Annotated in this window: 57 protein-coding genes and 4 pseudogenes; 34 read left to right on the top strand and 27 right to left on the bottom strand. The window is 59.8% G+C overall.

Annotated elements, in window-relative coordinates:
- Window positions 1–121: 121 nt before the first annotated feature.
- The 8 genes from NKJ08_RS03870 to NKJ08_RS03835 form a co-directional block, all read right to left on the bottom strand.
- Window positions 122–1084 (bottom strand): NUDIX hydrolase, encoded by a 963-nt coding sequence (locus NKJ08_RS03870; RefSeq protein WP_352781359.1) that lies wholly within the window; start codon window positions 1082–1084, stop codon window positions 122–124.
- A 482-nt stretch (window positions 1085–1566) separates the two neighbouring features.
- The gene (locus NKJ08_RS03865) at window positions 1567–2484 is read right to left on the bottom strand and encodes a TIR domain-containing protein (protein ID WP_352781357.1); all 918 of its coding nucleotides are present in this window, start codon (window positions 2482–2484) and stop codon (window positions 1567–1569) included.
- 9 nt (window positions 2485–2493) lie between these two features.
- Window positions 2494–3279 carry an E2 domain-containing protein gene (locus NKJ08_RS03860; RefSeq protein ID WP_352781356.1) on the bottom strand — a complete coding sequence of 262 codons (786 nt, stop codon included), beginning with the start codon at window positions 3277–3279 and terminating at the stop codon, window positions 2494–2496.
- Window positions 3263–4801, bottom strand: coding sequence for an adenylate/guanylate cyclase domain-containing protein (locus NKJ08_RS03855; RefSeq protein ID WP_352781354.1), 1539 nt, complete (start codon window positions 4799–4801; stop codon window positions 3263–3265). Before NKJ08_RS03855 ends, NKJ08_RS03860 begins: the two co-directional genes overlap by 17 nt.
- Window positions 4802–4970: 169 nt before the next feature.
- Window positions 4971–5183 carry an MBL fold metallo-hydrolase gene (locus NKJ08_RS03850; protein WP_352781352.1) on the bottom strand — a complete coding sequence of 71 codons (213 nt, stop codon included), beginning with the start codon at window positions 5181–5183 and terminating at the stop codon, window positions 4971–4973.
- Window positions 5128–5331 (bottom strand): hypothetical protein, encoded by a 204-nt coding sequence (locus NKJ08_RS03845; RefSeq protein ID WP_352781350.1) that lies wholly within the window; start codon window positions 5329–5331, stop codon window positions 5128–5130. The genes NKJ08_RS03850 and NKJ08_RS03845 overlap by 56 nt, the downstream gene beginning before the upstream one ends.
- Window positions 5332–5950: 619 nt before the next feature.
- A complete protein-coding gene (locus NKJ08_RS03840) occupies window positions 5951–6409 on the bottom strand; it encodes a hypothetical protein (protein ID WP_352781348.1) in 459 nt (152 codons plus the stop codon).
- Window positions 6410–6465: 56 nt separating this feature from the next.
- Entirely contained in the window at window positions 6466–7068 is a 603-nt protein-coding gene (locus NKJ08_RS03835; RefSeq protein WP_352781347.1) for a hypothetical protein, read from the bottom strand.
- A gap of 117 nt (window positions 7069–7185) precedes the next feature.
- Between NKJ08_RS03835 and NKJ08_RS03830 the strand changes: the two genes are divergently transcribed.
- Window positions 7186–7770, top strand: coding sequence for a helix-turn-helix domain-containing protein (locus NKJ08_RS03830; RefSeq protein ID WP_352781345.1), 585 nt, complete (start codon window positions 7186–7188; stop codon window positions 7768–7770).
- Between the two features lie 684 nt (window positions 7771–8454).
- Here NKJ08_RS03830 and NKJ08_RS03825 read toward each other — a convergent pair.
- From NKJ08_RS03825 to NKJ08_RS03800, 6 genes and pseudogenes are all read right to left on the bottom strand, one after another.
- Complete coding sequence (locus tag NKJ08_RS03825) at window positions 8455–8730, bottom strand: hypothetical protein (RefSeq protein WP_352781343.1); 276 nt, start codon at window positions 8728–8730, stop codon at window positions 8455–8457.
- A gap of 371 nt (window positions 8731–9101) precedes the next feature.
- Window positions 9102–9974 (bottom strand): annotated as a pseudogene (locus tag NKJ08_RS03820) (MFS transporter); the annotation flags it as partial.
- 13 nt (window positions 9975–9987) lie between these two features.
- Window positions 9988–10700 (bottom strand): annotated as a pseudogene (locus tag NKJ08_RS03815) (IS5 family transposase).
- Between the two features lie 429 nt (window positions 10701–11129).
- A complete protein-coding gene (locus NKJ08_RS03810) occupies window positions 11130–12311 on the bottom strand; it encodes an IS91 family transposase (protein WP_352453914.1) in 1182 nt (393 codons plus the stop codon).
- 12 nt (window positions 12312–12323) lie between these two features.
- Window positions 12324–13184 (bottom strand): site-specific integrase, encoded by an 861-nt coding sequence (locus NKJ08_RS03805; protein WP_150834625.1) that lies wholly within the window; start codon window positions 13182–13184, stop codon window positions 12324–12326.
- Window positions 13185–13311: 127 nt separating this feature from the next.
- Window positions 13312–14085: pseudogene (locus tag NKJ08_RS03800) on the bottom strand (MFS transporter); the annotation flags it as partial.
- 619 nt (window positions 14086–14704) lie between these two features.
- Between NKJ08_RS03800 and NKJ08_RS03795 the strand changes: the two are divergent.
- From NKJ08_RS03795 to NKJ08_RS03785, 3 genes and pseudogenes are all read left to right on the top strand, one after another.
- Window positions 14705–15169, top strand: a complete 465-nt coding sequence (locus NKJ08_RS03795; RefSeq protein WP_352781341.1) for a Ros/MucR family transcriptional regulator — start codon at window positions 14705–14707, stop codon at window positions 15167–15169.
- A 73-nt stretch (window positions 15170–15242) separates the two neighbouring features.
- Window positions 15243–15983 (top strand): transposase, encoded by a 741-nt coding sequence (locus NKJ08_RS03790; RefSeq protein ID WP_352754255.1) that lies wholly within the window; start codon window positions 15243–15245, stop codon window positions 15981–15983.
- 253 nt (window positions 15984–16236) lie between these two features.
- Window positions 16237–16344: pseudogene (locus NKJ08_RS03785) on the top strand (HPP family protein); the annotation flags it as partial.
- Here the strand turns inward: NKJ08_RS03785 and NKJ08_RS03780 are convergent.
- Window positions 16322–16963 carry a helix-turn-helix domain-containing protein gene (locus NKJ08_RS03780; RefSeq protein ID WP_352754254.1) on the bottom strand — a complete coding sequence of 214 codons (642 nt, stop codon included), beginning with the start codon at window positions 16961–16963 and terminating at the stop codon, window positions 16322–16324. The pseudogene NKJ08_RS03785 and the gene NKJ08_RS03780 sit on opposite strands and share 23 nt — an antisense overlap.
- Before the next feature lie 386 nt (window positions 16964–17349).
- Between NKJ08_RS03780 and groES the strand changes: the two genes are divergently transcribed.
- Window positions 17350–17646, top strand: coding sequence for a co-chaperone GroES (gene groES / locus NKJ08_RS03775; RefSeq protein ID WP_006333965.1), 297 nt, complete (start codon window positions 17350–17352; stop codon window positions 17644–17646).
- 65 nt (window positions 17647–17711) lie between these two features.
- Window positions 17712–19367, top strand: a complete 1656-nt coding sequence (groL, locus tag NKJ08_RS03770) for a chaperonin GroEL (protein WP_352781339.1) — start codon at window positions 17712–17714, stop codon at window positions 19365–19367.
- A gap of 601 nt (window positions 19368–19968) precedes the next feature.
- On the opposite strand, the gene NKJ08_RS03765 is transcribed toward groL, so the two are convergent.
- A complete protein-coding gene (locus NKJ08_RS03765; protein ID WP_352781337.1) occupies window positions 19969–20616 on the bottom strand; it encodes a helix-turn-helix transcriptional regulator in 648 nt (215 codons plus the stop codon).
- A 916-nt stretch (window positions 20617–21532) separates the two neighbouring features.
- Between NKJ08_RS03765 and NKJ08_RS03760 the strand changes: the two genes are divergently transcribed.
- Window positions 21533–21805, top strand: a complete 273-nt coding sequence (locus NKJ08_RS03760) for a hypothetical protein (RefSeq protein ID WP_352754250.1) — start codon at window positions 21533–21535, stop codon at window positions 21803–21805.
- 281 nt (window positions 21806–22086) lie between these two features.
- On the top strand, window positions 22087–22425 hold the full coding sequence (locus NKJ08_RS03755; protein WP_246592087.1) for a hypothetical protein: 339 nt from the start codon (window positions 22087–22089) through the stop codon (window positions 22423–22425).
- Between the two features lie 525 nt (window positions 22426–22950).
- Here the strand turns inward: NKJ08_RS03755 and NKJ08_RS03750 are convergent.
- Window positions 22951–23229 carry a hypothetical protein gene (locus NKJ08_RS03750; protein WP_352754249.1) on the bottom strand — a complete coding sequence of 93 codons (279 nt, stop codon included), beginning with the start codon at window positions 23227–23229 and terminating at the stop codon, window positions 22951–22953.
- 26 nt (window positions 23230–23255) lie between these two features.
- Window positions 23256–24296 carry an acyltransferase family protein gene (locus NKJ08_RS03745; protein ID WP_352781335.1) on the bottom strand — a complete coding sequence of 347 codons (1041 nt, stop codon included), beginning with the start codon at window positions 24294–24296 and terminating at the stop codon, window positions 23256–23258.
- A gap of 67 nt (window positions 24297–24363) precedes the next feature.
- On the opposite strand from NKJ08_RS03745, the gene NKJ08_RS03740 reads away from it, so the two are divergent.
- Genes NKJ08_RS03740 through NKJ08_RS03730 form a run of 3 tightly spaced genes read left to right on the top strand, consistent with a single transcriptional unit; the run spans window position 24364 to window position 26222 of the window.
- Window positions 24364–24954, top strand: a complete 591-nt coding sequence (locus tag NKJ08_RS03740; protein ID WP_352754247.1) for a hypothetical protein — start codon at window positions 24364–24366, stop codon at window positions 24952–24954.
- 58 nt (window positions 24955–25012) lie between these two features.
- Window positions 25013–25522, top strand: a complete 510-nt coding sequence (locus NKJ08_RS03735; RefSeq protein ID WP_352781333.1) for a hypothetical protein — start codon at window positions 25013–25015, stop codon at window positions 25520–25522.
- A 1-nt stretch (window position 25523) separates the two neighbouring features.
- Window positions 25524–26222, top strand: coding sequence for a transglycosylase SLT domain-containing protein (locus tag NKJ08_RS03730; protein ID WP_352754245.1), 699 nt, complete (start codon window positions 25524–25526; stop codon window positions 26220–26222).
- Window positions 26223–26267: 45 nt separating this feature from the next.
- Here NKJ08_RS03730 and NKJ08_RS03725 read toward each other — a convergent pair whose 3' ends face one another.
- Together NKJ08_RS03725 and NKJ08_RS03720 are read right to left on the bottom strand one after the other, a co-directional pair.
- Window positions 26268–26600, bottom strand: a complete 333-nt coding sequence (locus NKJ08_RS03725) for a hypothetical protein (RefSeq protein ID WP_352493588.1) — start codon at window positions 26598–26600, stop codon at window positions 26268–26270.
- 144 nt (window positions 26601–26744) lie between these two features.
- Window positions 26745–27197: a helix-turn-helix domain-containing protein gene (locus NKJ08_RS03720; RefSeq protein WP_352567017.1), complete on the bottom strand. Its 453-nt coding sequence runs from the start codon at window positions 27195–27197 to the stop codon at window positions 26745–26747.
- 631 nt (window positions 27198–27828) lie between these two features.
- Between NKJ08_RS03720 and NKJ08_RS03715 the strand changes: the two genes are divergently transcribed.
- Window positions 27829–28170 carry a hypothetical protein gene (locus NKJ08_RS03715; protein WP_352567018.1) on the top strand — a complete coding sequence of 114 codons (342 nt, stop codon included), beginning with the start codon at window positions 27829–27831 and terminating at the stop codon, window positions 28168–28170.
- A 627-nt stretch (window positions 28171–28797) separates the two neighbouring features.
- Window positions 28798–29550 (top strand): DUF7146 domain-containing protein, encoded by a 753-nt coding sequence (locus NKJ08_RS03710; protein ID WP_352781331.1) that lies wholly within the window; start codon window positions 28798–28800, stop codon window positions 29548–29550.
- Window positions 29551–29779: 229 nt separating this feature from the next.
- Here NKJ08_RS03710 and NKJ08_RS03705 read toward each other — a convergent pair whose 3' ends face one another.
- Entirely contained in the window at window positions 29780–30079 is a 300-nt protein-coding gene (locus tag NKJ08_RS03705) for a hypothetical protein (protein ID WP_352754242.1), read from the bottom strand.
- Between the two features lie 676 nt (window positions 30080–30755).
- Between NKJ08_RS03705 and NKJ08_RS03700 the strand changes: the two genes are divergently transcribed.
- Window positions 30756–31994 (top strand): DUF1173 family protein, encoded by a 1239-nt coding sequence (locus tag NKJ08_RS03700; protein WP_352754240.1) that lies wholly within the window; start codon window positions 30756–30758, stop codon window positions 31992–31994.
- A gap of 54 nt (window positions 31995–32048) precedes the next feature.
- Window positions 32049–32333, top strand: coding sequence for a hypothetical protein (locus NKJ08_RS03695; protein ID WP_352754239.1), 285 nt, complete (start codon window positions 32049–32051; stop codon window positions 32331–32333).
- Here the strand turns inward: NKJ08_RS03695 and NKJ08_RS38930 are convergent.
- Together NKJ08_RS38930 and NKJ08_RS03685 are read right to left on the bottom strand one after the other, a co-directional pair.
- Window positions 32290–32646 carry a hypothetical protein gene (locus NKJ08_RS38930; protein WP_502906304.1) on the bottom strand — a complete coding sequence of 119 codons (357 nt, stop codon included), beginning with the start codon at window positions 32644–32646 and terminating at the stop codon, window positions 32290–32292. The genes NKJ08_RS03695 and NKJ08_RS38930 overlap by 44 nt on opposite strands.
- Before the next feature lie 242 nt (window positions 32647–32888).
- Window positions 32889–33461 carry a hypothetical protein gene (locus NKJ08_RS03685; protein ID WP_352754273.1) on the bottom strand — a complete coding sequence of 191 codons (573 nt, stop codon included), beginning with the start codon at window positions 33459–33461 and terminating at the stop codon, window positions 32889–32891.
- A 212-nt stretch (window positions 33462–33673) separates the two neighbouring features.
- Here NKJ08_RS03685 and NKJ08_RS03680 point away from each other — a divergent pair, with 212 nt between their 5' ends.
- The 14 genes from NKJ08_RS03680 to NKJ08_RS03615 all read left to right on the top strand — a co-directional run bounded on the left by NKJ08_RS03680 (window position 33674) and on the right by NKJ08_RS03615 (window position 47373).
- The gene (locus NKJ08_RS03680; RefSeq protein ID WP_352781328.1) at window positions 33674–34375 is read left to right on the top strand and encodes a lytic transglycosylase domain-containing protein; all 702 of its coding nucleotides are present in this window, start codon (window positions 33674–33676) and stop codon (window positions 34373–34375) included.
- A gap of 12 nt (window positions 34376–34387) precedes the next feature.
- Entirely contained in the window at window positions 34388–34696 is a 309-nt protein-coding gene (locus NKJ08_RS03675; protein ID WP_352754237.1) for a TrbC/VirB2 family type IV secretion system protein, read from the top strand.
- A 5-nt stretch (window positions 34697–34701) separates the two neighbouring features.
- Window positions 34702–35010, top strand: coding sequence for a VirB3 family type IV secretion system protein (locus tag NKJ08_RS03670; RefSeq protein ID WP_352739492.1), 309 nt, complete (start codon window positions 34702–34704; stop codon window positions 35008–35010).
- 2 nt (window positions 35011–35012) lie between these two features.
- A complete protein-coding gene (locus tag NKJ08_RS03665) occupies window positions 35013–37424 on the top strand; it encodes a VirB4 family type IV secretion/conjugal transfer ATPase (RefSeq protein ID WP_352754236.1) in 2412 nt (803 codons plus the stop codon).
- Window positions 37421–38302 (top strand): hypothetical protein, encoded by an 882-nt coding sequence (locus tag NKJ08_RS03660; RefSeq protein ID WP_352781326.1) that lies wholly within the window; start codon window positions 37421–37423, stop codon window positions 38300–38302. Before NKJ08_RS03665 ends, NKJ08_RS03660 begins: the two co-directional genes overlap by 4 nt.
- An 11-nt stretch (window positions 38303–38313) precedes the next feature.
- The gene (locus NKJ08_RS03655) at window positions 38314–39027 is read left to right on the top strand and encodes a type IV secretion system protein (protein WP_352754234.1); all 714 of its coding nucleotides are present in this window, start codon (window positions 38314–38316) and stop codon (window positions 39025–39027) included.
- Window positions 39028–39253: 226 nt separating this feature from the next.
- Window positions 39254–40324 (top strand): TrbL/VirB6 family protein, encoded by a 1071-nt coding sequence (locus tag NKJ08_RS03650; RefSeq protein ID WP_352754233.1) that lies wholly within the window; start codon window positions 39254–39256, stop codon window positions 40322–40324.
- 13 nt (window positions 40325–40337) lie between these two features.
- A complete protein-coding gene (locus NKJ08_RS03645; RefSeq protein ID WP_352492034.1) occupies window positions 40338–41069 on the top strand; it encodes a VirB8 family type IV secretion system protein in 732 nt (243 codons plus the stop codon).
- On the top strand, window positions 41066–41902 hold the full coding sequence (gene virB9, locus NKJ08_RS03640) for a P-type conjugative transfer protein VirB9 (RefSeq protein ID WP_352549319.1): 837 nt from the start codon (window positions 41066–41068) through the stop codon (window positions 41900–41902). Before NKJ08_RS03645 ends, virB9 begins: the two co-directional genes overlap by 4 nt.
- Before the next feature lie 7 nt (window positions 41903–41909).
- Complete coding sequence (gene virB10 / locus NKJ08_RS03635) at window positions 41910–43241, top strand: type IV secretion system protein VirB10 (protein ID WP_352781325.1); 1332 nt, start codon at window positions 41910–41912, stop codon at window positions 43239–43241.
- Entirely contained in the window at window positions 43207–44253 is a 1047-nt protein-coding gene (virB11, locus tag NKJ08_RS03630; RefSeq protein WP_023819761.1) for a P-type DNA transfer ATPase VirB11, read from the top strand. Before virB10 ends, virB11 begins: the two co-directional genes overlap by 35 nt.
- Entirely contained in the window at window positions 44231–46552 is a 2322-nt protein-coding gene (locus NKJ08_RS03625) for a type IV secretory system conjugative DNA transfer family protein (RefSeq protein WP_352781323.1), read from the top strand. The genes virB11 and NKJ08_RS03625 overlap by 23 nt, the downstream gene beginning before the upstream one ends.
- A gap of 219 nt (window positions 46553–46771) precedes the next feature.
- A complete protein-coding gene (locus NKJ08_RS03620; RefSeq protein ID WP_023819763.1) occupies window positions 46772–47095 on the top strand; it encodes a type II toxin-antitoxin system RelE/ParE family toxin in 324 nt (107 codons plus the stop codon).
- Complete coding sequence (locus NKJ08_RS03615; RefSeq protein ID WP_006205593.1) at window positions 47092–47373, top strand: helix-turn-helix domain-containing protein; 282 nt, start codon at window positions 47092–47094, stop codon at window positions 47371–47373. Before NKJ08_RS03620 ends, NKJ08_RS03615 begins: the two co-directional genes overlap by 4 nt.
- Window positions 47374–47504: 131 nt before the next feature.
- Here the strand turns inward: NKJ08_RS03615 and NKJ08_RS03610 are convergent, their stop codons facing one another.
- Both NKJ08_RS03610 and NKJ08_RS03605 read right to left on the bottom strand, forming a co-directional pair.
- Window positions 47505–49646 carry a relaxase/mobilization nuclease domain-containing protein gene (locus NKJ08_RS03610; RefSeq protein ID WP_352781321.1) on the bottom strand — a complete coding sequence of 714 codons (2142 nt, stop codon included), beginning with the start codon at window positions 49644–49646 and terminating at the stop codon, window positions 47505–47507.
- 125 nt (window positions 49647–49771) lie between these two features.
- Window positions 49772–50182 (bottom strand): hypothetical protein, encoded by a 411-nt coding sequence (locus tag NKJ08_RS03605; RefSeq protein ID WP_352754228.1) that lies wholly within the window; start codon window positions 50180–50182, stop codon window positions 49772–49774.
- A gap of 326 nt (window positions 50183–50508) precedes the next feature.
- Between NKJ08_RS03605 and NKJ08_RS03600 the strand changes: the two genes are divergently transcribed.
- The 3 genes from NKJ08_RS03600 (at window position 50509) to NKJ08_RS03590 (ending at window position 52040) form a co-directional block, all read left to right on the top strand.
- Window positions 50509–51201: a ParA family protein gene (locus NKJ08_RS03600; protein WP_352754227.1), complete on the top strand. Its 693-nt coding sequence runs from the start codon at window positions 50509–50511 to the stop codon at window positions 51199–51201.
- A gap of 29 nt (window positions 51202–51230) precedes the next feature.
- Complete coding sequence (locus NKJ08_RS03595) at window positions 51231–51539, top strand: hypothetical protein (RefSeq protein ID WP_352603828.1); 309 nt, start codon at window positions 51231–51233, stop codon at window positions 51537–51539.
- Window positions 51540–51752: 213 nt separating this feature from the next.
- A complete protein-coding gene (locus NKJ08_RS03590) occupies window positions 51753–52040 on the top strand; it encodes a WGR domain-containing protein (RefSeq protein ID WP_352688719.1) in 288 nt (95 codons plus the stop codon).
- A gap of 195 nt (window positions 52041–52235) precedes the next feature.
- On the opposite strand, the gene NKJ08_RS03585 is transcribed toward NKJ08_RS03590, so the two are convergent.
- On the bottom strand, window positions 52236–53084 hold the full coding sequence (locus tag NKJ08_RS03585; RefSeq protein ID WP_352781319.1) for a thermonuclease family protein: 849 nt from the start codon (window positions 53082–53084) through the stop codon (window positions 52236–52238).
- A 461-nt stretch (window positions 53085–53545) separates the two neighbouring features.
- Here NKJ08_RS03585 and NKJ08_RS03580 point away from each other — a divergent pair, with 461 nt between their 5' ends.
- Window positions 53546–53788 (top strand): hypothetical protein, encoded by a 243-nt coding sequence (locus NKJ08_RS03580; protein ID WP_352688725.1) that lies wholly within the window; start codon window positions 53546–53548, stop codon window positions 53786–53788.
- Window positions 53789–54115: 327 nt separating this feature from the next.
- Window positions 54116–55411, top strand: a complete 1296-nt coding sequence (locus NKJ08_RS03575) for a DUF2130 domain-containing protein (protein WP_352781317.1) — start codon at window positions 54116–54118, stop codon at window positions 55409–55411.
- A gap of 191 nt (window positions 55412–55602) precedes the next feature.
- Here NKJ08_RS03575 and NKJ08_RS03570 read toward each other — a convergent pair whose 3' ends face one another.
- On the bottom strand, window positions 55603–55911 hold the full coding sequence (locus tag NKJ08_RS03570) for a DUF736 domain-containing protein (RefSeq protein WP_023819777.1): 309 nt from the start codon (window positions 55909–55911) through the stop codon (window positions 55603–55605).
- Window positions 55912–56115: the final 204 nt, after the last annotated feature.

Here is a 56115-nt window from a genome sequence, read left to right as displayed (position 1 = left end):
ACTGGAAGCCGCCGAACGCGGTCGTACAAAGACGCGCTCGAAGGCAGGATGGCGCTCATCGAGCCTCCGGTTATAGTCTAGAAGAATATAAGGTATATATCCTTTATGACTATAAGCGATGTCAACCCCGGATAAGGGGCAATTTTGTCCCGGCCACCGGCCTCTCATCGAGAATGTCGTGGCGAAAGCAGTAGAGCTGCGCCGGCCGGCCGCCGGTTTCGGTGGTCGTCTCCCCGGTCTTTTCGACCAGCTCCTGCTGTTCGATGAGCCGGCGAAAGTTTGGTTTGTTGATAAGCCTGCCCGAGAGCGCTTCTACTGTTCGCTGCAGCTGCAACAGCGTAAAGAGCGGCGGCATCAGTTCGAACACGCCGGGCCGGTATTTGATCTTGGAGCGCAACCGGGCAATAGCCGTTGCCAGGATGCGGCGATGATCGGCGATCATGGATTTGCCTGGCACCGCGGTGTGTGCGGCTGAATGTCCGCCGCGTACCGCTTCCTCCACCAGCATTGCCTCGTAGAGAAGTTCGTAGCGCTGCAGCGCGAACTCTTCGTTCCATGACCGGTCGTCGAAGCCGAAGGCGATAGCCGTGCGCCGCCGGCGATCGAGCTGGATGGCTTTCTCGTCAGCGCTATCAGCCCATTCTCTCAAGCGCGGTCGCAGATCTTCCAGCACTGCCGCCGGCGCGCCGGAGCGATGATCCTCCCATGGAAAATAGTCGTACCAGCTTGCCCAGGATCTCGTGGCCGCGGCGCCCGTATCTTCGATCTGCGTAAGCGCGAGATAGCTGATCGAGATCACGCGCTCCTCTGCGCCGATCCGGTCGCGGTCGGCGAAGGTGTAGAGCTGTTCGATATAGCCGAGGGGGTGGCCGGTCTGTTGCTCGACCCAACCCCTGAGGCCGGACTGCAACGAACGGTGAGCGAGCTCGAACGGGCCTGACGGCAGGGCTTTTGCCTGCGGGATGGTGAGAACGCAAGGGACGCTGTTGTTCATGGCGACGACGACAGCGATCAGGTCCGCCTTGACGTTCTTGCCCTTGCCTCCAGATCTGCGTTGCCTGGTCGGCTTTTCCTTATGGTCCATGATTCCTGATCTGGCTGGGCTGATTTCCGCTGCGGAAGCAGCTGAACCGATTTAGATTGGTTTTCCACGATAATTGGTGGTGCGTCAACAATACGTCCTGGGGTTGATGCGATCGACTTCCATCCAAAACGCCACTGCTTGGTTGAGTCGAGGTGGCATCGTTCCAGAGCATGGCGAAGAAGTCGTCGCGTAAGTACGAACTGCCATGGGATCCCAAGGCAGTTCGTACAGATATGACTTTCTTCGAGACGCCCGCGGGCGGCGCCGTCTTACCAATTGGCTCAATAGCTTCGGGCACCAGCTTTGAGGGGCGGACAAGTGTTGAGCTTATGCCTCCAACTCGGCGCCTGACCTCCAACCAACTGATTTTAAAGCATTTTTTCGAGTTCCATAACAGATATTATGCAACTTTAAGTTGTAGCGTAGAGCATCCCTTGGCGCCAAAGCGTCGACCGCCTTCATCGTCCGATCGCGGGGTTTCCTCAACCGTTAAACGGACCCTTTTCCAAAATGTGCCTTTTGAGCTTTGAATAGGCAGGTCCCAGGCTCGCAACGGCCCGCTTCTCATCAAAATTGTAAGTAAGCGTGGTCATGCCGAGCGTGTCGGTCGGCAGCTTCACGCCTTCGTCGCGCTGCTCCATCAAAATGGCACGCTCCCGGCCCAACCGGCCCATAAACAGACCAAGCTCAAAAATCACATTGTCCCTGGGCGCTGGCCAGCGCTGTTTACGGCTTGTAACGACGTCATCGGCAGTGGCAATGGCGACGCCGAAATCGCACTCTTCCAAGGCTCGCTCGAGCGATTCCAAAGCATAGTCGCTTAGCCGGAACACTCCGTCCTTCCAGATATCGACGACGATCTCCTTGTCGTGCTCGAAGCATTCCTGGAAGGTCTGCGCGATTGGTAGCCCTTCTGCCGATGATATGAGCAGGATCCTGGAGACATTGTGGTGTTTCCCAACATGCCTGTTCCGCTCACGCAGGCGTTGCGAAAGAGCCCGGGCGATCGCCGCGTAAAGTGCGGGATACTCGGTTCCGAGTTCGGCGAAATCATTGCCGCTCAGCCGCAAGACCTCCATTTTTTCAAGAGCTTTGACGGTTGCAGCCCGAGGCTGAGATGGCTCAATGGCCGCCATTTCGCCGACATGCTGTCCCGCACCACGGGTCGACATCCTGCGGCCGTTTACAAGGACTTCGCAGGAACCGGCGAGAATAAGAAAGACATCGTCGGTCTCTTCGTCCTGGACGATGAAGGTCTCCCCCTGTTCGATCGTCTCGACCTTGCCGCGCTCGGCAACTTCCTCAACGAGCTCAGAGGAGCCCCCAAGCAACCGCTGGTCGCTCAGCGCGGTTCGCAATCGGCGGCGCTTGTCGTCCGTATCAAACCGAGATTTTGCCATTACCGCTCCCTAGGCTTCTGTTTTTAAGGGACATTCGTCCATGGTGCCACAGCACTGACGATCGGCGTACATATCCATAAATGCCGCTTCCAGCTGTTGCATTTTGTCGATCGAGCTCACCAATTGTGAGGCTACAGCGGCGTGATCTCCGCAACAAATCATAGCTTTCGGCGGATCGCCCTGGCCGCAAATGCAAGGGCGACGGACGGTGACCACGCGGCTTACTTCCTGCCAGACGGACAAAATCTTGTGGCCACGGCGAAGCAGGCGAAGGGCCCGGCCGAAGGCGCCGCGACCTCCTTTGACCACGCGTAGACCGCCCTCCAGGAGATCATCCTCAAGACCCAGCTGACGCGCAAATCCTTCTGCAGCATGCTGGTATTGTGCAGCGTTGCCGTGCGCCCGCCCACGCCTATTCGGCCAGCGCCGAAGCTTCGCCGCTCTCAGTTGCAATCTGAGAAAGGCCACGACCGTCGACCACCACTCTGTTGCTGCTTCGGCACTGTCGATCTCTATCCCATCGAGCGGCTTCCAATAGAGGCAGAACGTGCCGCCGTCATTGATATGTCTCTCCGGACAAAATTCCGGCAGGTGTCGGGACCTGACCTCGTGGACGGTCAGCAGGCCCTTGCGGCACTCAATATGTAACGCAAACGGCACCACGGCGCCGCTTGTTCGGAGGATCGACAGACTCACTTCGAGCTGGGTATCCGTCGAGCTTAAGACCAACGCTCCAACTTCACTTGCACGATTGCGAAGACTTTCTATGGTGCTGCGGTCAGTCGTCGTCGACATCGAGATGTGGTCTAAGAGGCATCTCGGCAGCACGTTGGATTGCCGGAGCGGCTGATACTAACGCGCTTTTTCGTGCTGCCGCCGCGGCCTTGTCTCCGTCGTCGGCCAGTCCATCGACTGCCTCATCATACCCCATGCCGCCAATCCGCCGGCTTGTGCCGAACAAATTGCGCACGGCGTCCGTCCCTTCATCGTAGGCATTCTGACCGATCGCCGTCTGTTGACCGTTGCAGCGCAACTGCTCGCCCTCGGCCGCATAGGTGGCGCGACTGATTGAACACCTGAGGCGATCGCCTTGCACACCGAGCCGCGTTGCCGTCATCCAACCGTGTTCAAAGCCGATTGCCAATCCAAGGCCGCCGACGTCGATGCCATCTTCCATAAGTTTTTCGAGGCAAAGATCAAAACTCGACCGCAGGCCGCCAGCGCAAAGCGTTGCCACGCTGATTGTCTCCTCGACGTCCGTCGTCTGCGACGTTCCTTCGCACAGAAGACTGTGGATGCAGTCGCCGATGAAGCGGACGCGCCGCCCGCCGAAATCCTTGGAGATTACCCGGTCTAGTTCCGCCCGCACTACATGCAAAACCTTGACCACGTCCTTCGCCGCGTGGGTGAGATTGTCGGCGACGAATTGCGTAAACCCGTCAAGGTCGGCATAGATGTTCACCGCTTCCTGACGCCGCGAAGTCTTTGGACCGAGGTCATCGAACCGCAGTCCCTCGAGCGGCGGCGTATGCCGCGTAAACTGGAAGTCGTTGATCGATGTGTTTTCGAAGTCCGCCCGCCAGGCGGCTACAATCTCGTCCTTGCTCGCCGGCAGGTTCGCCTGTTCTTGACTGATTTCAATCTCCGCCTTGGTGAGTGCCGTAGATGATGGCTTCTCGACTGCCTTAAGCCCGATGGCTTCGCGGGTATTGTTTGTTAGGTAGATCCCTTCCCTGGCTGCGCCTGAAGCCAGCTTCGCCGCTAAGTTGGCGGGAGTTCCCAGAAAAAGCGCTTCGCGGCCGTTGCGCCGTCCATTGTTGACGGCTAGCGCCTCACCGCTGTCGATGCCAACTCGCACCTTGGCATTGGCAATATGCTCGTCCTCGTCGCCGGTCTCGGCCAGAACATCGATGATCAGCTGGGCGACGGCAATGGCTCTGTGAATTCGTTTGGCTTCGGCGTTGGGGTCAGTGTTGTACGGCTTGATCACAACGCCATGCAGACGTTGGTTGTGGAAATCCACGCGTTTGATGTCACATGCATCGAGAACGCGTTTCACGGCGCGCTGATGGAGATGCAAGAACCGAAGAGTTCGCCGATGACAAGTCAAGCCTTCGTCAGTTGTGCAATTCAGCATGTCGCCGATGTTGGTAATATCCGCGTAAAGATGCGCGCCGAAAACACGGTAGGCTTTGTTGACGGGTATAGACTCCAGGCTCTTTTCCTTGGTGTAATCAACAACCTCGACGTCCTCTACGTCGGCGATCCTACTCAAAATGTGCTTTTCCGCCCGACCATGGCTCCAGCTATGGCTCATTCAAATCGCTCCTAGGTTAAAGAATAGCCAGCCTCGTGAGAGGCAAAGCCTATATTTAAAAGAAAGTTGCGCAGAGATGGGGAACGGACCGGTGAGGTTCAAGATTTCAAGCGGTTTTTCAACACATTTATTTCAAGCGCTTCGCAATATGGTTGGCGCCGGTGTCTGGTCATGGGCTTAGGTCGCGCGCTATGGTGGGACACCTTGTCCGGCAACATGGTGGGTAGCCAATAAGCTCGTCCGCATACATCCATGGCCGGAGCATCCACAGGACGCCGGGGTCAAAATGCTCAAGGACCGCCACCAGGCCAAGGGCGTGGTCGCCATCATTGTGCGTGGCAACTACATGGTCGATTTGGATTATCGTAGTGTGCCAGCACATGGTTGCGCAGGGTTTCACCGGTGGTGCCATAGCCGCCATCGACGACGTGGATGAACGTTGCGCCGTCTTTTTCGTAGCGCAGCGCAATCGCGTCGCCGCTCTTCTTGGTCTCTACGCCAAGAAAATCGAGTTCAAAATAGTCAGCCACTTTTTGGTCCCCTCCCCTCGGGGCGCATTGAATTACTGAAAATTCCTTCAATCGCAAAGTTCTGTCGTCAAATGTGACTTGATGCGCTCGGTTACAAGAGCCCTATACAGATAATTTACGAAGTAGAAACCACGTTGGGTAGCTTGGTAGGCCCACGATGCAGGAGTGGCTAAGCCGCTTCCGATTTTCGCCCCGCCTGCCCGACGGCAGCGCTTCAGTAATTTGCCTCATCCGAGAAGGAGCGTTTGGCGCACCTGAGAACTGGCAAGCCCGTACATCGGCATGTCGAAGTCCGCTCGCGAGGACGCTGTCCCGGCAGCGCGCTTGCCATTTGCGCGATGCACTTTCAGTGATGGAACCGTCATTCGAAAAAAGATCTAGCCCAAGACATGCTGGCATACCCGGAAAGCAGGTGAGCGATGACCGCCGCGATTTTCGAAGGATCGGCCTAGCAGTGCAGCGGAATGCTCCCCAGCCAGCCCTTCCTGACATCTGCCGGAAGCGCCTCAGCAGTAATGGACCGGACGATTGTTCCCTGGGCCTTTTCTGAACCGCCAGTGGCTGGCGGTTGAGGCCAGACCATCGGCCTTCGCTACCTTCCCCTCCCCTCTCGGCGCACTTACTTGTGCGGCATGCAATATACCCCCTCGGATTGCATCAGTACCGCGCCACCCTTCAACTCGCTCAGTGCGCCGACCCACGCTTCCGAATAAGTGCGGCTGGCATCCACGGCCGTCAACCAAAGAACGCGATTGTCGGCCAGTTCGACTTTAACTTCCTGCTGCAAAGGGCTTGCCTGCACGGTCTGTTGATAGTGGCGCTTGATCCTGACATTGCCAGCTGGGAACTCGGCTTCGTTGCTGCCGTAGTCCAGCACAAATCCAGAGCGGTCCTCAGTCACTGAGCAACCGCCATCACGCCCGCATACAATCTTGACAGCGGTCTTGCAGTCCCACTTCAGTGAAGCGGGCCACATAGGATTGTCCACGCTTGATCGCGGCTTGTCGCTCTGACCAGCCGCCGTCAACACTGCGCCTGTGTTCAAAATCACAGTGGACAGGAGAAGCGCTTTGAACACTACAAACCTCCCTGAATTGCGATCCCATAGTACCTCGTCCTGCGTGATCGCCTGGCTCATGGCATGTTGAGATTGAACCAGCTTTTCTGACGCACGCCATTCGCGTCATCATACTCGATGAACCAGGGCGCTCCGCGCATCGGTCGAGGGATGGTGTAGTAGGTGGGGCCATTACCAACGAAATGCCCTCGATCGTCCCCCGCGGTCTGGATTGTTGCCGTCACCACCTTACCGTCGATTTCGATTTGGACCTGACGTGATCCGTTTCCTTGATGCCCGCCGAGGGCGTTGTTTTTGAAAACGACGGGCAAGGAGAGCCTATCGGCCGCGATGCGGCAGATGTTCCGTTCTTGACCTAAGCCCGGCCGATCCGATTCGGAGCTGCCAACTGCTTGCCAGCCAGACGGACAATCCTCATACTTCTCAAATCTCGCCGCGCTGGAGTTGGCTTGCGGACAGGTCGGCCAATTAAAACCCGGGGCTTCCATCGCCGCAATCAACTTGTAAATTGGCGGGTGGCACGAGGGGGTGCCTTGCCAGTCGCCGGAAAGACATAGGAGGACCTGACAGCCCCATTCCGACGCTTTTGATTGGGATGGAAGAGCTGCGGCGCCCGCGATGGCGACGGCACCCCCCAGTAGGAATTTGAGTATGGTCATAGCCTTTTCCTCGCTGCAGATTTGACAGTTTACTATGGATGATCCGCGCGAAAAAGGACAGATCGAAAAGGCAGGTTTGTGCGACTACATCGATTTATGAAACGAGACGACGGAGGCGTGGTCAACAACCCGTTGCGCGCCAACATTGCCCTGACGCTTGAGCGGGAGAGAGCCAGACGCGGCCTATCCCATATGCACATGGCTGAACTGTTTCGGACCCCTGAGGGCGAAAAACTGGCCTATCGAACCTACATTCAGACTGTGCGTCAGAAAAATAATGTCACATTGACGACGCTGCAGATCATGGCAAACGGCTTGCAAGTGTCCTTTGCAGGACTGCTCGCCGGCGGTAAGAAGGTTCCGGAATGGGCGCATCGGTTGGACGACAATGCGATCCGCAAGCGGCTGGCGCACATCATCGATTTTGAGCGACAACGACGTACTTTGCACCGCTATGAGATGGCCAAACTCATCGGTGTGGCGGAGGCGACATTCACGAAACTGGAGCGCGCGAGCGGCAACATCAGCGTGGACACGATTGCCGGGATCGCCAAGGCGTTGAAACTGGATCCAGCGACCTTCCTCTTTTCCGAAAAGATCTCGCCAACAGGGGATCTACCTGTTTCCGATAAAGTGGAGGGTAGGCTTCCATTCGAGAGCCGATCCAGCATAATTATCCTTCTGGCGGAGAGTACGGAATGACCTGGCAGGCTCTGACGGTGCTCGCGCACACGGAGACCAGCGCCCTCTCCTCCTCCCGGCTGGCTCGGACGGAGGGCAGGCTGTTCGCGAGCGTAGGGGGCGCGGGGGAGAGCCTTTTTTCAACGAAGGAAGATGTCGCTTGTGCGTTTCGGTCAAGCAGTGGATATGTTTTAGTAACCTATTGCTACAACTGCAGGTTCCACAAGGTGGATGATGGACGATCTCCTCAGTAAGATATACATCGGATCTAGCTTCAGTATTTTTGAGATCCGTCGAAACAATGACGACGGTCATACATCTCGATTCGACAAATCTGTCTTACTTGAAACGCCCTGATCGTCTGGTCAAACTAGACGAACGCTCTAAGCTCCTCTGACCGCGGCTCCCCAAGTCAGACAATCAGGCGTAATGGTGAAATATCTCGCGAGCAAGGTGAATTGGTGCGTCGCGCGAGATGCCCTTCGGAGCGCCCCTAGGATCTCGATCGTCTATGGATCGTACATGCCCTGAACTGTCGCGGCTTTCACCTGCTCCGCACTTCGCCGTCCGGACTTGAAACACTGCCTGCTCTGCATCTGTGCAAATTCCGCGATGGCGGCTCGATTCCTGGGCCAAGATGCCATTTTCGGGTGGCAGTTCCAGCGCCACCCTTGAGCGGATCATGCCGCTTATCTTTTAGATGTCTCATGTCGTGCCCCGCTTAAGCCGGCCGGGCCTCCCGACCGCCGGATCGATAATGACCATCGCCTCTGGAGAATTGTTCTTGTTGTCGAGCGCGACGGCTTCCACCGTCTTGCCGTGCTCTACTCTTTGCCAATGGCCGGCACGCGGCCGAGCGATGTCATTGGCATCGCAAGCCTGCGCGACGTGCTGGTCCCTGACGCCATGCAGTCTTGCGATCTCGATCATTGGTTTCGACCAGACCAGCCCATGAAGCTCGAGGCGCGTCATTTTCAGCATGTTTCTTTCCGCTCAGTGGTGAGCAACGCCAGCCAGCCTGCCGACACGTTCGACGAGGTCCGCTGCATTACCTGCATCGTGTGAAGGTTTTGTGGGTTCGCTCGGGCCGCCCCATCCCCAGCCTACCTCCCATCACGCCCAACAGCGAAGCATCCAATCCCAATTCGTGAAGCGTCGAGAAAACAAAAATTTGGCAACCAAGTTTCTGCGGCGCCGACCTTCCTGGATGCGAGAGCCAAACAGCCCGACCCACTGGGAATGCTTGCTGCCTAGACCTCGCTCCGGCCGGCCCAGCGCCATCGCTTCCTCGTAAAACAAAGCGAGGTGATGGACCGCTCAGGACTGACGACCAGCTTCCAACTGCGGAGGCGTTACGGACGGGATACAAAGGGCACGGGCTGGATTTGGCTGCCCGGGGCCGGTCTCGTCGACCGCTCGATCGAGAGTGCCAGACGCGGAGGACAACCACCCACCTGCAGAGCGGCAAGGCGCTCGTTTACCTCCCTGTCAGTCACCGTTAGCCTATGGTTTAGGCGAAGATAGTCCGTCCATGTCGGCGTGCGGAACGTCTCGGTCCAAAGCATGGGCTTCTGAAGGTCGCGCTGGAGAGTCCAGTCCCGCGCTCCGGCACGGCTCTGAACGCGGCGCTTTTCGCGCATGCAGCGCAGAAATTCCTCGATGTTCTCCTCGGGGATCGAGTACTCCACCTTGACCACAATTGGGCCGCTCCTGGGCTTCAGATCGAGGGCCAGATCTGGTGGCGTGAAGTCGAAGGCCCCTTGATCCGATTCTTCCCATAGCTCTATCGGCAAGAGCTTACCCGCTGCTGCAACCAGCAACAGTGCCGCTGCAGCACCTTCCAAAGCCCAGGTCAGGGAATAATTCTGCGCGACAGTACCCCAGATCCAACTGCCCGCTGCCATGCCGCCGTAGGTCAAAGCGTAATAGATCGACAGAGTGCGACCGACGACCCACCTTGGGCTTGCCAACTGCACACACACGTCGGTTCCGGTCCAGGTGACAACCCAGCCTGCGCCACCGATTGCAAGCGCGATCGCCGCTACAGCCACCGATGATGTGAGAGCCAGTAAAAGGCAACACGTTGCGCAGGCAACGGACGCGAGCGTGATCAATCGATTTTGGGACGTGATGCGCCTCAAGTAGCTGTTGCTAATGCCGGCGATCAAGGCGCCTGTGCCGAAGCCGGCCAACAGGACGCCGTAAACAATTGGCCCGCCCGCTAAGGCCTGTTGAGATTCATCGAGAGTTTATGACGGCGGCAGCGAGATGGATGATGGCATTGAAGCTCTGGTCGGTTTTGTCGGCGCGCATGGCGATGCGCTTGAACTCCTTGAGTTTGCAGAAGAAGTTCTCGATCAGATGACGCCACTTGTAGAGTTCGAGGTCGAGAGGCAGGGGCAAGGCGCGCCTTGGGTGCTGCGAGATGACGATCTTGGCGCCGCGTTCGTTCAAATCGGCGATGATGGTGTTGCTATCGAAGGCCTTGTCGGCGATCAGCCCGCCGAAGGCGAGGCCGTCGATGAGTGGCGGCACACCCACCGTGTCGAAACGATGGCCAGGCAGAAGAACGAAGCGCACGAGGTTGCCGAGTGCGTCGGTGAGGGCGAGGATCTTGGTGGTCATGCCGCCCTTGGAGCGGCCTATGGCCTGGCTTTGAGTCCCCCTTTTGCGCCCTGTCCGTGGCGGTGGACCTTGACGATGGTGGCGTCGACCATGGCGTATTCCATATCCGGTTCGTCGGAGCAGGCCTCGAAAAGCCGAATGAAAACATCGGCTTTGACCCAGTCGCGGTATCGTTTGAAGATGGTGTTCCAGTTGCCGAAAAAGGCCGGCAGGTCACGCCACGGGCTTCCCGTGCGCGCGATCCATAGAACCGCCTCAATGAAGCGCCGGTTGTCGCCTCCACTTCGTCCGGGGTCTACCGGCTTACCCAGACAATGCGGTTCCATCTTCGCCCATTGGGCGTCCGTCAACACAAAGCGTTCCATCCAAAGCTTGAATCACAATCAAGCCCAAAGTGGAATCTGAAGGGTTCTGTGAGGTCCGGGCACAGCCGGGGCACGCAGGCTCGACGTCGGACCTCATTGCAAGCCGGATTGAACGAAGCCGCGGGCTAATCTGGCGCTATGGGGATTGTAGCCTGGAGGGGCGGTCGGGATTGTCTTCGTCGGGTGAATGAAGGGCAACCGCGATGCGACCCCAAGGGATGATGGCACGGTGGAAGGTCGACTCTTGATGGCGATCACCGCGGATTGGGTGGGGACGCCTTCTGTCGCGGGCACGAGTGCTCGCGGTCTTGTGCGGAAAGTCAAAGGTCGGCATGCCGGCGCGGATGGCGACGGATACCAAAGCTGGTGATGTGGACCTGCCGCGTACGATCATGAGGTGTTGTCCCACAAGGGACCTGGCGGCGCTTGTCCGCAGCGCCAGATGGCCAGCGTGATCATCGATCCTCCACAGCATGGGCAGCGATGCGCTAATGAGAGGGGCGCGGGCGTGCTTTCGACGCGCGGTTCGATATTGTCCTGCAGCGGGTTGGCCAGCAGCCTGCGACACAGGTCGAGCTTTGCGGCGCGATGGCCGTTGGCGAGGAATCCATAATGGCGGATGCGGTGGAAGCCGTCCGGCAGGGTGTGCAGCAGGAAGCGCCTGATGAACTCGTGCACATTCAGCGTCATGAGTTTTGCCTTGCCGCCATGCTGATAATCTCTCCAGCGGAACACAATCTTGCCGTCGGCCATGCTGACGAGCCGGGAGTTTGCGATGGCGACACGGTGGGTATAGCGACCGAGATAAGCCAGCACCTGCTCTGGCCCGCCGAACGGCGGCTTGGCATAGACGACCCATTCGAGGCGGCGGGCCTCGCCCAGCCGGCGTCTGAACACGACGGGCAGCGCCAGTTCGGCGAGATCGCCGAAGAAGCTCAACTTGCCCGCTTCATACGCTGTCCGCAGTTCCTCCAGAAAGAGTCGGCGGAACAGGCGCGACAGCACCCGCACCGGCAGGAAGAAGCCGGGCTTGCAAGAGATCCAGCGCGTTCCATCGGGCGACAGCCCACCACCTGGCACGATGCAATGGATATGGGGATGATAATGGAGGTTCTGACCCCAACTGTGCAGGACGCCGACAAGGCCGATCTCGGCTCCCAGATGTTTGGAATCGGCGGCGATGGTGCGTAGCGTCTCGGCGGCCACCTTGAACAAGATCGTGTAGACCGCCGCTTTGTTCTGGAAGGCGATCGCCGCGATTTGCGCCGGCAGCGTGAAGACGACGTGGAAATAGGGAACCGGCAGGAGTTCGCCCTGCCGCGCGGCAAGCCATTCCCGGCAGGCCTGTCCCTGGCACTTCGGGCAGTGCCGATTGCGGCAGGAATTGTAGGCGACGCGGATCGCCCCGCAGGACCGGCAGCCCTCGACATGGCCGCCCAGTTCGGCGGTCCGGCATAGCTCGATCGCGCTCATCACGCGCCGCTCGACGCGCCCGAGATGGCCGTCATGGGCCTGCCGATACGCCTCGCCGTGGCGGCGGAAGATGTCCGCCACCTCCAGTCTCGCCGACATTGGCGGAACCGGTCAGCCCGGCGGCACAACCTCAATGGTCAGCCGATCGAGCGGGCTTTCCGTCCGCCGAATGAGACCGTTCGAGACCTTCGTGTAGCGCGCCGTGCTCGACAGGTTGTTGTGGCCGAGCAGCACCTGGATGATGCGGATGTCCGTACCGTTCTCCAGCAAATGCGTGGCGAAGCTGTGCCTGAGCGTATGCACCGTCACGCGCTTGTCGATGCCGGCAGCCGCACGCGCCGAGCGGCACGCCGAATAGAGAACCTGCACATCGATGGGGCGGTCGACGCCGCGCCCGGGAAACAGCCAACCCTGCGGCTTCGCCAGCCGCCAGTAGACTCGCAGGATGCGCACAAGCTGCGCCGACAGCATCACGGTGCGGTCCTTGCCGCCCTTGCCGTGATGGACGAGGATCACGCCGCGTTCACTGTCGATGTCGCCGACCTTCAGCCCGACGGTCTCCGAGGCGCGAAGTCCCGCGGCGTAGGCCGTGGTCAATGCCGTTCGGGTCTTCAGGCTCGGCACCGCCTCCAGGAACCGGACGACCTCGTCGGCGCTCAGCACCACTGGCAGCGTGCGTGGCGAGCGGGCGTAGACGATCCGCTCCGGGATCTCGGCATGGCCCAGCGTCACGCCGTAGAAAAACCGCAGCGCGCACACCGTCTGGTTCAGCGCCGGCCACGAGACTCCCGCCGAAACCAGATGGACCTGGAAGGCGCGGACGTCCTCCAGGCCGAGCCGGTCCGGCGAGCGGTCGAAATAGCGCGAAAACTTGGCCACCGCGTGCACGTAGGATCGCTGGGTGGCCGGCGACAGATTGCGGATCGTCATGTCCTCGATCATGCGTCGGCGAAGAGGGCTCAACTCGGCCATCTCAAACTCCTGTTCTCAAGATTGCGCTTCAACAGCCGCAATCCTTCAAAACAGAAGCGTCATCCGCAAACCCACGCACCAAATGACGCGTCAGCGGCTTCGTTCAATCCTGAATCTCAACAGGCCTTAGTTGGTCACGAACCAGGAGGGGGAGCAAAGCAAGAATCGAGATGCTCGACAGTCCGAACAGGGTAGCACGCACAATCGCCACTCTGATCTCCGAGGAAATCGCCGTGAAGCGCATGCCATCGTGAATGGCCGTCGTCATCCGCTCGCGCGGAAGAGGCGAAGAGCGAACTTGCCATTTGGAGCGCAGGACAGCGCTCAACGGGACCAGGTCGCTCAGCGCCGCGAAGACGAAAGCCGACAGCGGTCCCAGCAACGCCAAAATCACACCCCCTAGCGCCGGTCCTATGCTCCGAACAACGTTGTACCCCACCGACATCAACGTTACCGCAGCGGGTATCTCGCGCTTTTCCAGGATGTCCCCGACGGAGGCGTGCCAGGCTGGATCGTTCAAGGCAAAGCCGCACCCGGCCAGGAAACTCAGTCCCAGGATCAGCCAGGGACTGACAAAGCCCAGCCCCACAGAGAGCGCCAGCGCCGCGGATGCCGTCGCAATCAGGCAATGGCCGGCAAGCATCACCCCGCGGCGGCTGAAGCTGTCTGCAATCGCTCCAGCAACAATCGACAAGAAGAAGGCGGGCAGCGTCGATGCCGCCTGTACGAGCGCAACCATCAGATCGGAGGCCGAAATCGTTGCCATGAGCCAGCTTATGGCAACGCTTTGCACGAGCCAGCCAAGGCTGGATATCTGCGTGGCTGTCCAGATCGAACGAAAGACCGGATGCTGAAGCGGGATCAGTGTGGCTGCCGTAAAGGGGCGGGAATCTCGACGCATGACTTCTCACCTCCACCACGTAGTTCTTTCGCTCACTCACCTGCTGACAGCGGTGCGCCTGCGCCCAGCTGCATCGCAACAAAGTTAGATATCGCGCTCGCAACAAAGCCGATGTCGCATCAACGGTGCCGATGCGCGATGTTTGTGCCGGTTGGCGTCAGTTGGTCTGAGTCGCGCAGCCCGACGGGGTGCGGTCTGCCCTGCGACTCTTGGCCTTGGACGGTGCTACCGCGCCGATGGCTGCGATGTCAAACTGCCGCGGTCCTGGGAGCGCCCATAGCATCGGCTGGACGATTTCATGCACGCAACGAGCGACGCCAGTTGACGACGTTCAGCGAAGACCGCTGGGCATGTCGATATGCCCGGTTGGCTACTGCCTTGGCGCGGAGCGGAGCGCCTCGGTATAGGCCAGAAGCGCCAGAGACGCACGCCATCAGCAGCTGAGCCGTGTGATCCGGACCACAACGTTGTTCGGCGGTCAGCACGCCCGAGGCGGCGACCGCGTGCACCGGAGACATGGGCGCCCGGCTATTGCCCGGCTATGGGGCGCGATTGCAGACATCGCGCGGCTACTCTATTCTCGGCATTTGTGCGATTTGTCTGACAAGGAGGGAAAACGTTGGCTGAGGGTGAAACGAGCAACGCGTTTGTCGAGCTAACCGCCGAAATTGTTTCGGCATATGTGTCCAACAATCCGGTTCCTATGGGAGAACTTCCCTCTGTGATCGACCGGGTATACCGGTCGTTGAACTCGTTGCCGTCTGGTGCCCAATCCCAACCAGAGGCAGAGCCGTTGAAGCCCGCGGTTCCGATCAGAAAATCGGTGACGCCGGATTTTATCATCTCGCTGGAAGACGGCAAGAAGTTCAAGTCTCTCAAGCGTCACCTGGCTACGAGCTATGGTATGACGCCTGCCGATTATCGTGCGAAATGGGGACTGCCATCCGACTACCCAATGGTTGCGCCGAATTACGCGGCAACTCGCTCGTCTTTGGCAAAAAAGGCGGGCTTAGGGCGAAAACCCCAGCAAGCTGCAAAAGGACCGCCAGTACAGAAATCGGGCAATCGGAAGCCAAAAGCCTGATCGAACGTTTTCGGCAAAAATCGCTCCTTCGCTTGGGTAAAGCTCTGCACCAACACTGGGAAGCGCCCGCGCGGTGCTGCTCTCTTCAGCAGTGGTTTCCCTGTTCAAGTCGCATGCAATCAAGGGAGAAATTATGAGGCGGCAGACCCGACCATTTATCGTGGAAGTCAAGCAAAGGCGCGGCTATCAAAAACGCGACAATTCCCTTTGGGGCGACATGGATCTCTCAGCTGCTTTCGCCGAGACAACACGGCAACTCGAGGAGATGGACACGTCAAACCGTCAGTTTGTTGATTCCAATATCGTGACTTTTAATGCTGAACATTTGGACCAGGCAAAAGTGGAGCATCACATGGCAGAGACCGAGCATACTGAACCGTTAAACGCCGCTACGAAAGGCGCTGCGAAGATCGAGACTCCAGGGACGAAGAAGAAGGGCCGCCCGCAGCGAAACACAAAGGCGGATTTGAGGTCACCTGCTCCTAAGAACGGGGCCTCATCCGAGCCCAATGAGGGGGTCGGATCAGTGCGGCTCGGCCGCAAAATGTACTCCGAAGAGGAGCGCGTCCAAAAGCTCCGTCAAATCGAAAAGTTGCTCAGTGTCGGTGCCACTCTAAAGAGCGCCGTTAAGCTGGCCGGCACATCGGAGCAGACCTATTATCAATGGAAAAAGAAGGCCGCGGTAGCCGCGCCAGCGATTGACGATCTCAAAGATCTTCTGGCGCTTGAGGAAGAAAACAAGCGGTTGAAGAACCTACTTGCGGAACGCCTGCGCGCGGAGAACGCCGAACTGAAGAGACGGCTGGGACTGTAACATGGCAGTCCCAGCCCCACGGGTTTGAACGGGAGCGGCGCCATCGCCGCGTAGGGTTTGCGCCATGCAGAACATGCCCCCGCTTCCTTCTTGAAGCTCGCCGGCTTGTCAAAGGCGCGGACGTTCATGCGGCAGCTCTTACATCGGCCTGTTCGGCCGAGTGAGGCCATCTGGGTGGTCCGGGCCGCGGCCTGTTCGCCGGCGACCTCGTCTTCCGTCGCTGTGCTCTCGAGTTCCTCGAAGATGAGTTCCATCTGTCGTGCTGCTCTCCGCCGTGCCTTCAGGCCCGCAGGCGCAACCTTGGTCGATTATCGGCGGCAATACGATTTCGGCGCTGGTCAGGGTGATCGCGGCGCAATTTGGTCTTGGAACAAAAATGTCGTGGGATCCAGACAGAGCGATTTAGCGATGCCAGCAATTGTATCGACACTGACATTTCCAGCGCCGCGTTCCAACTTCCCGAATGTAATCTCCGAGACGCCGATCAACTCTGCCATCTGATACAGCAGAAGGTTCCTGCGCGCGCGCTCGCTGTTGAGAATGGCGCCAAGACGCCTCCGGATTGAGTGGTCTTCAAGCTCATGAACCCAAGGCTCGATATCGGTTCTGGCTGTCAGCAAAGCCGCAATCGAGATCCGAAGAGAACGGGCCATCATGTCTAAGGTACGCAAGGTGACATTGTTCCTACGCCGAGCAGTTTTGATGTAGGTCCGGTAGGCGAGACCCTCACCAGGCGACGTATGAAACAACTGCGCCATGTCCTGGTGGCGAAGCCGCCTTCGCCGGCGTTCGGCCTCGAGGACCGTCGCAATGTTGGCGCGAAGCGGGTTGTCCACTTCGCCGTTTCCATTTCGTCTCATAAATCGATGCGTGCGCACAACTTGCCTGTCGCTCGGCCCTTTTGCCTCGACGATATAGCCCATAGTAAAATGACAGACAACATAGCCCGAGCGCCTGTCATTTCCAACCGCGGCGTTCATTCGGCAACCTTAGCGATTCCGACTTGTCAGGAATGTCAGCGTCGATGGTACTGCACCAAAATTTCTATGCTATGGCGCTTTCGTCGGATGCAGCGTCGATTTGGGCCAACTGGACAGTGACGCGCCTCGCGTTTCCTGCCCTAACGACACCTGTTAGGGGGTGCATGAGGAACGGTGGGGCAGTCACAGGCAGTCACAACAGTGACGGCGTCTTGCGCTCGCAGGGCCGCGCGTTTTTTGCTCTTCGCCCGTGCCTTTCTTCAGCGTCTTGACTGGTACGAGCCGACAGCCTATCCCACAGCCGCGTTAGCACTCGCCACTGGTGAGTGCTAACCACGCTCCGGCAACGGAGAAGCGTTCAACATCGGCATCAGGGAAATCCAAAAATGGCAAAGTCGAAGTTCCGCCCGCTTCATGACCGCGTGGTCGTTCGTCGGGTCGAATCCGAATCCAAGACCGCCGGCGGGATCATCATCCCGGATACGGCAAAGGAAAAGCCGCAGGAAGGCGAGATCATCGCCGTCGGCTCCGGCGCTCGTGACGAAGCTGGCAAGCTGGTCCCGCTGGACGTCAAGGCCGGCGACCGCATCCTATTCGGCAAGTGGTCGGGCACCGAAGTCAAGCTCAATGGCGAAGACCTTCTGATCATGAAGGAAGCCGACATCATGGGCATCATCGGCTGACACGCCGCCGCCTTTCATCCGCACCATCCAATCTGAATTTCGGGCGAAATGCCCAGGAGTAAAAAATGGCTGCCAAAGACGTAAAATTCTCCCGTGATGCCCGCGAGCGCATGCTTCACGGCATCAACATCCTCGCCGACGCGGTGAAGGTCACGCTCGGCCCCAAGGGCCGCAACGTCGTCATCGACAAGTCGTTCGGCGCGCCGCGCATCACCAAGGACGGCGTCACCGTCGCCAAGGAAATCGAGCTTGAAGACAAGTTCGAGAACATGGGCGCGCAGATGGTCCGCGAAGTTGCTTCGAAGACCAACGACATCGCCGGCGACGGCACCACGACCGCGACCGTTCTGGCGCAGTCGATCGTCCAGGAAGGCCACAAGGCCGTTGCCGCCGGCATGAACCCGATGGACCTGAAGCGCGGCATCGACCTGGCCGTGACCGAAGTCGTCGCGGCGCTTGGCAAGGCTGCCAAGAAGATCAAGACCTCCGAGGAAGTTGCCCAGGTCGGCACGATCTCGGCCAATGGCGACGAGTCGGTCGGCAAGATGATCGCGGAAGCGATGCAGAAGGTCGGCAACGAAGGCGTCATCACGGTTGAGGAAGCCAAGACCGCCGAGACCGAACTCGAAGTCGTCGAAGGCATGCAGTTCGACCGCGGCTACCTCAGCCCCTACTTCGTCACCAACGCCGACAAGATGGTTGCCGAGCTCGAGGACGTCTACATCCTCCTGCACGAGAAGAAGCTGTCCAACCTCCAGGCCATGCTGCCGGTTCTCGAAGCCGTCGTGCAGACCTCGAAGCCGCTGCTCATCATCTCGGAAGACGTCGAAGGCGAGGCCCTGGCCACGCTGGTCGTCAACAAGCTGCGTGGCGGCCTGAAGATCGCCGCCGTGAAGGCGCCGGGCTTCGGTGATCGCCGCAAGGCGATGCTGGAAGACATCGCCATCCTCACCGGTGGCCAGGTCATCTCGGAAGACCTCGGCATCAAGCTCGAGAACGTCGGCCTCAATATGCTCGGCCGCGCCAAGAAGGTGTCGATCTCCAAGGAGAACACCACCATCGTCGACGGCGCCGGCAAGAAGGCCGAGATCCAGGGCCGCGTTGCCCAGATCAAGCAGCAGATCGAGGAGACCACCTCGGACTACGACAAGGAGAAGCTGCAGGAACGTCTGGCCAAGTTGGCCGGCGGCGTTGCCGTCATCCGCGTCGGCGGTGCGACCGAGATCGAAGTCAAGGAAAAGAAGGACCGCGTCGATGATGCGCTGAACGCGACCCGTGCGGCCGTCGAAGAAGGCATCGTTCCCGGCGGCGGCGTCGCCCTGCTGCGCGCTTCGCTGGCCATCAAGGCTGTCGGCGCCAACTCCGACCAGACCGCCGGCATCAACATCGTGCGTCGCGCGCTGCAGGCTCCGGCCCGCCAGATCGCGGCCAACGCCGGTGCTGAAGCTTCGATCGTTGCCGGCAAGATCCTCGAGAACAAGGACGCGACCTTCGGCTACAACGCCCAGACCGGCGAATATGGCGACATGATCGCCATGGGTATCGTCGATCCGGTCAAGGTCGTTCGCACGGCTCTCCAGGACGCGGCCTCGGTCGCTGGCCTGCTGGTCACCACCGAAGCCATGATCGCGGAGGCTCCGAAGAAGGAGTCGGCTGGCGGCGGCATGCCTGGCGGCATGCCCGGCGGCGGCATGGGCGGCATGGGCGGTATGGGTTTCTAAGGTCCACGCATCTCGACAATTTCGAAAGGGCGGCAAGCAGTGCCGCCCTTTCTTCGTATCAATTGCGCCGGTTGTCGGCGACCCGCAAGCCGGGGTATGCCCGCCAAGGGTTATGCTTACGTTTGGACGGATACTGCCTTTTTTCCTGGGGCTGGCCTTACTGTTGGGCAGCGGCTGCGCGCACAGCGATGATGGTACGGTGATTATTCCGAGATCGCTTGATGCCAGGCGGTTCTTTGACAAAGAGCCGCCACGCCTGCAGCAGCAACAGATCGAAACCAGCGTGTTTCCGGTTGCGCCACAGGAGCCGGAGAGGCTCGAACCGCGCCGTTCGGCAGGTCAAAAAACATCAAACAGAGTCGTTTGGCGGGCCGCAAGTCCGCCGCTCTCCTCTTCCGAGCCGCACAAGGTGCTTGTCTGCAAGAACGTCAGCGAGCCCGGCAAGCGGTACCGTATGGTTTGTGAATAGGGCACTTGGTTTGGCCAGCATTCCATGATCCAGTTCCCTTCTTTCCCCAGGATTCAGTCATTCTATCATTCCTAGCTTCACGAAACGGAACGGGTTTTGCCGGCGGCCACCCGCGAAGCGCTTGGCTACCGATCAGAACAGTCTTTGAAAGAAAAGGCCGCGCTCTGCCGCGATCGCAACCGCATGGGCCAAGCTTTTGGCACCCAGCTTGGCCCGTGCCAGATCAAGATGAAATCGGACCGTGCGAGGGGATAGCGACAGTATCTCTGCGGTCCGTTTGACCTTCTCTCCCCTCGCGTACCATTTCAGGCATTCGATCTCTCTATCGGAGCAGACCGTCTGATGGCGTGGTCTTCCTTGGATTCGACCGATAGCATCGTGAAATTGGCCGGCGAGATGCTGGAAGTCGCGAACCCCGGATTTGAGGAACGCCCGCCACGCCGCTGCGTTCTCGTTGCTCGTCACGCTCAGAATGCCGCGGTCGCCGTCGACACCCCTAACCGGGAACGTGATGCCATGCTTCCCGACACCATGTTCCCTCGCTTCACCAAAGAACGTGCGCACGGCCTTGTCCGATAGGTCGATCTCCTTCCAATCAACCAATGTCACAGCACGCAGCCCATAGCGAAGCACGGGATCGATGTCGAAAAAATCCTTCTCGATGTAGCGTTTCACCCAGTCAGGCGAATAGGTGGTCACATAGAACGGCTTGCTCGGTTCCTCGTAAACCGGCTTGACGGGTAAGAAAGGCCGCGGTCTCAAGGCCGTAACTTTCGACAATTGTGTTCAGAAGGCCGAGAGGCACGTCGATAGCAAGGAGGTAAGCTGGATATGGCGCAAATTGACTCAAATTTTCACGACATGACGGAGGGTATTCGAGCAGTTGCCTCTCCTGCGGACGCAGCTGACCCGCGCAGCTATCTAACCAGGTTGCCCCTCGCTGGATTCCAGCGTCTCGCGACCTGTCAAAAGTGACAGGCGAAACCGCCAGTATACTTAGGTTGCAACCCACTTTATTCCAGATTGCATGGCCACAACCCGGCGTGGAGGAAACGCCTTGGATACGATCGTATTTTCGTCAAACGATGTGGGTCGGCAGACTAACCCTACGCGTACCTCGCGCCGTGCATCACATCGGAGTTCCGGAACGACCGACCACGAGGTTTGCCGTTTCTGTTTGGAGCTGGAACAATTAAACGCTGATAGGGATGCTCTTTTCGCTTTGTCCCCTCCACCTGTGCCGGGCAACCCTGCGCAGAGCAAGCAGTTCTTCATAAAGCTGAATGCGATTACGGCTCGCTATTTAGCGCTCGAACAGCGGCTTCGAGAGGCTCGCAGCGACATCAGGCAAGGCTACCCCCGAAGCCGCTGAGTTCGTCCAGTCGGATGCCGCTGCGACCGCCGCGGCATAGCGCGCATGCCTGATGGCCCCGGGTCAACTCGACACCGAGGCTCCCTACCCGGCTCATCGGGCACGGATCCAGATACGAGCACCCTCCTCCCTTCCCTGGATATGAGTCCGAGACACTTGCACAGCGATTTGCAAGATAGTTTACTGACTCAATGAATCTGAAGAGGAGTGATTCATGGGAACCAGCAATCAACTTTGCTTCGTGCACCTATCGCGGCGTCGACGGCTGCGACCTGGGCCAGACCGCGAGGCGGGGAAGCAGACGTGGCCTTGTGGGTTGTCGCCATGACATGGCTCGCAACCGCCACCTTGAAAAAAATGGGTTGTCTGCTCGCCGATCCGGAAAGACGAGGGCGTTGTGCAACCAGCGAAATGGCCGACGTCGCCGGCGAAAGGCTGAAAGCAGGCGTAGCCGTCACCCTCCCCGATGATCTCGATCGCCGCATCCCCCTCTACGCCCAGATCGAGCGTCAGGCTCGCAAAACCTATCGCGGCATTTGGGCCAGCGCCTTCCAGATGCCTTGGCTTCACCGGAAACTCTCACCTGCAAACCCATGACCCCCGAGCACGATATGCGTTCTTTTCGTCACATCCTCCACCTCGTCGCATCCGCGGCCTGGCTCGCCGGTTGCGCCGAGCGAGTGCCGGATGCTTCACATTCGGCCGGCCCCGTTTCGGCTACGGACTCCTATTGGAAGCCTGATCGGGTCAGTCGCAGCCGGCAAGAATATGCGCCAGACTGGGGGCGCTTCCCGCCGGTCATTACCCGGCGAGCCGGCTACCCAACCGAAGCTCAGGCGAATAACGCCTTGCGCCGCTCGCATTGGAGCTCCGTGCCTGTGCGCACGCTCATCACCAAGGAAGGCGTCAAGACGATCTCCGTTCCCGCGGAAGCCCCGGACACGATCGCTGCAGGCGTTCGCGTCTTTGCCTGCCGACCCGGAGCGCTCAACGGCTATACTGGCCGCGTGCAATTTTATGACGGCCCCGTCGTCGCCTGCGCTTCCGACCTCCTGTCTGCCGATGGTCGCGTGCTCGCCCGAGTACCCCTCAATTTCTACTACTGGCAGAAGGCTTGGCGCGTCCAAGACCCGAGGCCGTCCTACAAGTCTGTCCCGTGGGCCTATCAGGAACCCTCGCCGCCCAAGAGCAAGGGCTGGTTCGGCGACCGCTACTAAGCGGCGGCCGTCACACTGCCGCGTGTCGGCTGGCCAGATGCGCACAGAAGCCGACGGCCAAACCAACGGCGCCGGCGTCGGCAAGATTGTCCGCGGGCGTATGAGAGGTACGCTGCGAGCGGCTTTTACGACGCTCCGGATGTGTCGTCACGCAGCGTGCCAATTCACCACCGCGTCTCTTCGTGCAGATCCCAGTTCGAAGATTGCGACGACCGTCTTCGGCGACTTCGAGCGTATTGCGTGTGGTCGCGCCAGCAGTCATGGCGACCTTCACGCATGGAGGCCGCATCGCTCACCTCCGGCCGAAAAATCATGCTTCCCTATGCGAGACCGATCCTGTCGTTCGGCCAAAGCGTTTCGCAAGGCTTTAGTTCAATCTCTTTCCTGGCGAAATCAGTGTCAGTGCATGGCATTGCTGAAGGTCGTCCACGAAGATCAAACTGCGGGTATCGTGCATTCAGCATTCCGGGGGATCGAGCGGCAGGCCGCACAGCCCCCAACATGGTAGCTACTTCGCGGTGGAAGTCATCTACCGGTCAGGTTCTGCTCTTTTGCTGGGAGCTCGCTTCGCACGAACACGTCCAGCACTTGCGCGATATCGACCCCTGACGGCGATCCGTTGCGCACTATACCCCTCGGTACCGCCGAGCGCATGGCTCCAATGACGCAGCATGCCGCGACGAGCGCTGCCACGGCATCGCCGTCGGTCTCGGTCAAAAGCTGCTCCGCCAGCGCCCTCGCTCCTCGCGGAATTTGATCGACATCTTCACCACCAAGCGACCACTGACGATTTTCTTCCGTCACGGCAACACCTCCCGGACTTTTCGATTTCACCATTGGCGGCCGAGCTGCCGGAGCGGATCTCCGATTGCCACCGTCAGCACATGAGACAGCCCGATCGCGACCGCGATCGAGAGCGTTGCCGTCGCCGGAGCGTCCAGGAATTGGCTAAGCGACCAGTTGAACAGCGCCAGCACCGGCAGATGGATCAGATAGAGGGCATAGGAGATGCCTCCCAAGCGGCGCAGCATCCGCCCCGGCCGGTTCACAGAATCATCCCGCAAGGTCGCCCTTGTCACGATCCACCCGCACATCAGCGCCAGCACGGCAGTCGCCACGCCATGCATCGCCGGCGGCAAGATCGCCAACATGAAGGCCGCGATCGACATCCAGAACGCCGCTTCCATGTTGCCGATCACCCGCAGGTGTTCCGCCAGACGGGGCCATGCGCTTGTGCCCATGGTTGCTCCGATCGCCAGCCCGACCGCGATTGCATCGATGCGGAACGTCCAAAGCGTCCCGCCCCAGGGCCGCAGCGTGAATGTCCCGACCACGAGAACGAGTCCGGCCAGCGCGAGGAGCGCCCGCCGCGGTAGCAAGAACACCAGGAGCGGAGCCAGTAGATAAAATTGCATCTCGGCGGCAATCGACCAGAATGGCCCAAACGCAAAGGCGTTCCCGCATCCTGTGGCGCCCCCGAAACAGGGTGCCCAATGCGCATTCGAGATGAAGGCGAATGCCGCCTTCGCGTCTGCAGGCTCAACGCCGCTTCCCGGGATGATCAACCCGATCGAGAGGATGGCGCCGACGCACCAGGCCAGCGGCACGATCCGCATGGCACGCCTTACATAGAAGGCGGAGGCCGCCTCGAGCGCTCCGCGCTCGAGGCGCAGGCTTCGCAATGAGCGTTCCACCACCAGGCCGGAAATCACAAAGAACAGGTCGACCCCGACGCTCCATGCCGGCGCAAACAGCAGAGCGGCGACCGTCCCGCCTTCTCCGAAGACCGGCCCGACATGCGACAGCACCACCAGCCCGATCGCCAGGCCTCGCAATTCATCCAGCCCCGATAGGCGGGCTTTTTGTCCCATCCAAATATCACGCTCGACAATCATCACAACATTGATTTAATCATAGGGCACACAAGCGAGGCAAGGAATGCATGCACGCCTGACATTTGTCGCAGTCGCGGCTGCCCTTAGATTGGCGCCCCACGCTTCGGCCCAGTCGCTCACGCATGATCCGAACGCCTGGCGCGCCGTCGCCTATGCCGATCTCGAGCTCCCGAACTCGGAAGCCGTACCCTACGCCTCCCTATGGGCCGACCGACTGAAGAAGAACAACGACGCCTACGTGGCCAAAGGCGATACACGCTTTGCGGTCGCCAACGCGCCGGCTTCCGAGAGTCACATCGTCGTTCGCAGCCCGACCAAAACCGTCGTCCTCTCGGTCCTGCACACGCTCACCGGCTGCTCGCCGATCCGCACCGATCCTGTCGGCAATGCCACGCTGAAACGATGTCCCATGCGCTTGGCGATCTACCAGAACGGCCGATCAACGGTCGCTGACGCTGGCTCCGGCTGTTTCATCGAATATGGCGCGCAACCGAATAACGTCCGCCCCGACCTCGCTCGGAATGGTGCGATGGGTGCATATGATGTTCAGGCCAAAAGCATTCGGGCCGGCATCGTATTCCAAGGTGAAATCGCCCAGGAATGCCAATTCCGGGTCCCTGTCCCGCAACCCTAGAGGAAGCAGCCCACGCCGTTGTGTTTCGGCAACCTCGATATCCCCAAGGAGCGCAATCATGATCGGCACGGAGAACCTGACGTTATTCAGGACACCAGCCAGCCACCGGCCATCGCCAACGGATCAATGCTTCCCTGACGGCGCGCGATGCGCGGCCTTGACCGCGGCTCCTGCCGCCGGCCACGGCGGGATGATGTTCCGGAGATCTGCCATGGCCAGCCGGACAATCTTCGCGACTCTAGCCGTCTTGATCTCGCCGGCAATCGCGCAAGCACTTGATCCGCTCAAGGCTCCGCAGGGATCATATGTAGCGTCCACGCACACATGTGCCGATCTCGACCAAGGCGTCGGCGCTCTCGAACTTGCCGAGTTCGACGGCGACGCAATTACCGTCGGAGCAAGCACCTGCAAGATAGCAGGCACCCGTCATGCAGACGATGCGTTCCAAGCCTCATGTACCGAGCGTGGCAGCAGCTCCCCGGTCATCACGCCGATGAAGATTACGCGCCCATCCACCGACGCGCTCTCCATCAATGGCACCATCTATAATTTCTGCCCGGGGAAGTAAGATGCTGCGTCCCTTCCCAATACTCCTTTCCGCGCTCCTGGTCGTTGCACAAGCGCCTGTTTCGCAAGCGAATTCCTTTGACCATGATGCAAATTCTTGCGACCTCAATGACAACACAACCTTGCGTTCCCTTTGTACGAACGGAGCGGGTCTGCCGAGCTATCCGCCCACGCAAGAGATGATGGAGCGCAGCCCCAACATCGCCAATATGATTGTCGACGCCGCCAACAAGTATGGCGTTGATCCCAAGCTCGCTCTTGCCGTGTCCGCTCACGAAGGCGCGATGTCAGCATGTGCCGGCTCCTTCAGTGGCGTTCTTGGACCGATGCAGCTTACGGGGGCGACCGGCCGGGCCTACGGAATGGATCGGGGCATCTTGTCCGAAAACATTGAAGGCGGCGTACTGACGCTTCGCGATGCCGTCAAATCGTGCGGCGGCACGTCAAGTATTCGCTGCCTCGCCGATCGTTACAACGGCAGCACTGAAAGCCAGCGCCGTAACTGGACGAACGACGTAAACCGCCGCTATGCCGCCCTCAATTCGGCCGGCCAATCCATTCCTCAGGGATGCGGCGCGCAAGCGGTCTGCCAAATGGGACCAGGCGACTTTCCGACGCCCAGTGGTGGTGACACAAAACTCGCTTCATCCGCTCCCGGTCCCGCCGGCAGCGACATCAACGTTGCCCCTGGTCAGGTGTGACGCCGTCTCCCCATTGAGGGCCATGCCCCCGTCGGCCCGCCGCCTTCAATGGGAGAGATTGCGCGACGAGAGCTTTACAAATCCCCGTTTCAGATGGCTTGCCAACTCCTGGCGCACATCATCAGGCCATTGCTCCATCACAACGCAGTTCACTTCGGCCGCAACCAGCGACCAGTACAGCAGATCCGCGTATTGTCCTTCGAACAGAGCCGCCACGATGAACTGTCCGATCACCAAGGTGATCGTCTCGGGCTTGCCTTTCTTCCGCAGAAATTCCGAAACCTCTTCCACCCATGGTTTCGGGTGGCAATCGACAAACGCCGCCACTTCCTTATAGAGCGCATTGTCTCCTGCGACTTGCCAGATATTCGCTTGCATCGTGAACCCTTCAGCAAAATGATGCCTTTGCATCGACGCTGGCGGATTTCTTGGTGCGAGTCAAAGAAATATACAATAGATTTTCTGCCAATCGTAGCAAATGAATCTACGCTGGTAGTTTAGCATCTTCTACTTTTCTTGTATCTACTGGTTTGCCCTGCGTCCCTTTTTGGCCGGAGGCAGCCGCTTCTTCTCGGAGGTTGCCCCAGCGGGGCTGGCTGCCTCTTTCAAAGAAGGAACACCACTGAACTCCGTCATCGAGCGCTTCACAGCACGCGTGGCCTCAATATGCCGCGCAATCTCGGTGAAGCTGAAGCCGAAGGTCTCGATGTCCCGCTTCACGCTGTCGTCGTCACCAGTCCGACCAATGAGCGTCCACACCGGAACCTTGAGGTGTCGCGCCAGCCGCTCCAAGGTGACCAATGTCGGGTTCCCCTTCCCCGCCCGCAACTGGTAGAGCGTGCCGCGCGATAGCCCCGTAGCGTCGGCAAAACTCGCATAGTCCGGGTACTCGTTCTCGATTTGGCGAAGTCGCAGCGCGAGCAGGATCGAAAGCCAACCATCGCTGTCTTCTGTCTTGTTTTTAAATATCGGCACAGCTGCCCCCCTGCTTATCGGTCGGAATATGACGGCCATTTTTTTGCAGAATGTCTAGTGCTCAGGGCTTGTAGCCGAAACGATAACTCATTGCCCTATTAAAGTGTCGCGGCATCCTCCCCATACTCCCGCAAAGTGACGGCCTACAGCAATCGTTCCAGATGCACGATAGCATTTGACGATCTGCACGCCCTGTTGAAAATGAATAATTAAATGAATCCGGTTGGATGTCGCGGGTCCTCTTACTAATGATTTTGTCGTGTGCCACCTCATCCGGAGGGACAACCCTGATCTCCGCCCTTGCGGCAGGCAGGCCCTGCAATCGTTGCCCGACCACTTCGTATGACCTGGTTCAGGTCGACCACAAGCGAGACCTCGACGCCAGTGGTTCTGGCGATTACACTCTGAGACGGGGCCGCAAGGCTTGCCCCGGAACCAATCTCTATGCCTGTTCGAGATGGAAATGGCGCCGGGTAATACTCTGAAGCCGATACCGCCAAAAACGGCACCATGCCCCCAGCCTTCGAAAACGCTTGATCCATGAGGGGTCATCCTATCTCCATTGATCATTATAATGACGATCAATCTGTGATATTATAATGATCGACATCGAAATAGGAGACTCGCTGTCATGTTCATGAGGTTCGCGTTCGCAATTTTCGCCGGCGGCGTGCTCGCTTTCTTCGCCCTGCCCGATCAGGAAGCCGGCCTTCGCATGCTCAGCTTTTCCACTGCTTTCTTGATCCTGTCCCTCGCCGCCGTCTGTGCCATCAAATTTCTAACCCACAGTATCGGACGTCATCGTCTTCGCTCGTCATTACAACTGTCGCGCTGTGATGACGATCTTTCTTTGCATGACGCTGCAAAGTTCGAGCGCTCCGCTTGGTCAACGTCCGGCGTCAACCCCCAGGATCCGAAACTGGCCTGGCAGTACCGCGTCAACGATCAGCGCCTTGGCCGCTTCAAACTCTAACAGGCTCTCCTTGCCAGGATCTGCTCAATCACGCACACAGACGATCCTGCTATTCCGCCAGGTCTGTGATCTCCTGATACGATAGCCCCAAATGATTCGAGGCTTGCGCAAGGCAGCGTCCCGAATTCCCAAAAGGCCCAGACCGAGACGCCCAGGAACGCCGCCAATGTGCCGATCGTCTGAAGGTCGGGTTGCGCGCCTGCTGCGCAGACATCACCATGCTGCGGTTCGCGCGCAAATGGTTCTCGTAATTACCTCATGCAACGGCTCCTGATCGCTAATCTCGAGTGTTTGCGAATCGCGCTTTCAGCGATGCAGGCTTGGGCTACCTGGCCGAGGCGACCCTGCCGTCAGGACGGCTAAGTCCTGGCCCTTGAAACGCCCCGGCTATTTCGCCGGGAATGTTTAACGCGCTATTTAATCATTCTATTGATCCGATAGCGAATTGGCGACATTATCAGGTCCATGACAAAGGTGTCGTGGCCAAGCGCTGCGCAGGTATATCGCGCTTTAGGAGGGTTCCCGGCGCGCGGGAGCTACTTGTGCCGTTGCCCAGTACCAAGTCACGGGCAAGGGAAAGGCGACCGCCATCCCTCCCTCTCTGTTCGTGACGGGGATTATCGTCTTATGCTCTACTGCTTTGCAGGTTGCGATCCCGTCGACATCGAGACCGCTATTGCGGACCTGGATTTGTCGAAGCGCGCGGCCGAGCCTCTGCGTCGTGTTCGTCCGGCGGCGCCCAAAACCACGGCAGCGGACGCGCTCGCGCTCTGGTCGAGAGCGATTGCGCTCGCCGGCACGCACGGCGAAGCTTATCTTGCCTCTCGCCGTCTGCCGGCGACGTTGCCAACTGTGCGCTATCTGCCGGATTATCGGTTGGGAAAGAACCGCTTTCCCGCGCTGGTGGCTGCTCTGCAGGCCCCAGACCGTTCGATCTGTTCGGTGCAGCTCACCCTCTTGCACCCGACACGGCCAGAAAAGGCTGCGCTGGACGAGCCGCGCCGCATCATCGGCCCGAGCCGGGGCTTTGCCTTGCGGCTCGCCCCAGCGGCCCACGTCCTTGGTATTGCCGAAGGCTATGAGACCGGCCATGCCGTAATGCTGCGATACGGCCTGCCCGTCTGGTGCTCATTGGGAGCACCACGGTTGCCATTACTTCAGCTGCCCGAATGCGTCCAGCGGATCGTCGTCTTCGCCGATCCGGACAAGCCCGGCCTCAGCGCGGCCGAACGCGTTCGCGAAGCCAACCCTGAGCGCCAGGTCCTCATTCACAGACCGCCCGACGACCGGGATTTCGCGAAGCTGTGGGAGGACGATCCGACGCCCGAGACCCGACCCTTGGATCTTCTGCTGCGCGAAACACTCGGCGCAGACACCTGAGCCCCTCGGCGGCCAGCTTGGCCATCAACTTTGATCACAAATTTGGCACCACTTGTTCTGGCGAAGGGTGCCTTCGAGCATCTGGAACCTGCACCAGGTGCGTGCCTATCTCTACTCGACACCCATGCTTTGGGGTCAGATGACCGGCCGAAGTCTTCCGCCAGAGGATACTGTCGATCACTCGGTTAAGGCGCTAACCCGCCTCGCTGCACAATCGCTCAACGAGAACTCACAAACGCCAAAAGCAGAGGAAGGGAATTTTACAAGCCGCCACAAATACGCAATTCTCTTTCTCTATATTTATATACATCTTGCCGCGGCTGCGGCCCGCATTTTTCAAGGAGAGGGCCAGGACCAGATGACCAGACCCGCAATCGTCGGATTTTCCGGCAGTTTCAGTTCTCCTTCCCGCACGCGCGCTTTGGTCGAAGAGATAGCGAGGCGAACGGCGCACCAATAGCACCAATATGAGAGAAGCTTCGAGGTCATAGATATTGGCCAGTTCCTGCCTTCGCTCGGCGCCACGCACCGCCTCTCCCCTGCGTAGCCTTCGAAAAGCTCAGAGGCGGCGAGTGCGAACCGCCTTGGTCGCGAATGATTGACACCAGGAAGAACGCGTTCCGCCAGCGCTGAACAAGGAAGCCGGAAGAAAGAATGGCCGGGCTCGGATACGGCCCGGCCAAAAGAAGGTTAAAGCCTTCAGGGAGGAACACCGTCCGGTGGAAATGGGAGGAAACCATCGAACGATTTTACCTGTTTGATCTTATTTCAACGCCTTGGCGACGAATAGGATTCCAAAGATCATATAAAACGGCACAAATTCGTGCGCCACATTACAGAACGTCACAAGCGCGCGGTTCCGGTCTTGAGAGGTCACCATAGTGGCGTAGCTTCGTCGGATCCTCCGGCACGAGGACATGACCGCGTGCTCTTCATGCACGCCATCGATGAAACAGTTTACGTCGAGGATCGAATTGTCATCATGCTTCACCATCCCAGGCGGATCACGCCGCGGACGGGCTACATCGCCGCCACAGCCGCTGCTTGCGGCTCTATGGTCGCCTACCTGAAACATCAGCCCATTCGAGTCTGCTGGGTTAACCACTGTCAATCTATGGGAAGCATCGTTGAGCCAACGGGTTGAACGAAACATGGGTTCAATGATTTAATCATAAGGCGAACGATCTAAAGTCGGATGGCACCTTATGAGTGACTTTGCTATTCTGGGTCGCACGGTTGGCCCGCAGCACCCGGAAATTCAGACGCTCTTGCGTCAGGCGCGGGATCAGCAAGCTCGGGTCTTGTGTTTGTGTCGGCATCCCGGTGTGCCGATGTACATCGCCGCCGTCGGCGAGGAATTGATCATCAAGCGCATGCCGAACACCGGCAAGGACCATGCGGTCGACTGTGATCGCTATGAACTGCCCCTTGCGCTGTCGGGAAAGGCGGAGATCCTAGGTCAAGCAATCGTCGAGGACCCTGCATCGGAGGCGGCGCGGCTGAAGCTGGCCTTCGCACTGACACAAGGCAAGGCGCGACAGGGATCATCCGGCGAGGGGGCTTCCCACCATACTGTGAAGGCCGATCCGAAGAAGCTCACGCTGCGAGGCTTGCTCGACTATCTCTGGGAAGAGGCGGAGCTGACATTAATGGCACCCGGCTTTGTGGGAAAAAGAAATTGGGGGTTGGTCCGGAAATTTCTTTGGGGCGCGGCCGATGCGAAGTCGAGCCAGAAGTTCCAATTGCGCGAGCTGCTGTTTATGCCGGCAATGTACTCCCCTGAGCACAAGGATCGCCTGGCAGCGGATCGGGAGCGGGCTTTCGCGGCGGCAGCCAAGGCGAAGCACAAGAAGATCGTGATCGGCATTGTGAAATCGCTCGATCCTGCCCGGTTTGGCGGCAAGCTGTCGATCAAGCATATGCCCGACGCGCCGCTCTTTATGGATGAGAAAATGTTCAGGGCAGTGCCGAAGCGCTTTGCAGCAGAATTCGACCTGTGGCGACTGCACGAAAATTCGCGCCTGATCACCATCGCAACGGTCATGCAGATGCCGTCCGGCATTCTGTCGATCGACGAAATCGGCTTTATGAACGTGACGGAGAATTGGATTCCATTTCAGCACAACGACGAAAAGGAATTGATCGAGGTCCTGACCGGGGAGCATCGGCGGTTTGTGAAAACGTTGCGCTATAACGTCCTGCCAGCGGTGCCGATGGCGTTCGGTCTTCTGACCGACGTTGACCAGCAGGGAACGGCGCTTTTTGTCGTACCGCATAATGCCAAGGAGGCCGTACGGTCGGAATTCGACCATCTAGTTTCAAGCTGCGAGCTTGGGACCTGGTGCTGGGACGCTAGCGGTCCCCGGCCGGCGCTGCCGGGCAAACAGCAGCGGGTTCCCGGGCCGGACAGCAGACCGGCCTTGGAATATCAACCCAACACGTGAAAAGCGAAAGTGCGTGCGAGGGCCGTGACCAGGGAGTGCGAAAAGGAGAAGGCGATGCTGAAGAAATTCGAGATGGATCCGGGAACGGGCATTGTCATCGCAACAGTCCTCATTTTGGTGCTGTCCGGCGCCCGACTTTTGAATCAGTGGGACACGCTATCGTTTTGGCGAGAGCCGGGGCTGGTCGCGGCTATTGTTCTCGGATTGATTTCGGCGATTGCGCTTGCCGTCGCGTTCGTGGTCCGGCGATGGCCTCAGCAGAATGTACAGTATGATCCAACGCGCCGGGGACCGGTTATCGATTTGCAGGCGGATTCGGAGACTGACCAGCCTGGTTAGATGCGTTTCGGATATCGCGGAGGATCATGGCATTCGGATCGGGCACGTCGGCAAACTGCCACAGGCCAAGGTGGTGCTTTTTAGCGACCTCCTGCGCGACGATATAGGGAGCATGGACCGGAGAGCCGTTCGGAGTGACGGCCGCGAACGCCCAGCCGGTCGAGATCAGCGCCGTGCCGAGATCGATGCGAGAACCGGCCGCGGATCCTGAAGTGGGCTGCGCGACGCAAACGACGAAGCGCGTTTTGGTCGCGGCCTGCCAAGCGGCCGTGTAGCATTGAGGTTTGAGATCCCGGATGAGAGAGACGAGCATTGCAAGGCTTGCCTCCCCGCAATCGACATGCCCCCCTGCCCTATTTGTGAAATATGTGCCTCGCAGGCAGGCTTGAACGCCGTAGAGACGGTGGGTCTCACCGGCATAGGTCCAGGTGTCGCCGGTGCTGAACGATGCTGCGGCGGGGATCGGAAACCAGGGATTGGATTTGTCCTCGGCCAGTGCCGGAACACTGGCGAGGACGGCCGCGAGAATGCCGGCGGCGGCGAAGCCAGATTTCATCATTGATACCTGCTCAGATTGAACCAGAACCGTTGTTTGCCGTCGGTCGTTGTGAGATCGAGATAGTTTGGCTCCGTCCTCTGCTCGCGCCGCGTCACCGCCGATGTTGGACGCGCACCGTAACCCGAGCCTCTCGGGTAAGTGCTCCAAGAGGCATTCGTCGCATTCCGCGCAGCACAGAAAGCGCCGTTGCTGTCTGGCTTGTAGACGGTTTGTGAGCGAGAGCTGTTGTCGCTTCCGCTCGATTCCGTCTCGGGCGAGACGGCGATCGTGCCGTCCGGGCAGGGTTTGAATTTCTCATATCCGATACGACCGGAACTGCCGGCCTCGGGGCACTGAGGCCAGGGCTCCCCATGCGCGACCATACGGAAAGCGCGCTCGACCGGGGGCACACATTCGCCGACGCTCGCCCAACCCTGCGGGTTGAGGATGCACAGCAAAACCTTGCAGCCAAAATCATCAGCACGGGCCGGCGCCGCCGACAGAACCGACAAGGTCGACAAAAACGCCACAACGGAAAGAACCCTGCTCATTTTCATTGCGTCAGCCTCATTTTCGCGATTGCGGTTCATCGAGTCATTGTATTAATTCAGCGTTTCAGAATCGGCAACGGCGCAGGACTATTTTAATGATTCGATCCCGCAAAACGGTACTTGCAGCGGGTGCGATCCTGGTGACGTGCCAAGCGGCGTCTGCACAGGAAGCTTCCCGGAACGCCCAGGGCAGCGTCACGGCACCTACCGGTCGCATCGTCAACGCGGCCGTCGACGCCAAGGGCCGGGTGATGCCGGCCTTTGAGGTTGGGAGCCATGACGTGCAGCGGATCGGTACGGCGGGAAGCGCTGACAGCGCGGCCGCTACGGTGACATCGACCAAGGCTGACAACCCCTGCCCCGGCGTCGCTGCCCTGCCGAACGAAGAAGGACAGCGCATCGTCGAAACGGTCGCGCGCCAGCAAGGCTTTGCCCCGCCCCTCGTCCTCGCGGTTGCCCGGGCCGAAAGCCGCTTCAATTCCGGCGCGCTATCGCCCAAAGGAGCCTATGGCCTGATGCAGCTTCTGCCGTCCACGGCGGTAAGCTACGGGGTCGATATCTGCGATCCCGCGGATAATGTGAAAGGTGGAATCGGCTTTTTGCGGGATCTGCATCGCAAATTTCCGAACCCGATATACATGCTCGCCGCCTACAATGCGGGCGAGGTCGCGGTTCTTAAATATAAGGGCGTCCCGCCCTACTCCGAGACGGTTGGCTACGTCGCCAACGTCATCAACGATTTCTACCAATGGCCATCGGCCGGGTCTGAGGCGGTGACGCCCGCAGGGGCGGTAAGCCTTGACCTCGCCGGCGTTCAACAGGCTGCGGCCGGCGCAGCTGATCAACGAAATGATCCGACATCCCGCACCAACTCCCGCAATGGCAGCACAATGTCGTCTCGCGAAGCGACGGCGCCGGTCTGGCAGGGCGGGATGGTACAAAACTTTGACTGAGGAGAAGCTTTGATGACCTTGTGGAAGATGATTGCTGCACGCAGCGCTGGTGTGGTGATGCCGCTCATGCTCTTGGCAACGCAGGCGATGGCCGGGGGCGGAAATCTCCAGCCGGTGCAAAGCACGCTGCAGACGTTGGTGCAGACCCTGACCGGGCCGATCGCGACGGCTTTGGCGGTTCTGTTCTGCATTTTCATGGGCTTCATGGCCTGGGCGGCGCGCCTGTCGTGGTTTGTGGCCGGAAGCTGGGTCTTGGGTATCGTGCTGGTCTTCGGCTCGGCTCAGATCGTCGAATTCTTTCAATCCGCGGTCGGCAGGTGATCGGAATGGCAGACGACCGGATCGATCCTGGCGAGCCCAAATTGTTGATCACTCCGCTGGTCAAGGGCTTGACCCGAGCGCCGACGGTGCTCGGCATTCCCTACGAGCTTGCGGGGTTCATCGGCGTGCTGACGGCGGTCGTGTTCCTCGCAACCCATAATCTGGTCATGCTCTGTATCTGCGTGCCGCTCTATGCTGTTGCCAGGATCGCGATCATGCGCGATCCCATGTTCATCGAGATCATGTTCATCCGTTCGCGAAAGACGCCGCCCCGAAGCGCCAGCTTCTGGGGCGCGCGCAGTTATCGGGTGTGACCATGGCAATCGCGCGGGCTCTTCGTGATGAACTGAGTTTCGGGGCCGTGTCTCGTCGGGAGAATCCGGTTTCGGCCCATATACCCTATTCGCGGCATGTGTCCGACGAGGTGATCAAGACGCAGGACGGCATGTTGATGTCCTTCGTTCACATGAGCGGACTGTGCTTCGAGACGATCGATATCGCCGAGATCAATTCGCGCCTGCTCGGCCGCAACGATCTCATTCGGGGGTTGGCGAATTCCCGTTATGCGATCTACTCGCATATCGTGCGCCGCGAGGTGAAGCCCGCGATCGAGTCGAGCTTCGAAAACAAGTTCTGCCAAGAGCTGGACCAGCGCTATACGGCGGCCCTGCGCACCCAGCGCATGTTTGTGAACGATATCTACCTGACCATCGTGCGGCGCGAGCTGCAGGGAACGGTCGGGACGGCGGATCTCGTGATCCGCAAGCTTTTGGGACGAAGGGCTGCGGACGGGCGATCTTCGAGCGAGGAGCGGGCGCTGATCGAACTCACGGACGTGATGAAAGCCGTCCGAGAGAGCTTGCAGGCGTATGGCGCGCGGGTTCTCAGCGTCGTCAAGCGCAGTGACGTTTGGCATTCCGAGCCGCTGGAATTCCTGGTGCAGCTCGTCAATGGCGGATTTCCACGGCCGATGGCACTGCCGCGTATGAAACTCGCGGAGGCGCTAGCGACGAAGCGGCTGTTCTTCGGCCCGAATGCGCTGGAAATTCGCGGGGCGTCCCCTGGCGAAACGCGATACGGCGCCATAATTTCGGTAGGCGAGTACCCCTCCATTACGGGACCGGGGATGCTCAACCCCATGCTGAAGGTGCCGCACGAATTCATCGTGACGCAATCCTTCGCCATCATCGACAAGCCCCAGGCGCTGACCCAGATGGAGCGGGTCGGGCGCAAGATCGACATGTCGGATGAAGCCGGCTCGATCGTGGCCGATCAACTCGGTGAAGCGCGCGATGAGCTTCTGTCCTCGGAAGCGCTCTATGGCTTGCATCATCTGACGGTGCTGTGCCTCGGGAAAACCATGGACGACGTGGCGCGCTGCGTGACCGATGTCGGCACGGCGCTGACGGAGGTATCCGCCCTGTGGGTTCGCGAGGACCTGAATTGTGAACCTGCGTTCTGGGCCACCCTGCCCGGCAATTTCGCCTATGTGGCGCGCAAGTCGATGATCTCATCGAAGAACATGGCGGGCTTTTCGGCCTTCCATAACTATCCGAGCGGCCGGACCGGCGGGGTGCATTGGGGAACGCCGATAAGCGTCCTCGAGACGACGTCGCAAACGGCCTACTTCTTCAACTTCCATGTTCGAGACCTCGGCAACTTCACTCTGAACGGTCCCTCGGGCTCGGGCAAGACGGTGCTGCTCGGCTTTCTCGCGGCACAGGCGCAGCGCATCACGCCGCGCCCCAAGCTGGTGATGATCGACAAGGACCGTGGCCTGGATATCTTCGTGCGGTCGCTTGGCGGCCGCTATGAGGTTTTGAAGGCCGGGGAGCCTTCCGGCTTCAATCCGTTGCGCCTGCCCGATACGCCGCGCAACCGGGAATTTCTCTTCCAGCTTTTCAGCTTCATGCTGCGTCGATCCGACGGACACGCTCACTCGACGCGCGAGGAGCAAGTCATCCGCAACGCGATCGCTCAGGTGGCGAGCGCGCCGACCGAAGGTCGAACCATGGAGGAGTTCGCCGAGCTGTTGCGCGGTGCGATGCGCGCCGGCGATGACGATCTCTATTCGCGCTTGCAGCCATGGATGAGGCCCGATCAGCGCGGTTGGTTGTTCAACAACGCGGAAGACTCGTTTTCGATGTCGTCCATTTTCGGCTTCGACATGACGAGCGTGTTGAGTGACGCAACGACCAGCACGGCAGCCTTGCTCTATATCTTCCATCGCATCGAGGAGCTGCTTGACGGGCAACCGGTCATGATCTTCCTCGATGAGGGCTGGAAGCTTCTGGACAATGATATTTTCAGCTACTTCATCAAGGACAAGCTGAAAACCATTCGTAAGCTGAATGGCATCGTTGGCTTCGGCACGCAGTCAGCGGCGGACATTGTGAAGTCATCGATCGCCAACACGCTGATCGAACAGACGCCGACCAATATTTTTTTCCCCAACCCGAAGGCCGACGAGGAATCGCACAGGGCGTTCGGGCTGTCGGAGCGCGAGATCAAATGGATCCGCGAAACCCCGCCCGAAGCCCGCAAATTCCTGATCAAGCATGATCAGGACAGCGTCATTGCGCGCCTCAATCTGGGCGCGATGCCTGATGCGATCAAGATCCTCTCCGGTCGAATTGAGACGGTTCAGGAGCTCGACGCGCTACGCGCGCGTGTCGGCGACGATCCGCAGGTTTGGTTGCCAATCTTTCTTGGGAGGGACCCGGAATGAAGACCATTATGGGCACGACGGCCGCCCTTGTGACGATTTTCGCGGGATCGACGGCCATGGCGGCCGTGCCGGTTTCTGACAGCCCTATTCTGTCGCAGCGGAGCGAGGACAAGGCCGACAAGGTTCAAATCAAGCTCATCCAGGAGGACACCAAGTCCGCCACGCAGGGCGTCAATTGCTCGGTCACGACACCCAAAAAGGCGCAGAACGTGAAGAGCCCGAAGGCATCGGTCGATCCGGCGAGTGGCCGGGCGTCCTTGGAAGAGGCCAATCCGGACGTAAAGAGCTCTTCGGCTTTCGCCTCGACCGGGTCGGGATCGGGCGCTATCGGCGGCAATGCCGGCGAAAGGGGCCAGTTGGATATCACCGGTCAGGTTCTCGGCGGCATGAATGGCAGCATGTCGACCGTGGCCCCCAATAGGCAGTCCTTCGAGACCATGGGTCAGGATATCGGGACTGACAAAACGGTCATGGAAGCCTTCGACCGCAACAGCGCAATCCGCGCCCAAGGCGGGCTGACCTTCAACGAGGTGATCCAGGCGACAGGGTTCTTCGCCCAAGCTTTCAACGTGCGCAACATCGGCACTGCCACACTGACAAGTCGGGGATCCTCCGGCCTGGTGGTGCCCACTCCCGCGTCCCCGCCGCCTGGTTCGGGTGGCTCGACAAGCTGTCCCGGGGCTACGAGCGGCGGCGGCACGGCCGGCAACCCGTGCTGCCCGTCGACGGACGGCGCATGCACGGCGCCGCGCACGACCGACACGGTTGAAAACCTCTCGCCCGTGCTTTCGCAAATCCAAAGGGACGCGAATCGCGCTCCCGTGACAATGACGACCGACGAACTGATGTCGGCCGTCAAGCAATATCAGGCTCAATAGGAGAAAGCGCTATGCGTGGAATTCCGTTAACAGCGGCACTCTTGCTTGGCTTGGGCGGCCTCGCCTTTGCGCAGGTGCCTACGATCGACCAGGCCAATCTGGAGCAGGCTCGGCAGATTGCATCGGCCACGAGCGAGATCCTCAGCACCGACCGCAACATCATGAACTATACGCAAAAGACGCTGCAGGCCGTCACCGGCGACCGGTCGAGCCAGGCCGGCCAGCTCGCGCAGATGGCTTTGGGCAATGGCGGCTTCTCCATGGGGGAGGCGCCTTCTCTTGGTAGCGTGATCTCGGGCGGCTCGTTGTCGTTCGCCGGCCTCGGCAATGGATCGCAGGGCATCGTTTCGAACATGATCAATGGCTTGCAGCTGGTGAAAACCATTTCGGGCCTGATCAATGGCCAGACGACGCAGATGGATAAGAACTACAGCGCCCTGGTGAACGTCGCGGCCACGGTCACCGGACTGGTCGACTCCTCGCAAAATGGGGTGAAGACCCGTTCCAGCGCTTTTCAGTCGGGCGCTCAACGGATCGGCACGGCGCAGGACATCAAGGGCTCGATCGATCAGAACAGCCAGATCATGGTGCAAACGGGTCTGACCGTGAACGAGCTGATCGGCGCGGTGAACACAGCTACTGCGGCCGCCAATCAGGAAAACATCGATCGTATGAACCTGATCACCCAGGCCTCACGGGGGCTCGAATACAAATCCGGCCAATGACGGTGCGCTTTCTTCTATCAGCGGCCGCCATCATTGGTGCTGTCGCGACCTCCGGGTGCGGCCACAAGCCGCTCAAGGCTCCATGCTCGCGCGACGAGGGACCGATGCAGCCGATGGCGTTCGCGGCGCCCGAACCGAGAACAGAAGCGACGAAGCCATTCGAGTGCGGTCCGATGAAGGCACTCAATAGCGATCCATCTCTGTTTCCAGGCGGGACGGCGAAAAAATGAACTTCAATATCACGACGCTTCTGCAACAGGTCGACAAGTTCGGCAATAACTATGTATCGCAAGCCTACCAGAACCTCGCGTCGGCCCTGACCGGCGGCGGACAGGTGGGTGTCGCCGGCCTGATGCTGACGCTGTACGTGATATTCTGGGCCATGGGCATCTGGCAGGGAACCTCGACCGGATCGGGAAAAGAGATGGTCTGGCGCCTGTTCCGCGCCTTCGTCATCTACGCTCTGGCGACGAGCTGGGGGGACTTTCAAACATATGCCTATTCGTTCGCGAATGAGACACCTTCCGCGATCGGGAACAGCCTTCTCACGAGCGTTTCGGCCAATGTGACCGGGACATCGGCCGGGCTGAACTCCGTCGACTCCGTGCAGACGGCCCTGCAAAACATCTGGGATTCGCTCGCCAATTCCACCTCCGCCTTTATCAAGAGCCTTGGCGTGTTGAACTTCGGCGGCTACGTACTGGCGGCGATCATCCTTGTCGTCGGCGCGCTGCTCATCGGCTATGCGATCTTCCTCATCATCCTGTCGAAGATCTTTCTTTGGCTTTTGCTGGCGCTCGCCCCAGTGTTCATCATTCTTATGCTGTTCGGCTATACGACCCGGTTCTTCGCCGGCTGGATAACCGCGATCGTGCAGTACATGAGCGTGCAAATTCTGGTCTACGCCTTCTGTGCCTTCTTCATCTCGATTACCCAGACCTATTTCGACGCGGTCAACCGGTCGAATGGTGCTGCGACAACGACCTTGACCGAAGCCGCGCCGCTGATCCTGATCTGCCTCGTCGGCGTGCTGCTGCTGTCGCAAATCACCAACGTTGCCGCCTCGCTCGCGGGCGGAATTGGTATTGGAACGCCTTCGTTTGGGCGCTTCTACGGCGGCGCCTTCGCAGCGATGGGCCAAGCCGGTCAGCGCAGGCTAATGGGACGCTTGGGCTGGAGCACGCGGCAGGAACGTCTGGCGGGTCGCGAGCGGGCGCGCGTGAGCCTCGCACAGAGAAGGTATGAGGATTCAGCGGAATATGCACGGCTTTCCCGAAAGCTGACGGATCCCGCATAGGTTTGGGGCACCAATGAGCGATGTGAAGGAAAGCGCTGGGGGACCGGCGAAGGAAACCGAGTCTCCCTTGCCGTACTACGTGGATGCGGCAATCTGGGAAAAAGATATCGCGCGGCGCAATCGCTGGTCGCGATCTCTGGCGTGGTGTGTGGCAAGCGTCGCCTCGGTCATTGCCGTTGCAGCGGTGGGCGCGCTGATCCTTGCGCTGCCGCTCAAGACTTATGAGCCCTACATGGTGGTGGTCGACAAATCCACCGGGTTTGTCGAGGTCAAGCGGCCGCTGGCCGACGGGCCTTTGCAGCAGGACGAGTCGATGGGGATGTTCGATATCGTCCGTTATGTGAAGGCTCGCGAGACCTACGATCCGAAGGCGCTGAAGGACAACTTCGATCTCGCGCAATTGCTGAGCGCCGGCGATGCCTCGAGGGAGCTCGTCGAGCTTTTCAGCCCGGCAAACAAGGTGACGAACCCGGTCGTGCTCTATGGGCGAAACACCGTCGTGGCGGTGACCGTGAAATCGGTGACATTTCCTAACCAGAGGACCGCCCTGGTCCGGTTCATGACGGAGGAAAAGAGCCAGGCGAACACCGTGCAGCGGCATTGGGTGTCGTTGATCCGGTTCCGCTACACCGGCGTGCCGGCAAAAAACGAGATCCGTTTTCAAAATCCGCTCGGCTTCCAGGTGCTCGAATATCGGCGCGATCAGGAGACGGCGCCGGCACCCACCGCGGAGACACCGCAATGAAGGTCGCCGGCATCCTGATGGCAATCGGGCTCGGCGTTTGCGCGGTTCAGCCGGCCCTTGCCGAACAGACCCCTCGGGCGGGATCTCGTGACAGTCGCATTCGCTTCGTCTGGTATCAGAAGGACGATGTGGTGTCGGTGCCGGCCAGCTATGGCGCCTCGACCATGATCGAATTCGGCGATGACGAGAAAATCGAAACCCTCGGCGCTGGCGACGTCCCGGCCTGGAGCATCGAGCCCAACAAGAAGGGCAATGTGCTGTTTGTGAAGCCGATCGAGAAGAATGCGGGCGGGAATCTCAATGTCCTGACCAACAAGCGCAGCTATGTGTTCTTCCTCAACGGCGAGTTTCGGCCGGTTGCGCAACAAGTCTATGCGATCAAGTTCCGCTATCCCGAAGAGGTGTCGGACGCGGCGCTGATGGACGAAGCCCAGGCCCGGGCGGCACAGCCGAACCGGCAGGGTTTCAAGGCCGAAAACGCCAACTCGTCCTATGCCTATAAGGGGTCGTCGGCAAATAAGCCGCTCGTGATCTACGACGACGGCGTGAAGACCTGGTTCCGCTTCGATCCGGCAAGGGAAGTGCCGGCGATCTATGTCGTCGACAGCGAGCGCAATGAGACGCTTGTGAATTATCGCCGCGAGGGCGCGTACATCGTCGTCGACAAGGTCAATTACCAATGGACGCTGCGCAATGGCAACGAAGCAACCTGCGTCTTCAATCTGAGACTGAACAATGTGAACGAACCGACCGGGCTCGAACCTTACGAGCCGCAGCGTGTCGGCGGTGGGACTGTTCGGAAAGTGAGGGGGCCTGATGCCATCTCCCAATGAGTACAGAATGCTCGCTGAGGAAGGAACAGTGGTCGCCGCGCCAAGATTCGGGGCGAGCACATTCTTCAAGATCGTGGTGCCGCTGGGTGCGGTGGTCTTCGCCGGCTGGATGATCTATGCGGCGACGCGTGCGCCAGAAAAGCCGCTGTTGACGGCGTCGGATGGCGAGGAGTTTCACACCACACAGTTTCCCGCACCTGGGCTCGATACGCCGCGTCCCCAGCTTGATAACGGCACCCTGAAAATCCCGACGGCTCCCGAGGAGCCGCCGGCGGCGCCGGCAGAGCCGCCGTCGACGGTCGAGGCTCCGCCTCCCCCTCCACCAGCCTTGCAACCGCCTGCAGCTCCACCACAGGTGCAGGATGATGCCGAGGCCCGTCGTCTGGCTGAGGAAGAACGGCGCAAGAAAGAAGAAGAGGAGCGCCGCAAATGGGAGCGCTTGCGCGCCAAGCAGCTCGTCGATAGCGGCGATGCGCCTGGCAGTGCATCAGCGCTGGGCGGCAATGGAGCGGATGCAGCGGCGGCCGGAAACGCAGGCGAGGGCGAGGAGGACCCCAATCGGCGTTTTTTGGCAAGGGCGAGCCAGAGCGGAGCGGATACATCGAAAGCCACGATGAACCCGCGCACGGACGCTCTGGTCGCCCAAGGGACGATGATCAAAGGCGTGCTCGAGACCGCGATCCAGAGCGATCTTGCCGGTATGGTTCGGGCCGTCGTGTCGGAGGATGTGTGGTCGTTCGACGGTCGCAGGGTTTTGATCCCCGCTGGCTCCCGCCTTATCGGTGAATATCGCAGTGGCCTCGCAACCGGCCAAACGCGGGTGTTCATAGTGTGGACACGCCTGCTTCGATCGGACGGCATGTCGGTGCAGCTCGGCTCGACCGGCACCGACGAGCTCGGTCGCAGCGGCATGCCGGGCGAGGTCGACAACCATTATTTCGAGCGGTTCGGCTCGGCGATCCTTCTAAGTGTTGTGGGCGGTGCGACGCAATTCATCGCCAACCTTGGCAACGACCAGAATGGGTCGAACACCAACCAGGCCTACACGGACCCGCAGACCGGACAGACGGTGACAATCCAGACGCAGCCCAACCAATACCTGCAGAGCGCCCGCCAGATCGGCGCGCAACAGGTCTCGCAAAGCCTCAACCGCATTGCCGAAGAGGCGCTTCGAAATTCGATCAATATCGCGCCCACGATCCATGTCGATCAGGGGTCGCGCATCATGGTGTTCGTCCGCCGGGACCTCGATTTTTCGGAGTTCTATCCGGACCCGGTACGCGAGGCGTTGAGGGAGATACGACGTGAGCGGGCAGCAAAGAACCGTCTTTCTAAATAAGGCGCTGGAGCCGGTGCGGCGCTGGCTCGACGACGATCGCGTGGTCGAAATCTGTGCAAACGGGCCTGGGCTTGTGTGGGTCGAAATTGTTGGCTCGACACATATGGAGCCCTTCGACGTCCCCGAGCTCGACCGCGCCGCGATCACTTACCTCATGGAACGTATAGCGGCATCATCCTCGCAATCGATCAGCGAGGAAAATCCCTTGCTTTCGGCCGCCCTCCCCGGCGGCGAACGCTTCCAGGGCGTGCTTGCGCCGGCGACGCCGACAGGAGGCGCCTTCGCGATCCGCAAGCAGGTCGTGAAGGATATGCGCCTTGATGATTACCGGAAGCGGGGGTCGTTCGATACGATCTCCGTCCAGGATCCCGGCGAATTAAGCGAGACCGACAGCGCCCTTTGCGAATATCTCGACGCCGGCAAGATCGAGGATTTCCTCCGCCTGGCCGTGCGGGAACGGTATTCGATCTTGCTTTCAGGAGGCACATCGTCGGGCAAAACGACGTTTCTGAACGCGATTTTGCACGAGGTGCCTTCGGATGAGCGGATCCTCACCATTGAGGATACGCGAGAGGTTAAACCACACCAGCCCAACTATCTGCCCCTCGTCGCATCAAAGGGCGACCAGGGCCTGGCGCACGTGACCGTTGAAACGCTGCTGCAAGCCGCCATGCGGTTGCGGCCGGATCGAATCTTCCTGGGCGAGATCCGGGGAGCGGAAGCCTATTCGTTCTTGCGCGCCGTCAACACAGGTCATCCCGGATCGATCACGACGATCCATGCGGACAGCCCGACCGGTGCGTTTGAGCAGCTAGCATTGATGGTCATGCAGGCTGGGCTCGGGCTGAGCAAGGCAGAGATCATCGATTACGTGCGGTCGGTCCTGCCGATTGTGATCCAACAAACGCGCCGGGGCGGCTGGCGCGGAACTTCGGCGATCTGGTTCAACCGCATGACCGAATGGAGAGCCGCCAGAAAGGTTCCCCAGAATGTCTCGCGTATTCGCTTATAGGCTTCTCCTCGGCCTCATCGGCCTCGCCGCCTTCTTTGCCCTTTGGAGCCTGGCCTACGAGCTGGTGGCGACATGGCGGTGGACTCCCGCGCTGCCCTCTGAAGGCGCCTCGCGCTGGGGGCTTCTAAAGTACCAGAACGCGCAACGCAGCCTAAGCGGCCTGTTCGTTGCCTGGCAGCATTTCAGCCAGCGCCTGGCCTATCATCCCACGCAGGGCGAGACGATCATCCGGGGCGCGATCGCGGTCGCGGTTGTCGTGGCCATCGGCGTCGGCCTGGTCTTTGCAAGCCTGATCAACCGCAAGCCAAAGCACTACGGCAATGCGCGGTTCGGCACGATCATGGACGCCGAAAGGAAAAACCTGCTGGCAAAGCAAGGCTTGATCCTCGGCAAGATGGGTGGGGCGACGATCCGCTCGGACGAGCCCGCGCACGTCTTGGTAGTCGGGCCGACCCGATCCGGCAAGGGCGTCAGCTTTGTCATTCCGAACGGTTACATGTGGCGGGGATCCTCGGTGTGGTTCGATCCGAAGCGGGAGAACTTCGAGGCGTTCGGTGCGCATCGGCAGGCTCTCGGCGATAAGGTCTTTTTCTTTTCGCCCGGCGAGCAGGATTCGCATCGCTATAATCCGCTGGATTTCATCCGGCGCGATGCGCGCATGCCGACGGACTGCGCGGTGGTCTCCTCCTTCATCATCCCCGAGGCGACAGGAAGTTCCGAGATCTGGGCGCGCGCCGGCCGGCAGTTGCTTTCGGCCATGATAGGCTATGTGCTGACGTCACCACGCTATGAGGGGCAGCGTCATTTGCGCGCCGTCGCGATGCTTCTTTCGACCGGCGTGGATTTTCTCAGGGTGCTGACGAATATCCGCAATGACGAGGAAAAATATCTGCCTTCGTGGGTCGTGCACGGGCTCAACCAGTTCATTGCGCTGGAAAAGGAAACGCGAAACTCAGCCTACTTCAACCTGACGGCGGCTCTCAACCCCTGGACCAATGATCTCGTTGCAGCCGCTACGGCGTCGACCGATTTCGATATCTCGAAGTTTCGCAAGGACCCGACGGCTCTCTTCATCGGCTGCTCGGTGGCGCAGCTCGACGTGTTCCGGCCCATCATCAAACTCCTGGTTCAGCAAATCCATGATGTGCTGATGGCTTCCTCGCCAGGCCCGGACGAGCCCTATCAGGTCCTGGTGATGATCGACGAGTTTCGCCAGCTCGGCAAAATGGAGTCCATCGTTTCCAAGCTGGCGATCAACGCGGGCTATGGCTTTCGCATGGTCCTGATCCTGCAGGATCTTGCCCAGCTTGACGAAGTCTATGGAAAAGCGACGCGGCACACCACGGTGACCGCGTGTCAGGTGAAGCTTTTCATCCGCATGAACGACGTGGAGACCTCGGAACATGTCTCTGTAATGCTGGGACCGACCACGATCGAGGTGCCCACCCCGATCATCAGGGCTGGTCAAGGTATATTTGGGGCCCGAGACAAGAGTTTAAGTTATCAGGAAAGGCCGTTCCGGACGGCGGCGGAGCTTCGGCAAATGCCGGCGAAGCAGGCCGTGGTTCTGGGCTCGAGCCCCCCTGGTTTCATGGTGCGCAAGATCACTTATTATAAGGACGCTCCCTATAAGGCGACCTATCAGGAATTTCGGCATCGGCGCTTGAAGGTTCCGCCTCTCTCACGATGGCAGGATCTTCCGCTGCGCTCCATGGCGGAGGTCGAAGCGGCGGCTAACAACGCGCCGGCGGCCCCTTTCGAGTTGGGGGAACCTGATACCGTCGAAGCGTCGGCTTCGGGCGATACAGCCTATGCCGATGCGGTGCCGCGTGCGACTGCGGCTGAAAGGGCTGATCCCGTCGCGTTAAAGCCGAAAGTAAAGAGCGACAGCGCGGACGCACCACAGGTGCTGCCAAGCTCAGGCCTTTCGACGGGCGGTGAGGCTGAAGCAAAGAGCGAGGTCGCCGCTGAAGTTCCGGAGTTGAAGCCGAAGCGGGCCGATCAGACGGCTGATGATGCGCCGCGGCCGCTTCCCACCCTTGGCCGGCGATCGGCGCCGGCAGCGTCAAAGACGTCCGACCCGAGTGCGTCTGAAGGCAAGGCGAGTGTCTTGCAATTCCAAGTCCGGCCGGGAAACAAGTCCACGTCGATCGCCGCGCTGCTCGCATCGCTCGATCAGGAAGTGGAGGCCGGCGCTCGTTCCCTGTCACCGTCGGTGGATAGCGGAGATGTCGACGGGCTACCGTCAGCCGCTCTTGAGGCGCTGCAGGATCAAATTAGACGTCACGGCGATCGCTAGGACGTGAAATTCAGTTGAATACAAATGAGCGATTTGTGCCTTCGGTGCCTATGTCGAGTGAGAACAAGGCGAAGCGTCTCTAATCCGATGGCGGGCGCATCGAACCGTTTCGTTGCGCCTCCCGGTTCTTGGTGGGGACGTGAGTTGATTGCTGGTCCGTAAAACGCGATTGATTTTCACTCTACCCAACATGTATCAAAACCGATACAGTGCACCCCGATGAAGGTGATTGAATGGCTTGGAAGCAGCCGGGCGGATGTTCGAGCGTTTCCTGACGATGCGCGGATAGAGGCCGGCTGGCAGCTCGAACTTGTCCAGCGCGGCGACGATCCCGACGACTGGAAACCTATGCAGATCGTGGGGGCCGGCGTCAGGGAAATCAGGGTTCGGGAGGCATCGGGAGCGTTTCGCGTCATCTATCTGGCGACCCTAGAGGACCGCGTTTTGGTGCTTCATGCGTTCCAGAAGAAGGCACAGGCCACATCCAAGAAAGACCTCGATCTGGCGGCTCAACGGCTAAAACGATGGAAGGCAGAACGATGAACGTAGAAATCTATGAGAACGTCTGGGATGCCCTGGCGGACACCGAACAGGAGGCAGCAAACCTTAAAGCGCGCTCGGCGCTGCTCTACGAAATCCGTAAGGCAGTCCAGCGTTGGGGCATTCCCCAGGAGGAAGCCGCCAAGCGGCTCGGCCTGACGCGCCCTCGTATCAATGATCTGCTGCGCGGTAAGCTCGCCAAGTTCTCGCTTGACGCGCTCGTCAACATCGCCGCCTCCGCTCACCTGGATATAGAAATCCGGGTGAAGGAGGTTGCATAATCACGAGATGTCTAATCCTCGTCTTTCCTCGGAGTACATCCGCGTTTGGACGCGAGCGTGTGCCGAACGGAGCCCCTGCAGCGTCCGGCTTAGGGAACAACGAGCCCACGCAGTGCTGCGTGGCGAGGCAACTACTGCTTTTGCGGCTTCTGTGAATCCGGCTCTTCGCCTTCGACTGGAGCGGTGTTGATGCTCCTCGACTGCAGGCGCTGCAGTTCTTCGAGCCGTTCGCCTTTGACGATCTCGGGATCAAGCCGCTCGTTAGGATTCTGTGCCAATGATCGCGCGGCTTCGCTTGCGGCTTGTGCCTCGCGCGCTTCCTTCGCGGCGATGCTTTCGGCGTTGCGCACCATTTCGCGGTCTTGCGCAACCTGCTCAAGCGAGGTCGGATCAGCCGATCCGGCTCGTTCGTCGCGGATCTCCTGCTCGATGGCGCGATTACGAATCTCGCGAGCGCGGTCGGCCTCAAGCCGCTCAGCGGCCTCGATCTCCTGGGCGCGATGGATCAAAGCTTCGGCGCGCGCGCCGGCAATCCGATGGGCTTGGTCTTCGCTGACATGCGCGACGCCACCTTCCTGCAGGGATTTGAGATCCGTCCGGATCGCAAGCAGCTCCATGGTGGGCGCTGCGCGCCGTAAGAACTCCGCTTTCGTCTGGCCGTTCATCATGGCCGCTGTCTTGTTAACGGTCTCGTTGATCTGTTTTAGGTTTTCCCGCATCTGGTCCGCGGTGGCATCTGAACTCATTTGAACACCCTTTCCATCTCGAATAGCGACCACAACAGTACCGGATCGGGAAGCTTGCGTCATCCGAACAATGAATTGACTCGCTATCGCGTTATCCGGCCGGGAAGCAGCAACCGAGTGCCAGTCCCGAAGGCTTGCCTGGGTGGCCTGCAGCTGGCGCGCCGAAATCGGAATCTTTATCGGGTTGGCCCTCGCGTGGTCGATCCGCTGGCGGGCTTTCTCGATGACGTGCGGGTTTGCACGGGCGTAGGCGCGGTCACGCGCCTCCCTGCCCGGCCGCGGCTTTTCGGCCGTGGCCACAATCGCCTTGTCGCGCGGGCCATAGCTTTGTGATGACGCTCGATAGGCCGCGGAGGTCGCGACGATTTTCATGCCCTGTGCTTGTGCGTGCTGGGCATAGAGCGCGCGCCATTCGCGAAGCTGGGCCGGACCTGGTCGCAAGCGCTCACCGTCTTCACCCTTCACCGCAACGATGGCGTGGACATGAATATGACCGCCCTCCTCGGCCATGTCGGCATGCATGCCGAAGGCGAATTTGTGATTGGGGAACTGCTCATGCAGGAACCCACGTGCGGCCCTTACCAGAGCTTGCCTGTCCTCGCCCGCCTTGGCCGACAGGATCATGTGCATGGTGTCGCGAGGCTTGTAGGAATTCAGGGTCTTGTCCCAGGACTGCGCGGTCTGCCGAACCGCCTCCTCAGACGCGATCGCGGCGCCGTCGGCGCCGATCGCCGCTCCGTCATGGCTAAGGCGCGCGAGCTGGAACACGACACCGGCTTTGCCGTGGCTGGGCTCCCCAATTGGCTTCACCGAAACGGTATCCTCCTTGACCCCAAGCGCCTCGGAGATCCGCGAGGCGATCATGGCCCGGGTCGGTGCCGAGAACTGGCGATCCTGCTGGCGTCGATCCGAAAAGTGAAACCGATGCTTCACCTTGTTGTCCCCGTTCTCACCCCGCACGACGCTGTGTCCGGCCATGGTCGCGACGACGCGCGCGACGCTCGATCCGTCCTGCAGTGTGTCGATACGATAGGCGAAACCGTGGCCGGCGAAACCTGCCTGAACTGCCTGTGAAAGGCGCTCGGCATGCTCCTGCCCTCCCAGCGAAAGCCGAAACGTCGCCACATCCTCGCTCTCCCGCCGCTTGTCGAAACCCTTGCCCCACTGTTTCATTTCCTCGGCAACAGCTTCCTGCGTTGCCAGGATACGCGCGTCATGCGTCTCGAGCGCGACGCCCTCCTTCTGGATATATTGACCGATGGCGGCTGCCCTTGTGACGCCATGCCCGTAGGAAATCACCTTCAGAACGGCCGGCTGATACCCGGCCGCCAGCTTGTCGGCAGCGGCCCGCGGCCGAGGGCCGCCGGCGAGCTTCCGTCGCTTCGCTGGCAGGGCGAGGTTTAGGCGCCCGGCTTTACCGCGCGGCGGCTCCAGTTCCCCGGGAGACGAGCGCGGCACGGCGGGTTCCGGTGGCTGGCTTGCCCCGAGACCGCCCTCCCCCTTCCGGCCGCGAACCGTCTTGAACAACCTATCATCGTCATTTCCAGCAAAGGACAACAGGGCCCAACGCCGTCGCTTGCGGTTCTCTTCTTCAAAAGCCGCGCTCGCGCGAATCCGATCGGCTATGGCCTGTATAGAAGACTGGTCGAGGTTCACGCGCCCTCACCATCCAGCAGATGCGCCGCCTTCCGAAGTTTCAGGCCATGGGCGATCGTCATCGCCGTCAATTCGGCGTCGACAGCTTTCACCCTCTCATCCAGTGCTTCCCAAATCGGCAACGCCGCCTCCATGGGGACAGCGTGGCCGGAATGAATGGCATGGAGAAGCTGGCTGAGGTTTCGGCCGACCATCCGGACTTGCGAGGCCAGCGCCGCGACAGTGCGTGAATTCTCAGCTGACAGAGCGGGACCGACATCCAGGCTGGCCCGGATAATGCGCCGCAACGTCTCCGCTCGGTCAAGCCGGAACACCTTGCAGGCCTCATCCAGGAGCGCGCCCGCCTCCGGCCCAATATCGATCCGGGAACGCTTTCGGGTGTCCTTGTGGGCGGCGCTGGTGTCCAAAATTCCTCGCTATGGCGGATGGGCCTCACGTCGAAGACGGTCCAGGTCGAAGCGAAGCGACGACCTGCTCAGCCAATTTGGACCCAAATTGCGTATCTTGTCAATTCAATACGAAACATTATACTGACTCACTGACACATTAATCCAGAGCCGATCATGCATCCCTGGGACATTGCACCGATGTGCAAATTCATATTATCACACAGGCACTTATGCGCCTCGGCACTTTGTTGCATCGGCGCATAGTCATAATGCAAGAAAGTCGCTTTGGCGCCAAATCGCCTATGCGCCTTGACGCCAAAGTGACGCAACATTGGGAAAAAACAATGCCGGAACAACGCGCGGTGCAAATCACAGTGGCCTCTCCCAAAGGCGGGGTCGGCAAGACCATGACCACCATCCTGCTCGCGGGCGAATTCGCCGCCGCCGGTCATCGGGTGACGGTGCTCGACACCGATCCGCAACTGTCCGCGGTGGAGTGGAGCAAGAACAGTCGCCGCGCCGGGTACGCGCTTTCAAACATCGACGTCATCCCCATCAGCTCGACCGACGACCTGATCGATCGCCTGGCGCAATCCGACGCCGAGGACCTGCTGCTGGTCGATGTCCAGGGCACGGCCGTGGCTGCACTCGGCCCGGCCGTCGCCAACGCCGACTTCGTGCTGATTCCGACGAAAGCGCACGTCTTCGATGTCAAGCAATGCCTCGGTCTGATCCGGCACATCCGCTCACTTGGAGGGCGCCACCGCGAAATTCCCCACGCGGTGATGCTCAACATGGTTTCGGGGATCGAACACAACACGATGGCCTTCCGCACGGCGATCCAGCTGCTGCGGCAGGCCAACGCAAGCGTGCTTGAGACCTTTTTGTCGCAACGGCCGACCTTCGCCTCAATCGCAACCGCCGGGACGCTTTACGAAGTCCAGCCTGTGAACAAGGCCGTGCAGGACGCTCGCGACCAGACGAATGCCCTGACCGCCGAGATCATCCGCAAACTGAACGGAGCCACCCCGCAATGAACGAGAAAAGCGATCGGACCGCAAACCAATTGCCGCTGCCCGCCTTGAAACCGCGTGCCCGTTCGGATGATCCGTTCTCGCGCAACATGGCTGCCATAGTGGAATCCAGCATCAGCGAAACGGACAACCTGGAGCAGCAGACGAGACCCCGCTCGGCCAGAGAGGCGAAAGCGAAGCTCGAAAGGCCAAAGGCAGACGGCGAGACAGCCCGGCTGCACACACGCATTCCTGTCTCGCAGATGATCGAGCTGCAGGTCCATTGCGCGCGCAATAGAACAACCATGCAGGAGGTGGTGCAGGGCCTGATAACGGAATTCCTTGCTCGGCAGCCGAGGTAGCCAGACGCGCCAATTAGCGTCGATTTTCGTTACGACCGACCGCGCACGATACGGCCCAACGAGGATTGGCTACATCTCTCCGGGGAAGGCCATCAAAGACGCTGCTGAACGACTGACGTTCGGTTCCATCCATCACCAGAGTGAATCGATCCGCGTCCGCTGATTCAAACCATTCATTGGACGCGCGCGTCCGGCTGCGCGATTCTATCCGCAATGATCGCGCAGCTCTATCGCCTCTGTATCGAACGCCGCGACGCGGATCGGAACATGGCGCGCTTCTATGCAATGTCGATCGAGGAGACCTTGTTCGGCCAGACCTGCCTGGTCCGGCGTTGGGGCCGGATCGGAACCACCGGCCGCACGGTACAGCACTCCTTTGATACCGAGGGCGAAGCTGTTGCCCTCTTCCTCGAGCTGCTGCGCGCCAAGCGGATGCGCGGCTACCAGCCGCGATCCGCCAACCGGACGCGCAGAAGCAATCCCGTCTGCTTGACAGGCTAGCCGCTGGGGCGACGTGAGCCAGGCTTGGAACGAAGTCGCTCGTGTACGCGGCGCTGGCGCGATGTCGCCAGTCGTGAAGTCAGTGATCTCGACGCTGCCGCATGCTCGCACTTTCGGGGCCCTGCCGAAGCACTCACCGTTCCCACGGCCCGCGCCAGCGCAGTATAAAAGCAGGGCAACACCTGCCCTTGTGGCTTAACGCTTTGCTTTGCGCCAACCGGCGGCCACCGCCTCTTCGTCGCTGCAGAACCACCGCTCTCCCTTGCTGGTCGATATGACGGTGCGATCGTAATACTCTTGGCCAGGAATGTGATAGATGTGCTCACCACGGGCGTTGATGTTGCCCTTGATGTTGCAGGCACCGGGCGATGCAGCGAGCAGGGGAGCGATCGTCGATCGCTGTTCGTTGTCAGCGCGATGGTCGGCACGCCAGTCCCAGGGCGCTTCAAACGTTCCTGCCCAGATGCCAACCCTTGCTGCCTTGGCCTTCTCCTGCAGCATGGCGTAGGCACCTTGGCTGTATTTTGGCCAATCAAGAGCTTCGCCGTTCTCGACCATCCAGGCGGCGACGCTGGCACCATCGGCCCGCCTGCAATTGCCGACATAGCGGCCGTACCGATCCCATGACACAAACGTGCACTGGGTCGGTCGCGAGGCGGCGAGAAAGGCATCGAGAGCGGCGGCGGACTTGGCGCCACATTGATAGTGGAAGCCGTTGGCGTCGTCGCACTGCTGTGCTGACTCCGGTGCATCGATACCATTGAAGCGAATGCGCTGGCCATGGATCTCGATCGTGTCGCCGTCGATCACAGATGCGACCCCAGAAATTGCTACCGGTCTCGGCTTGATTACGTTCTGCAGATTGATTTCCGGCAGCGATCCGCTGTTATGCATGACAAACTGCGTCACCAGAGCGGAAGCCGCAGCCACGGTCACGAAGACCAGGCGCATCGGCACGCTGGCCCAGCGGCGTACGAGCGAGCGTCCTGCGCCAGTACGCTTGCGCAACGAGCTTGACCGATCATCGTAGCGGGATTTATCCAAGCCCCTTCTCCCCGGCGAAAGAATGCGCCCAAAATACTCGCAAAGTCCAGAATCCTATCGGACCCGCTCAACGGCTCGCTTGTTATGAAATCGAAGGGTGTTGCCTATTCTAGGAGCTGTCATGAAACGGCTTCTATTCGCATCCGCCATGTAGGCCTTGTCTGCGGGCCCTGCATTTGCTCAGTCGAGCAGCACCATGTCATCTCTGCGAGCGATTGATGACGTTCTATCGAACGATCATTCCGCATATGAGTTCGAGGCCTACCAGAGGTTCAGATGGACGTGTTTCTTCGCGCCCAAGGGCACGAGTTCAACCGAGCAAGGCCCGTAGAGGTCCTTCACCGATCCTGGTGCCGTTCCACCGGATGAACGCCTCGTCAAAAATATAATCGCATTAGCGGAAGTTAAATTTCGACTGTTTCGGCTTGCCGCAAATTAGGGTCTCGTGGCATAACTCGGGCATGACTTTCGGGGTGCTGGCAGGAAGACTGATGCGCGGGCGTGGATGGATCAAGGCGTTGCGTCAGGACGATGCCCGACAGGTGCGTGCGCACATTGCCGAACTGGAGCGCAACCTCATTGCGACCACACCTCACGGGCGCAATCGACGTTTCGACGCCGGGAATGAACTTCGTATTGCGAAATCGCGCCTGGAGCGTCTCGAGGAATGTATCGCCGCAATAGCGGAGAAATGTGGGCGTTAGCGGAAGCTCGCTGCTTGCCGAACAGGCCGAAGCCGCAGCGAGGATTCCGGCAGCCCTGCAGGCGACAGGGCTGGGTCAGCCTCAAGCGGTGTTTGATTTCATTCTCGGGTCAAGTTCCCGCGGATTGCCGATCAGATCGCAAAAGAGAAACAGTCATTCGTAGAAGACGGTGGATTCACCGTGCCGTTTTGCGGGAATTCGACGACGAAATAGCCATTCCGTGCGCACGCTGGGGATAACACCCATGTTCGCTGTTTGTTCTTTTCCAAAAGCGGTCGATAATATATAGTCTGGGTCTACATCAGCCCTCAGTGAGTCAGCCCGCCAATGACTGTCCAGCCCAGGATTCTCAATGAACCGACAATCAGCTGCCCAAGCTGCAAAACGGACATCAAGCTCAACGAGTCGCTTGCGGCGCCGCTGATTGCCGCGACTCGCGAGGAGTATGAACGGCGCTTGGCGCAGAGCAACGCGTCCATGGCGGCCCGGGAGGAAGAGCTTAAACGTGAGCGGGCGGCGATCGACGCCGCCAAAGAGGACATCGGCAACCAAGTGGCTGAGCAAATCAAGCTTGAGCGTGCCGAAATCGTTGTCGAGGAAGCCCGCAAGGCAAAATTGCTGCTTTCGGTAGATCTGGAGGACAGGGATAGCAAGCTTGCCGAGCTCAAGGCTACGTTGAAGGCGCGCGACGAAAAGCTCGCCGAGGCCCAGCAGCAACAGGCGGAATTTCTCAAACAGCAGCGTGCGCTTGACGATGAAAAGCGCGAGATGGCGCTGACCATCGAAAGGAAGATCCAGGAGGGACTGGACGCCGTTCGCGTAAAGGCGAGGTCCGAAGCCGAAGACGGCCTCAAAATGAAGGTTGCGGAAAAAGAAGAACAGATAGCCGGCATGCAGCGCCAGATCGAGGAGCTGAAGCGCCGTGCGGAACAGGGTTCTCAGCAGCTGCAGGGCGAGGTCCTCGAGCTTGAGCTCGAGTCTCTCATTGCCAGCCGGTTCCCGATGGACACCATCGAACCGGTCGCAAAGGGCGAGTTCGGCGGAGATGTCCTACACCGCGTGGTCGGAGCCGCCGGCCAGCCATGCGGCGCCATTTTATGGGAATCGAAACGCACCAAGAACTGGAGCCAGGGCTGGCTTGGGAAACTCAGAGGAGATCAACGAGCCGCGAAAGCGGATATTGCGCTGATGATCTCGGAAGCGTTGCCTCCCGGCGTGGAAACCTTTGATCTTGTGGACGGAGTTTATGTCGCCCATCCCAAGTGTGCGATCCCGATCGCCATCATGCTTCGGCAATCCCTGATCGAGCTGGCGAACTCCCGCCTCGCCCAGGACGGCCAGGCCACCAAAATGGAACAGGTCTACGGCTATCTGACCGGTCCGCGCTTCCGCCACCGTGTCGAGGCGATCGTGGAGAAATTCTCGGATATGCAGGAGGACCTCGCCAAGGAACGCAAGGTCACAACACGCCTGTGGGCCAAGCGCGAGGCGCAGATTCAAGGGGTGATCGAGTCGACTGTCGGCATGTATGGTGACTTGCAGGGTATCGCCGGAAAAGTGATGCAGGAGATTGAGGGGCTGGATGTGCTGGCGATTGAAGCCGCTTCGCCTGAAACTGAATAGGAGGCCTTCGGGTCGGCCAAGGCGATCAGGACTCCTCACAACGACTGATCCCAACTGAGACGCGACCAGAAGACGGGACCCGAGCCCCTGCTCCGCAGCCATCGCTTTGTCACGCTTTCTCGTTCCGCCTGCGGGCTTGGTTTGGGAACGGCCGAAGGCCCCGCCTTGCGGCGGAGCCCTCGTCGAGGCGATCAGTCCCGGTTGGGGCGAGACCAGATCAGCTGCAGGCCTTCCTCGCCTTCCACCTCGATCAGGGTGGCGTAGATCGGAGCGGGGAAGCTCGGGTCGTCCAGCTTGACCGAGAGATAGTCGCGGCCCTCGTTGGAGACCTTCTGCCAGGCGGCTCCGAGATCGACGCTACCCGAGTAGACGCGGAAGTGGGGGCCTTTGTCGGAAGGGTTCTCGACGCGGATCAGCTTGGCTTTGACGTTGAGGTTGAGGGTTTTGATGGCTCCGGAAAAGCCGTTGCCGTTTGAGGTGAATGTGCCGATGGTAGCCATTTGTCGTCTCCGTGAGTTTCTCGGGCCGCGACCACCGCGACCTCGATGGCGGTCGATGGACCGGAGGCGATCGGCCCGCACCCACCGGGGTCCCCCATTGGGCGGCGCCCAGTGGGGGTGCTTATGGGACCCAACCAACAGAAAAGACCCCACGTGGGCACCGTAGTGTTGAGCGCGCAAAAGAGCCCCCCTCACCCCGCGGGT

Origin of the sequence: Mesorhizobium sp. M0244 (assembly GCF_040321795.1) — a bacterium.
GTDB lineage: Bacteria > Pseudomonadota > Alphaproteobacteria > Rhizobiales > Rhizobiaceae > Mesorhizobium.
Note: the sequence above shows the minus strand (reverse complement) of the source record. Positions and strands in the feature narration are given on the sequence as shown.

Bases quoted from the DNA above. Each gene is read 5' to 3' on its own strand.
- NKJ08_RS03725 (WP_352493588.1), bottom strand. From the start codon at position 26,600: ATGCAAGCGAATATCTGGCAAGTCGCAGGAGACAATGCGCTCTATAAG.
- virB9 (WP_352549319.1), top strand. From the start codon at position 41,066: ATGAAGGTCGCCGGCATCCTGATGGCAATCGGGCTCGGCGTTTGCGCG.
- NKJ08_RS03615 (WP_006205593.1), top strand. From the start codon at position 47,092: ATGAACGTAGAAATCTATGAGAACGTCTGGGATGCCCTGGCGGACACC.
- NKJ08_RS03760 (WP_352754250.1), top strand. From the start codon at position 21,533: ATGACATGGCTCGCAACCGCCACCTTGAAAAAAATGGGTTGTCTGCTC.
- NKJ08_RS03855 (WP_352781354.1), bottom strand. From the start codon at position 4,801: ATGAGCCATAGCTGGAGCCATGGTCGGGCGGAAAAGCACATTTTGAGT.
- NKJ08_RS03655 (WP_352754234.1), top strand. From the start codon at position 38,314: ATGCGTGGAATTCCGTTAACAGCGGCACTCTTGCTTGGCTTGGGCGGC.
- NKJ08_RS03670 (WP_352739492.1), top strand. From the start codon at position 34,702: ATGGCAGACGACCGGATCGATCCTGGCGAGCCCAAATTGTTGATCACT.
- NKJ08_RS03645 (WP_352492034.1), top strand. From the start codon at position 40,338: ATGAGCGATGTGAAGGAAAGCGCTGGGGGACCGGCGAAGGAAACCGAG.
- NKJ08_RS03620 (WP_023819763.1), top strand. From the start codon at position 46,772: ATGAAGGTGATTGAATGGCTTGGAAGCAGCCGGGCGGATGTTCGAGCG.
- NKJ08_RS03825 (WP_352781343.1), bottom strand. From the start codon at position 8,730: ATGCTGAAAATGACGCGCCTCGAGCTTCATGGGCTGGTCTGGTCGAAA.
- NKJ08_RS03805 (WP_150834625.1), bottom strand. From the start codon at position 13,184: ATGGCCGAGTTGAGCCCTCTTCGCCGACGCATGATCGAGGACATGACG.
- NKJ08_RS03580 (WP_352688725.1), top strand. From the start codon at position 53,546: ATGACTTTCGGGGTGCTGGCAGGAAGACTGATGCGCGGGCGTGGATGG.
- NKJ08_RS03850 (WP_352781352.1), bottom strand. From the start codon at position 5,183: ATGTGCTGGCACACTACGATAATCCAAATCGACCATGTAGTTGCCACG.
- NKJ08_RS03730 (WP_352754245.1), top strand. From the start codon at position 25,524: ATGCTGCGTCCCTTCCCAATACTCCTTTCCGCGCTCCTGGTCGTTGCA.
- NKJ08_RS03810 (WP_352453914.1), bottom strand. From the start codon at position 12,311: ATGTCGGCGAGACTGGAGGTGGCGGACATCTTCCGCCGCCACGGCGAG.
- NKJ08_RS03710 (WP_352781331.1), top strand. From the start codon at position 28,798: ATGCTCTACTGCTTTGCAGGTTGCGATCCCGTCGACATCGAGACCGCT.
- NKJ08_RS03590 (WP_352688719.1), top strand. From the start codon at position 51,753: ATGATCGCGCAGCTCTATCGCCTCTGTATCGAACGCCGCGACGCGGAT.
- NKJ08_RS03650 (WP_352754233.1), top strand. From the start codon at position 39,254: ATGAACTTCAATATCACGACGCTTCTGCAACAGGTCGACAAGTTCGGC.
- virB10 (WP_352781325.1), top strand. From the start codon at position 41,910: ATGCTCGCTGAGGAAGGAACAGTGGTCGCCGCGCCAAGATTCGGGGCG.
- NKJ08_RS03870 (WP_352781359.1), bottom strand. From the start codon at position 1,084: ATGGACCATAAGGAAAAGCCGACCAGGCAACGCAGATCTGGAGGCAAG.
- NKJ08_RS03860 (WP_352781356.1), bottom strand. From the start codon at position 3,279: ATGTCGACGACGACTGACCGCAGCACCATAGAAAGTCTTCGCAATCGT.
- NKJ08_RS03715 (WP_352567018.1), top strand. From the start codon at position 27,829: ATGTTCATGAGGTTCGCGTTCGCAATTTTCGCCGGCGGCGTGCTCGCT.
- groES (WP_006333965.1), top strand. From the start codon at position 17,350: ATGGCAAAGTCGAAGTTCCGCCCGCTTCATGACCGCGTGGTCGTTCGT.
- groL (WP_352781339.1), top strand. From the start codon at position 17,712: ATGGCTGCCAAAGACGTAAAATTCTCCCGTGATGCCCGCGAGCGCATG.
- NKJ08_RS03600 (WP_352754227.1), top strand. From the start codon at position 50,509: ATGCCGGAACAACGCGCGGTGCAAATCACAGTGGCCTCTCCCAAAGGC.
- NKJ08_RS03665 (WP_352754236.1), top strand. From the start codon at position 35,013: ATGGCAATCGCGCGGGCTCTTCGTGATGAACTGAGTTTCGGGGCCGTG.
- NKJ08_RS03780 (WP_352754254.1), bottom strand. From the start codon at position 16,963: ATGAACGCCGCGGTTGGAAATGACAGGCGCTCGGGCTATGTTGTCTGT.
- NKJ08_RS38930 (WP_502906304.1), bottom strand. From the start codon at position 32,646: ATGCTCGTCTCTCTCATCCGGGATCTCAAACCTCAATGCTACACGGCC.
- NKJ08_RS03735 (WP_352781333.1), top strand. From the start codon at position 25,013: ATGATCGGCACGGAGAACCTGACGTTATTCAGGACACCAGCCAGCCAC.
- NKJ08_RS03865 (WP_352781357.1), bottom strand. From the start codon at position 2,484: ATGGCAAAATCTCGGTTTGATACGGACGACAAGCGCCGCCGATTGCGA.
- NKJ08_RS03835 (WP_352781347.1), bottom strand. From the start codon at position 7,068: ATGACCATACTCAAATTCCTACTGGGGGGTGCCGTCGCCATCGCGGGC.
- NKJ08_RS03660 (WP_352781326.1), top strand. From the start codon at position 37,421: ATGAAGACCATTATGGGCACGACGGCCGCCCTTGTGACGATTTTCGCG.
- NKJ08_RS03575 (WP_352781317.1), top strand. From the start codon at position 54,116: ATGACTGTCCAGCCCAGGATTCTCAATGAACCGACAATCAGCTGCCCA.
- NKJ08_RS03685 (WP_352754273.1), bottom strand. From the start codon at position 33,461: ATGAACCGCAATCGCGAAAATGAGGCTGACGCAATGAAAATGAGCAGG.
- NKJ08_RS03570 (WP_023819777.1), bottom strand. From the start codon at position 55,911: ATGGCTACCATCGGCACATTCACCTCAAACGGCAACGGCTTTTCCGGA.
- NKJ08_RS03695 (WP_352754239.1), top strand. From the start codon at position 32,049: ATGCTGAAGAAATTCGAGATGGATCCGGGAACGGGCATTGTCATCGCA.
- NKJ08_RS03625 (WP_352781323.1), top strand. From the start codon at position 44,231: ATGTCTCGCGTATTCGCTTATAGGCTTCTCCTCGGCCTCATCGGCCTC.
- NKJ08_RS03745 (WP_352781335.1), bottom strand. From the start codon at position 24,296: ATGGGACAAAAAGCCCGCCTATCGGGGCTGGATGAATTGCGAGGCCTG.
- NKJ08_RS03740 (WP_352754247.1), top strand. From the start codon at position 24,364: ATGCATGCACGCCTGACATTTGTCGCAGTCGCGGCTGCCCTTAGATTG.
- NKJ08_RS03680 (WP_352781328.1), top strand. From the start codon at position 33,674: ATGCCGGCCTTTGAGGTTGGGAGCCATGACGTGCAGCGGATCGGTACG.
- NKJ08_RS03675 (WP_352754237.1), top strand. From the start codon at position 34,388: ATGACCTTGTGGAAGATGATTGCTGCACGCAGCGCTGGTGTGGTGATG.
- NKJ08_RS03700 (WP_352754240.1), top strand. From the start codon at position 30,756: ATGAGTGACTTTGCTATTCTGGGTCGCACGGTTGGCCCGCAGCACCCG.